Here is a 56,387-nt window from a genome sequence, read left to right as displayed (position 1 = left end):
CGGACCCATGGCTACCCAGGTTCGGGAAATCTTTTCTCTTGGCCCGCTTCCCTTTACCGATCACCTTCTCGAGGACGAGTCCCAGCGTCTTGCCGGTCCCGGTCAGGCAGTGATGCGCTCGTTGTCATCGGCGATTCGCGAGGAACTGGCAAGCCTCAAGGATCTGCTCGACCTCATCGAAAGACAAACGGCTCCGGCCGAATCCTATGCCACTCTGCACAGCCTGCTGGGCAAACTGGCAAAGACCTTGGGAATGGTCGGTCTGTCTTCGGCATCAAGCACCTTGCATGCACAGCTCGCGACAGTGTCGAGCTGGAGCGCGGGGGAGGCACCGGATTCGCCGGCTTTGCTCAAATTGGCCGATGCGGTGCTATACGTCGAAAGCATGGTTGCAAGCCTGGAGCGCGGCGAGCGTCGTGATACGCGCCCGCAAATTGCACAGCCAGGTCATGAAGCCGAAGCGTTCGCCAATCACCAGCTCACCGAAGCTTGCATCGTTGTCATCGGAGAAGCGACCGCAGGCTTGGCATTGGCCAAGCGCGCCATTACTGCCTATCTGGAATCCAACGGAGAGAAGCTGCATCTGGCTAACGTCCCCTTCAGTCTGATGGCGGTTCGTGGCGGGCTGCACTTCTTGGAGCAGAATCGCGCCGCCGAGCTGATCGGTGCATGCGCTGACTTCATTCAGAAACAGATGCTCGAAGGCGTGCAGATGCCCTCTGAGCAAACGCTCGAGACACTGGCTGATGCGCTGACCAGCCTTGAGTACTACCTCGACGGCGGAGCGATACTGCGGCGTGACGATTCACGTGCCAGCGTGCTGGACCTCGCGACCGAGAGCGTCAAGGCATTGGGTCTTCCGGTGGCGGCCTGATGAGCTTGCGCTGGCAGCCGGCATTGCTTGACCCTGCGGGCGAAGGCGGGTGGGCGGTCGTACATTGCCAGCATGGCTTTCTTTTCGACGCCAATGGCGTGCTGTTTCCGAGAGGCTGGCTCAAACGCCTCGAGCTACCGCTGCTCAGCGAGCAGGGCTTGGGCTATTTCGACGGTGACCAGGTGTTTTTGCTGGAATTGGCGCATCCGGTCGAGGTGCCAGGTGCGGCCTGGCAAAGTCTGCGGCAACTCATGATGCAGGATGACGATACCGACAGATTCCGCATGCTGGGCTTCGCGGCACAGATCGGCACTTGGGCCAATCATCATCGTTTCTGCGGCAGTTGCGGCAACCCGATGCGTCAGCATCCGACGGAGCGGGCGATGCAATGCGAGACCTGTGGCATTCATCATTACCCGCGCATCTCCCCGAGTATGATCGTTCTTGTCACCCGTGGCGACGAACTGCTGCTGGCCCGTTCACCGCGGTTCGCACCGGGTGTCTACAGTACGCTGGCAGGCTTCGTTGAACCGGGCGAATCGGTGGAGCAATGTGTTCGACGCGAAGTGCATGAAGAGGTAGGCGTTTCGATCCAAGAGCCTCGGTACATTTGCAGCCAGGGCTGGCCGTTTCCGCACTCGCTCATGCTGGGGTTTCATGCCGACTACGCGTCAGGTGAAATCGTGATGCAACCTGAAGAGATCGAAGATGCCGGCTGGTTCTCCATCCATGATCTGCCCGCGCTCCCGGCCCAAAAATCCATAGCACGTTACCTGATCGAGCTGTATCTGGCGCAACGGCTAGGCCGCCCCGAACCAATGCTGCCAGGCTAACCGCAGGCTCAGAACCAGTACGACCGAAATGAAGATCGGCCGGATGAACCTTGATCCGCCCTGGATCGCCGTGCGTGCGCCAAGGTAGGCGCCGCCCATCAAGGCGATACCCATCCCGATACCCAACGCCCAGGCAACGTGGCCGCTGATGATGAACACGGCGAGTGCGACACCGTTGCTAACGAAGTTCATGCTGCGTGCCACGCCGCTGGCCCTGAGCAGGTCGAGTGGGTAAAGAAGCATGTTGCTGACCGTCCAGAATGCCCCGGTACCGGGGCCGGCTATGCCATCGTAGAAACCCAGCGTCAGGCCTTGTGGCCATTGGCGGCGCTTGCCAATTGGCGCAGCCTCAGCTCGTGGCGTGGTCGGAACACGACCAAAAAGCAGATACAGTCCGCAGCCGAAAACCACCAAAGGCAGCAGTTGATTAAGCCAATGAGCCGGGATCAAATGTGCCAGTCCAGCACCCAGCGCTGCTCCGATGGCGGTGGCCACGAGCGCGAATCGCCATTGCGCCGGATCAAACAGCTTGCGGCGATAAAAGGTGTAGCTCGCCATGGCCGAGCCGAATGTCGCAGACAGTTTGTTGGTGCCGAGAACCAGATGCGGCGGCAGGCCCGCAGTCAGCAATGCGGGTAGCGTCAATAGCCCACCCCCACCGGCAATCGCATCGATGAACCCTGCTAGAAAGGCTACGGCCATGAGGGCGGCCAGCACCAGAGGGTCCGCAGCGAATTCAAGCATCGGTATGGGTTCTCGTGAGCGAACAAGGAGATCACAGGCGATGCATGATGCCGTTTGCATCGTGATAAGCCAATGGCATGCCGTTCAACACGGCTTCCTTGCTGTTCACCAAGAGAAAGGCAGCAGAATGTCGACTCGTTGCCACTGTTCCGATCTGTCGCTGGATGCATGATATGGGGCTGCGGATAATGCCCCGTCAGGTTTGTAGGGAAGGCGGGTCATGCAATATCTGGGGCTGGCAGTGGTTGTCGCGCTAGTCGCGTTCATCATTGCACTGATAGCGGTACGCATGCTGTTTGGCGGAAATTGGCTGCTTGGCTGGTTGCGCGGCACCTTCGGTATGCTGGTCCTCGCGCTGGCTGGGCTGATCGGCCTGGTTGCCTGGGACGTCAAAACTTATCAGCCCCTCGCCCAGGGCAAGCCGCTGGCTTCGCTGTCATTTCAGGCCGATGGTCAACAGCGCTACCAAGTCAGGATCGAGGAAGATAAGCATGTCCGCTTTGTCACGCTGGAAGGCGATCTCTGGCAACTCGATTTGCGGGCGCTTCACTGGAAGGGTTTGGCGGCATTGATTGGTTTGAAGCCCGGCTACCGACTTGAGAAGCTTTCGGGGCGTTACCTGGCCGTCGAGCAGCAGAATCAGGCTCATCATCCGTACGTCGAGCTCGGACATAGCTGGGGCGGAGTGGATTTCTGGAACTGGCTGCAGCGTTGTCGCTGCGCATCACTGATGTTCGAGGCGCAGGCCCGGCGAATCAGCTATCTGCCAATCGCTGATGGCGCTGTCTATACATTGGAGATGGCTCCCACCGGATTGCGGGCGAAGCCGGCGAATACCGCTGCCGAGCAGGCAATGAAGAATTGGTGACGTCGAGGACTCAGAAAAAAGGGAACCCTAGGTTCCCTTTCGTCGTTTAAGCCTGATCAGGCAAGGTAGCCGCCGTCCACGTTGAGCGACAAGCCGGTGGTGTAGCTCGATGCATCGCTGGCCAGATACAGGACGGCACCGGCCATTTCACTTGGGTCGGCGACGCGATGCAGCGGGATATGACGCAGCGCTTCTTCACGGATCGAGTCGTTCTTGACCAGTGCCGAGGCGAACTTGGTGTCAGTCAGGCCTGGTAGCAAAGCGTTGCAGCGAATGCCCTGCGGTGCGCATTCCTTGGCAAAAGCCTTGGTCATGTTGATGACCGCGGCCTTGGTGACCGAATAGATCCCCTGGAAATTGCCTGGTGTCACGCCGTTGATGGACGCAACGTTGATGATGCTGCCGCCACCATGCTCGCGCATCAACTTACCAGCCTCGACGGACATGAAGAAATAACCGCGAATGTTCACGTCGACGGTCTTTTGGAATGCCGAGACGTCGGTATCGAGGATGTGGCAGAACTGCGGGTTGGTCGCTGCGTTGTTGACCAGAATATCCAGCCGGCCAAACTGCTCCCGAATCTGAGCGAAGACGGCCTGGATCTGCTCCAGCTCACCAATGTGGCAGGCCACCGGCGTCGCCTTGCCACCCGCGGCAACGATTGCATCCGCGACAGCCTGGCAGCCTTCGATCTTGCGGCTGGAAACAATGACGTGGGCACCTTGCTGAGCCAGAAGCTTGGCAATCGCTTCGCCAATACCGCGGCTGGCACCCGAGACGAACGCGATCTTGCCGTCCAGATCGAACAGAGTGGTTTTGCTCATGGAAACTTTCCTCTTGGTGAGCTGTGTTACAGCTTCGATTTGTTAATGACCTGCAGGCTCACATGCTCGAGCAGGGCGTTCATTTGAACGAACCTCGCGAACCGCTTGTCCTGTGTCTGGCCATGGAAATAGCGGTAGTAGATCTGCTGCACGATAGCGGCGAGGCGGAACAGGCCGTAGGTGTAGTAGTAGTCGAAGTTGTCGATGCGAATGCCAGCACGCTCGGCGTAGTAATCGACGAATTGCTGGCGAGTCAGCATGCCTGGAGCGTTGCTGGGCTGCTTGCGGATCAACTGCATAGGAGGCGGATCCGTCGCTTCGATCCAATAAGCGAGCGTATTACCCAGATCCATCAGTGGGTCACCAAGGGTAGTCATTTCCCAGTCCAGGACGCCGATGATCTCCATTGGGTTATCTGGGCTGAGAATCACATTGTCGAATCGGTAGTCGTTGTGAACGATTGCCGGCTTGTGATGATCCGCTGGCATCTTATCGCGCAGCCAGGCCTTTACCTGTCCCCAGGCGGGTGCGTCAGGCGTGATCGCCCGCTCGTAACGGTCGATCCAGCCGTTGATCTGACGTTGCACGTAACCTTCGGGTTTGCCCAGGTCGCCCAGGCCGCAGCTGTTGTAATCGACGTTGTGGAGCTCGACGAACTTGTCGACGAAGCTTTTGCACAGCGCGGTCGTTTGGTCTGGGGTGAAGCCCAGCTCGGCGGGAATATCCTCTCGCAAGATGATGCCCTTGACGCGCTCCATGACATAGAACTCGGCACCTATAAGCGTCTCGTCAGTGCAATACGCATAGGCTTTGGGACAGTATGGAAAACCAGCGTTTAGCTGATTGAGAATCCGATACTCGCGGCCCATGTCGTGTGCCGACTTGGCCTTGTGGCCAAACGGAGGGCGACGTAGCACGAACTCCTGCTTCGGATATTCCAGCAGATAAGTCAGGTTGGACGCGCCCCCTGGGAACTGCGTGATATCCGGTGTGCCTTCCAGACCAGAAATCTGGCCTTTCAGGTACTGGTCGATGACGTCGGTAGGCAGCTCTTCACCGTCTCGTATGCGGCTGGTCTGATCTGTTAATGCCATGCTTGTCCCTTTTTATAATCGATGCCGATGAGCAGGTCATTGGCAGGCGCGCATTCGATACCCTCTGACCATTCGGCGTTCGTAATCTAATGTGCGGTACGGGCATCACCAAGCAAAGTGCGTTGTTATTGGCCGGGGTGTTGCCGTGTAATCAAGCTGCCTAATGCATGAACGTCCGTAAAAAGCGCATAAAAAAGCCGAAGTCATGCGACTTCGGCTTTTTACGCAACGGCTGATCAGGCCGGGAACAGTTCGCTCAGCTTCAGAGCAAGCATCATGTCGCCCTCGGCGCGCAGCTTGCCGGCCATGAATGCCTGCATGCCGTCGGTTTCGCCGCTGATGACGCCCTGCATGGTTTCGCTATCCATGATCAGCGTTACGTTGGCGTCGGCAGACTCACCTTTGTGGAAGTCGCAGGTGCCGTCTTTGACGACGAGGTAGTAGTTCTCTGCATCGGTAATGTTGAACTGGAAAACCAGATCCAGGCCGGCCGCAGCGCTGGGATTGAACTTGGCCTTCATGCCCTGAATGGTTTCGTCGACGTTGCTCATCGGATATGTCCCTTTGTTGTCGTGGAATAAACATGCAGCCTCGGGCTGCAGGCGGCTGGAGCTTATCGGTAGGTGACGAGCTCCGGATTTTTCATCAGATCCAGATGTACATGACTATTGAACGTCGCCAGCGCGACATCACGATCACGGAATCTGAGTCGACTGAGTGAGGTGTTGACGATCTGCCAGTTCAATTCGAACGCCTTGATGGGCGGCACACCGATGACCAATTGAAGCAGTGCCGTAATGGTGCCGCCAGATGTGAAGACGGCGATACGGTCTTTTTTGTCTGCCTGGTCGAGTAGCCGGTTCAGGCCGTCCTGAACGCGGTCGATGAAACACTGCCAGCTTTCCAGGTCGTCCTTTTCATGTTCGCCAGACACCCAGCGCTGAATGACGTACTGAAACAGGCGTTGAAATTCGGCCCGGTGATCGGCTGCGTTGGCAAGGATTTGCATAGCCTTGGGTTCGAAGGCCAGCAGATCGGCCATGTGCGCACGAATCACCTCGTCGGCATGAAACTCATTGAAGGCTGGATCTATTTCCAGTGGCGGCAACGGCCTGTCTTGGCAAGAACTCATGCGCTCAAGAGTCGTCTTCGCCGTGTCCTGCTGACGCTCCAACTCTCCACTCAAGCAGCGGTCGAAGCGAATATCCAGTTGGTTGAAATAATTGCCCAACGCAGCTGATTGCTGAAAGCCGAGCGGTGAGAGCACATCGTAGTTGTCCGCGCCAAACGACGCCTGACCATGTCTGATCAGGTAGATACTACCCATGCTCCGCTCCAGGTCCCCTGTTTTCGCGAGGGTAGGGGGATCGTTCTGGAGTGTCAACGATAAATCATACGTTTGTTTGAATTGAGCTCTGCTGGCTCAGATAGACGAGTACTCGGTATGCTTGGCCGGTTTGTGCCACGCTGCGTCTCTGCTGGCGACCCTTTAATCCTAGGAGGATCTGTGGACTTTCTTGCTGACTATGCAAGCTTTCTGGCGAAGACCGTAACCTTGGTGGTTGCTGTGCTGGTGGTGCTTATTGCGCTCGCCTCGTTGCGGCGTGGGCGGTCTCGGCATTCGGGCGGCCACCTCGAAGTCCATAAGTTGAACGACTTTTACAAATCGATGCGTGAGCGCCTCGAGCAATCGTTGGTCGACAAGGATCAGCTCAAGCTGCAGCGCAAGCGTGAGGCCAAAGCCGCCAAGCTGGCAAAGAAAAATCTGGAGAGCCGTCCGCGGGTGTTTGTGCTCGATTTCGATGGAGACATCAAGGCGTCGGCGGTCGACAACCTTCGTCATGAAATTACCGCACTGCTGACCCTCGCTACGCCGCAGGACGAGGTCGTTCTCCGCCTGGAAAGCGGCGGCGGCATGGTTCACGGTTATGGGCTCGCTGCCTCGCAGCTGGTTCGCATCCGTGATGCGGGCGTTCCGCTGACGGTGTGCGTCGACAAGGTCGCCGCAAGCGGCGGGTACATGATGGCGTGCATCGGCCAGAAAATTCTCAGCGCACCTTTTGCAATCCTTGGCTCCATCGGTGTTGTCGCCCAGTTGCCGAACGTGCATCGGCTACTGAAGAAGCACGATGTCGATGTCGAGGTGCTGACCGCTGGTGAATACAAGCGAACTCTGACGATTTTTGGCGAAAACACCGAGAAAGGGCGGGAGAAGTTCCAGGACGATTTGGAAACGACACACGAACTGTTCAAGAATTTTGTCGCGCGGTATCGCCAGCAAGTGTCGATCGATGATGTCGCCACTGGCGAGGTCTGGCTCGGTATCGCGGCCCTCGGCAAGCGGTTGGTTGACGAGTTGAAGACCAGCGATGAATACCTGGCTGCCCGGGCTCGCGAAGCGGACTTATTCCAACTGCATTACGCGGAGAAGAAGAGCCTACCCGAGCGGTTCGGCATGGCCGCCAGCGCTACCCTTGAGCACGGCCTGCTAAAGGGCTGGACACGACTCAATGAACAACGATTCTGGCAATGAGGGGTAACTGATGAGTAGCTTCAAGGCACTTCAAACCAGCGAAAGCGCAGAGGGTCGTTTCGAAACGCGCATCATCGAGCGGGAGGTTAGCGAACTGCCCGCTGGCGAGGTGCTGATTCGCGTCAGCTACTCATCGCTGAACTACAAAGATGCCCTGTCCGCCAGCGGCAATCGCGGCGTCACTCGTAACTACCCGCATACGCCAGGCATCGACGCAGCAGGCATCGTCGTCGAGTCGAGTGCCTCGGGCTACTCCGAAGGTGACGAGGTGATCGTTACCGGTTATGACCTGGGAATGAACACAGCAGGCGGCTTCGGCCAGCTCATTCGTGTGCCGGCGACGTGGGTGATCAAGCGTCCGTCCGGACTCTCCTTGCGTGAAGCGATGGCCCTCGGAACCGCAGGCCTGACCGCTGCGCTTTGCGTGGACAAGCTTGAGCGGGCGGGCCTCGTGCCGGGCGACGCGCCAGTTCTGGTGACTGGCGCGACCGGAGGCGTTGGCAGTATCGCGGTCGCATTGCTGTCCCGGCTCGGCTACAACGTGGCCGCCGTGACGGGCAAAGTCGAACAGACGCAGTTTCTGACCAGCCTTGGCGCCACGCAGGTGATCGAGCGTAGCGTGCTGCAATCCGGCACCGAAAAACCGATGCTCAAGGAGCAATGGGCGGGTGCTGTCGATACCGTGGGTGGCGACATTCTGTTCAACGTCATCAAGTCTCTGCAGCGCGGTGCCAGTGTCGCTTGCTGTGGCCTGACCGCTGGAACGAATTTCCAAGCCAATGTACTGCCGTTCATCCTTCGCGGCGTGAATCTGCTTGGCGTCGACTCGGTCGAGATTCCAAGAAGCACGAAGGCTTCGATGTGGGACAAGTTGTCGACCCAATGGAAGCTACCGAACCTGAATGAACTGGTGCAGGAAATTTCCATGGAAGAACTGCCACAGGCGATCGAGCGAATGCTGGCGGGCCAACAAACAGGACGAATGCTGGTGCGGCTCGACTGAACGCTATTGGCTGTATAGCCAGAACCGATTTCGTTGCGGCAGTTGTTTGCGAGAAGCTAGCGCCACTTCAACGCAACAGGAATTGGTCATGAAAGCACTGGCAGAAAAAATCATGGAAACGTTCGGCAGGAAGCAGCCAGCCAAAGTCGCCCAAATCGAACATCCCAACTTCTGGATGTATCAGTGACAAAAAAACCCGCCAAACGGCGGGTTTTTTGTACAGCTGAATCAGCCCTGTCGGCGACGGAACAGTGGCAGCGGCTCATCCACGGCGGACTGGTACGTCACCGAGAAATCCTTCAGACCTTCCAATGCATCGTAGGGGTCGCGATCGGCGCGTACGGCATAGGCATCGAAACCACAGCGGCGCATGAGAAACAGCTGATCGCGCAGCACGTCGCCAATGGCACGAATTTCCCCTTTGTAGCCGTAGCGTTCACGTAACAGGCGCGCACTGGAGAAATGACGACCGTCAGTAAACACCGGGAAATTCAGCGCCACGACCTGGAAGTGTTCGAGATCGTCGACGATGTCCTCGATGGCTTCGTCGGCCTCCAGCCAGATGCCCAGGCCGCCATCACGCACCTTGAGGGCATGGGCGTGATCGGTCCAAAGCCGCATCGGCACGATTACATCGTCGCTGTTCGGCACGTCCGTCAGGGCGGCGTCACTGGGCAGCAGGTGCCAGGTCTCGTCGACGACCTGATCGTGCTTAATGATTCGCTGCATAGACGCGCTCCTTGAAAGGATCGATGCCGATGCGGCGGAAGGTGTCGAGAAACTGTTCATCTTCGTTACGTTGCTCCACGTAGACGGCAATGATTTTTTCGATGACGTCGGGCATCGCGTCCTGGGCGAAGGACGGGCCGAGGATCTGGCCAAGGGTGGTATCGCGCCCCGAGCTGCCGCCAACCGAAACCTGGTAGAACTCGGCGCCCTTCTTGTCGACGCCAAGGATGCCGATGTGACCGACATGATGGTGGCCGCAGGCATTCATGCAGCCAGATATGTTCAGGTCCAGATCGCCGATGTCGAACAGATAATCAAGGTCATCGAAGCGACGCTGGATGGCGTCGGCAATCGGGAGCGACTTGGCATTGGCCAGCGAACAGAAGTCACCGCCTGGGCAGCAAATGATGTCAGTGAGCAAGCCGATGTTCGGCGTGGCGACGCCCAATTCACGCAGCTCGTGCCATAGCTCGAACAGGCGCGATTGCTCGACGTCGGCGAGGATCATGTTCTGTTCGTGCGAGTTGCGTACTTCGCCGAAGCTGTAGCGGTCGGCGAGATCGGCGATCATGTCCAGCTGCTTGTCGGTGACGTCGCCGGGCGCAACGCCGGTGCTCTTCAGCGACAGCGTGACCGCCGCGTAACCGGGTTTCTTATGCGCTACCACGTTGCGCTCGCGCCAGCGGGCAAAGCCGGTGTGCTCGGCGTCTAGCTGGCGGAGGGCATCGTCCTGATCATCCAGAGTCTTGTATGGAGGATCGACGAAATACTGGCTGACCCGTTGGACTTCCTCATCGTTCAAGGTGCTGGGACCGTCCTTGAGATGTTCCCACTCGGCATCGACACGTTCTGCGAAGACTGCCGGCGTCAGAGCCTTGACCAGGATCTTAATACGCGCCTTGAACTTGTTGTCACGACGGCCATAGCGGTTGTACACACGCAGGATGGCTTCGAGATAGGTCAACAGATGCTTCCAAGGCAAGAACTCATTGATGAAGCTCCCAATGATGGGGGTACGCCCCAAACCACCACCAACAGCGACGCGGAAGCCCAGTTCGCCTTCGGCGTTCTTCACCGCCTCAAGTCCGATATCGTGCACGCCGATCGCCGCGCGATCGCTTACCGCACCGTTGATCGCGATCTTGAACTTACGAGGCAGGCGAACGAACTCTGGGTGGAAGGTCGACCATTGGCGGATGATTTCGCACCACGGACGCGGGTCGACCAGCTCGTCTTTGGCGACACCGGCGAACTGGTCGGTGGTGGTGTTGCGGATGCAGTTGCCGCTGGTCTGGATTGCGTGCATCTGCACCGTCGAGAGTTCGGCGAGAATTTCCGGAACATCCTCGAGATCTGGCCAGTTCAATTGCACATTGGTACGGGTACTGATGTGGGCATAACCCTTGTCGTACTTGCGCGTGATTTCGGCCAGTTTGCGAATCTGTGTCGAGGAGAGCAGGCCATAGGGCACGGCAATGCGGAGCATCGGTGCGTAGCGCTGGATATACAGGCCATTCTGCAGGCGCAGCGGCAGGAATTCAGGGTCGGTCAGTTCACCGGCGAGGTAACGGCGGGTCTGTTCGCGGAACTGGTTGACGCGTTCTTTTACGATCTGCTGATCGTATTGGTCGTAAACGTACATAAGAGTCCTGTTCAGGCTGTCTACAGCTTGTCGCGCGCACGGCCGCGCACCCATCAGGGAGGCAGCAAGATACCAGCTAGCGTTTATACGCAAAAGTGATGTTTGGGAATATGTTTAGAACGAAACGCTGCTTTTTAAGCATTTAAACCGCTTGCCTTGAGCGCCTCGCTTGCGTGGTCTTAACTGCAAGCAGACGAGCTCTCAACAACAAGGGGAAACAGCTTATGTCGGAGCCTTCCAATCAGCGTGGTAATGACAGTAGGGCAGACGCTGCCGCCATTTTCGTTCTGATTCTTCTGGCGGTAGCGACGGCGATTTTCTGGGTCAGCCATCAGTAACGGCAGCGCGCGCCGATTTACAGCCCCACGAGATAGAGCACTAGTTTGACTACGCCGAGAATCACCAAGACAAACACCACGGTAAAACCCAGACCCAGCAGGATGAAGTGACTGGGCTTGCCGTGACTGAAGTCGCGAGCTTGATTCTTGCCGCTTTGCACCCCCAGTGCGCCGGCCAGAATGCTTTGCAGCATTTGCCGCAGGGTTAGAGATTTGCGCTCTTGTTCGTCGCTCATAGACACCTCAAAGCTATCGCCTATCAGAAGTCTAGTCAGTATTCAGCGATGCGGGACGGCACAGGTAATCCCATGGTCCGGGCCTGGGTTCAATGGCCCTTGAACCAGTCCCAAAGGCCAAAGGAATGATTCGGTAGCAGGTTGATGCCGAGTGCCGACTTGAGCAAGTAGAGCACGACCAGTCCCACCAGTACGGAGAAGAACAGGAACAAGGTGATCGCGATGGCTTTGGTCACCAACGACAGGTTGCGCTGGCCCCGCGTCAGCCCGCGCTTGTTACGCCCTCCGACCAGGACGAAATAATACTGGTTGTTCCAAATACGGAAGGTGCCGCGCAGATCGATTTTGTGCCGTGCCCATGAGCGTGTGGCGAAGGCGCTACGAAGTCCTAACAGTTGCTGTTCGGTGAAGCTCTCGCGAAGCGCTTCGGGTAGACGCTGCTTCAAGCCAATGATGAACGGGTCATGCTTTAGCGCAGCGGCGTTTTCAGTAGCTGGGTATAGGGCGGAGCTGTCGTTGTCAGAGTCGGAAGGAAGCATAGCGTCAGGTTTCCGTCAGTACAGGAATTAGACGCAACCTTATGCAACTAACTGGCCGGAACGGGGCTGACGTGGTCGATATGTACCAATTCATGGTGCAGCTCGCTGAAATTAGGCCTAAGCGCTGGGTTGTCCAACATGCATCGGCGCTGCAGAGCCTGAAGTCGTTGAACTTGCAGGCCATCGGTAGCGCCACAGTGCTCCAGCAATTCTTCCAGCAAGCAGCCAAATGCTCGCACTTCGAGTCGCTCGAGCGACTGCCCTTGGGTGCTTTGAGGCGCGTAGAAGGAGGCCGCGCCGAAGTCGCTCAGCAACGTGTTCCCGTTCGGGTCGACCAACAGGTTATGGCCGTATAGATCACCATGAAGAATCCCACGCTGATGAATATGGCTGACCGCCGAGGTCACGCGAGTGGCGATGCGTAGCACTTGGCTAACCGAAAAATGTCGCTCCGTTTCGTAGCAATCGCGGGTGCAGCTGGCGAGCGATGGTGGTCCGGCCAGTGGCTGGTAGGACGATGCGATGAGCTCCATGAGCAAACCCGGCAGTGTATCGGCACTTTCGGCCAGCGGCCCGGCGATACCGATCAGATTGGGATGCTCGCCGGCAGCGATGCATGCGGCCATCTCGCTGTGCGGCAGCCCATCGCTGGTCACATTGCCTTTGAATAACTTGACCGCCATTGGCCGTGGTGCCTGGTTGCCGTACTGCCAATGGGCCTGATGAATGACGCCGGAAGCGCCCTGACCGAGTATGTCACCCAGCGAGATCTCATCACGACCGATCGGCGGCAGCGGATGCCGCCCCAACGTCTCTGCCTCGATCGAGTCGCTGAACGGATTGCCGGCAAATGCGAGCCAGGTCAGCCGAGGCATGCTCAGCAGCCAGTCGGGCAGTGCAGGCAGGCGGTTCGCGGCAATGCGCAGCAGTTCCAGGTGATGACAGCGAGATAGGCCTTCGGGTAGTACTTGCAGTCGATTGCCGGCGAGCATCAGCTTTTGCAGCCGCGTGCAGCGACCTATCTCATCGGGCAGGGATTCGAGCTGATTGTCGGTGAGAATCAACCAGCGGAGCTTGGGTGGCAGCGCCTCGGCGGGCAGACGCTGGATACGGTTGGCCTTGAAACCGATCATCTCCAGATTCAGGCACTTGCCGAGCGCCGCCGGAACCTCGGTGAATGCATTGTCCGAGCAAAACAGAATGCGCAGCTTGTGTAGCCGCCATAGATCAGGCGGCAGGCTGCTGAGTCGGTTGCCCGAAAGGTTGAGGACTTCCAGGCTATCGGCCAGGTCGAAAATCTCGCTGGGAAAGATTTCGAGCTGTTCCGACAGATCCACTCGCGTGGCACCTTTCAGTTGCCCGCTCTTCAGTTGTGCCAGTGTGTGCATGCGGTTTCCGTGCGAGCTGACTGTCGCGGCGAAAAAGAGGTATTGCTGCCAAGGCGGCCAGCGGGTCAGTGCGCTACGACACTGAAGAAACTCCGGCGTTCCGTCAGCCCGTTGATGCAGGCTCTTCCGTTGGTTCTTGCCGTTTACGGATGGCGCGTTCAGCGCGGGCGCGTAGTTGCCCGCAGCCGCCATCGATGTCCTGGCCGGCAGAGTTACGTACCTTGGTCAAAACGCCGTTCTGGTGCAGGTAACGCATGATCTGATGGATGCGATCAGCGGTGGGGCGCTGAAATTCATCGTCGTCGAGGCTGTTGTAGGGAATCACATTCATGATCGCGAATTTCCCCTTGAGCAGCCGGATGATGCCGTCCATTTCGTACTGGCTGTCGTTGATGCCCTTGAGCAGCGTCCACTGGTACTGAATCGGATAGTCGATCAGGCGCGCATAGGTCTCACCCAGTTCGACCAGCTCGGCAGGGTCGAACACCGGTGCTCGGGGCAGCAACTCGCGGCGTAGCGCCGCATCGGTGCTGTGCAGCGATAGCGCCAGCGCAGGACGTATCTTCTGCTGGGGCAAGCGCTCGAATACGCGCGGATCACCCACGGTGGAAAACACCAAATTCTTGTGGCCGATGCCGCCGTCGGTGCCCAGCAGGTCGATGGCTTCGAGCACGTTATCGAGGTTATGGGCCGGCTCGCCCATGCCCATGAACACGACCTTCTTTACCGGGCGGAAGCGCCGCGCAAGGGCGACCTGGGCGACGATCTCGGCACTGCCTAGCTGGCGCAGCAGGCCGCTTTTGCCCGTCATGCAGAACACGCAGCCGACCGCACAACCGACCTGGCTGGAGACGCATAGACCATCGCGAGGCAGGAGGACGCTTTCCACCATCTGACCGTCAGCCAGTTCCACCAGCAAACGCGCGGAACCGTCATTACCTGGATGCTCGGAGCGCAGCCGGGCCAGGCGTTCAATGGTTTCGCTGACGGCGGGGAGGCTGTTGCGTACCGATAGCGGCAGAAAGTCTTCGGTTTTCTGATGCCGGGTACCGATGTCCAGCGCCTGGCCTTTGAGCCAGGCACGCGTGACCCGACCGATGTGGACGGGCTTGGCACCAATTTCGGCGAGCTGTTGGTGAATATCGTGGATGCGCATAAGGCGCGCATTCTAGCCAAAGGGCGCGAGCGGGTCTGTAGTGGGGTAAGCAGCTCCGCGTCTCGATGATCATTCGTTGAAGCGGCGACCGCCCAGTGCAAGGCTGGCCAGCAGCACCGCAAGAAGGCCAAAGGCGAGGGTCAGGGAACCATAGTGAGCAATGATGCCGATCAGCGCCGGGCCGGCCAGCACCCCGGCGAAGCCAATGGTGGTCGCGGCAGTGATGGCCTGATGCACTGGCATGCTGCGCTGCCGGCTCAGGGATGAGATCAGCACGGGCGAGACATTGGCGCAGCCCAGGCCACAAAGGCCATAACCGATGAGCGCAAGTGCCCAGTGTTCGGTCACGAGGCTCAGGGCGATGCCTATCGCCGCAACCAGGCCTCCGAAACCGATCACGCGCGCCGTTCCCAGCGCGTTGACTACGGGGCCGCCGGCGAAGCGGCCGATCGTCACCATCAGTGCGAAGCTTGCATAGCCGAGTCCGCCTTTGGCGGTTTCCAGAGCTTTTTGTTCGGTGAGGTAAAGCGCGCTCCAGTCCAGGATCGCACCCTCGGCCAGATAAACGACGAAGCACAGAGCGCCGACCAGCAGCACCATGCCAGTTGGGCGAATGAAGGCGACCCCGCCGGCCGGTGCTTTGTCCCGCAGAAATCCGGGTGTCACGACAAGGTTCGCCACTGTGATGACGGCAATCATCAACAGGGTACCGGTTAGCGGCGCGAGACCTAGCGTCAGAGCGACGGTGAGTGCCAGTGCACCGCAAATCGAACCCAGGCTGAACATGCCGTGAAAGTTCGACATGTGTCGTTTGCCGGTGTCGCGCTCGATCATTACGCCCTGGATGTTAAGCACCACGTCGATGACGCCAAGACTGCCACCGAAAAAGAACAGCGCCAGTGCGAGCATCCAGATCGATTCGGTCGCGGCCATGCCGCCCAGGGCGACGAGTAATAACGCTACGCTGGAAAGCACGACCGGGCGAATCCCGTAGCGGGTCACCAGCAATCCGGAAAGTGGCATCCATGACAGCGAGCCGATACCGATGCACAACAGTAGCGTGCCGAACAGTGCATCGCTCATTTCGATGCGCTCACGTACGTACGGCACCAGCGGCGCCCAGACGGACAGGCCGAACCCGGCCATGAAAAAGCCGACGCGGGTGGCGCGGCGAGCAACTGGCGAAGCGGCATCGGCAGAGAGACTTGCCGCAGACATGCGCGGTTATCCTTGATCGACAGAATGATGACTGGCGCTGGAGCGCCAGAGCCGATTGTGCAGGCGGCTTGGCGTCGAAGGACAGCGGAAAATATCGTCGCAGACGCGTCAGCGGGTCAATGCGAGCCAGCGCTCGACTCACCCAGTGGCGGATGCGGCCGTGGTAATCTGCGCCTTTGCCAGCAACGCGGTCCGGAGCGGTACATGAAGTTCATTCACCAGCGCGAGCACCTCAACGAAGACGACTTCGTGATCATCGAATGTTCGCAGCCCTGCAATATTCGTCTGATGAACGACAAGAATTTCCGCAGTTTCAGAAATGGCGGCCGACATACCTATCACGGCGGCGCCTTCGACAAGTTTCCGGCAAGGATCAAGGTGCCCAACACGGGATTCTGGAACATCACCATCGACACCGTAACGCGCAAAGCCATCAGCGTTACCCGTAAACCAGCGCTCACGCATTCGATCAAAATCGTCCGTAATTCGCCCTCTGGGCTGAAGTAGCCATTTCGCTCGGATGCGCTTGCGCGTCCGGTTATCCAGCCGACCAAGTGTCATTCGTCGCCCCGTTCGTGTATGCGGCGTTAGCGCTTGCCTTCTGTGCTGCGCCTATTTAGCTTTACATAAAGATTCTTTTATTGGAGCTATCTATGCGTAAGTCGAAGGTTGGCGATCACGTCGATGGCGTGCTCGCTCAGTGGCAGAACGTGCGTCCTGAGAGCGACGCATCGCCGATGGCGATCTTTACGCGTGTATTTCGGCTTTCCAAATATCTCAACCGCAGCATTGCCGCGGTGTTTCGCAAGCATGATCTGCATGACGGCGAGTTCGATCTGCTCGCCACGCTCTATCGTGCCGGTCAGCCACAGGGGCTGACTCCAAACGCGCTTCGCCACGCCGCGGTGCTCAGCTCTGGTGCGATGACCAATCGGCTCGATCGTCTTGAAGCCGCGGGGCTGATTCAGCGTGTCGCCAATCCGGCAGACCGCCGCAGCCTGTTGATCCGCCTCAGCGACGAAGGGCAGGCCGTGCTGCTCGGTTGTCTCGACGAGTACCTGGCGACCCTGCATCGCATGCAGGCGCCGCTCGATCAGGAACAGAAGCGGGCCTTGGCGAGTGGATTGCGCACGCTGCTGCTGGCGCTGGAGGAGCAGGGCGATGACTAACACAATCCATGGCGTTACCCGTGCGCACCTGGGAATGGTGCTCTGGGCGTTGTTCGTTGGTTTGTCCTTTCCCGCGGTGGGGCTGATGAGCGAAGGGCTGCCGCCGCTGCTATTGACCGCCATCCGCTTCAGCATTGCCGCGTTGGCGTTGCTCCCGTTGCTATGGCGACAGGAAGAGCGCTGGCCGAGCCTTCCGGGGCTGCTGCTGTATGCGCTGATGGGCCTGAGTCTGGCTGGCTTCTTCGGCACGATGTTCTGGGCCGCGCACCGTGTCAGCGCGTTGTCGATGGCCACGCTGTTCGTCAGTGTGCCGCTGCTGGCCTACTGCATTGGCCGTGGCTTGGGTGTCGAGCAAGCGGCGGGGCGGCTACTGGCGATCCTCGCGTTGGGCGCATTCGGTGCCCTCGGTCTTGCTCTCGCTGAAAACAACGGGGATCTCTCCGAGCTGAAATTCGGCTTTGGCGAACTGGCATTCTTTTTCGGCTGCATCGCCTCAGCGTTGTATCCGGTGTTGAGCAAGTGGGGCTTGCATCGTGGCGTACTGGCCCGGCAGGCAGGGTTGCGGACTTTCTGGAGTCTGTTCATGGGCGCGATTCTGATCGGTATGCTGGGGCTGATCTGGGAGCAGCCGGCTGCATTGACTCGGATGGACCTGATGGATACGGCGTTGGTCATCTATCTGGGCGTGTTCTCGAGCGGCATGACCTTCTTTCTGCAGCAGCGGGCCACGGCGGTGCTGACACCAGGCGCGGTCACTGCTTATAGCTATCTGGTCCCGTTCGTGTCGATGGTGCTGCTGTTTGTCACCCAACCACAACGGATCGGTTGGCACTGGCTACCGGGTAGCCTGATGGTGGTCCTGGCTATCTCGCTGTTGCTGCGGCGTGGCGAAAGCCATGAATAACCTGCGTCAACCCTCGCTTAGGTCGAGAAAATAGCTGTAGAACTCGTCATCCTTGGCATATCCCAACGACTCGTAGAGGCGCTGGGCGCCGGTATTGGTCTTGGCTGTTTCAAGCGACAGGCCCGTGGCGCCAGTTACGATTGCGTGCTCACGGGCGTGGTTCATTAGCATCCGCCCGACGCCCCGGCCTCGGGCGCTTTCGGCCACATAGAGATCATTCAATATCCACGAGCGGCGCGCGGAGATGGACGAGAAGATGGGGTAAAGCTGAGTGAAGCCTATATAGCTTCCAGCTGCGTCCCTCGCGTAGAAGATCACTGACTCGTCATTACCGATGCGTTCGGCGATAAAGTTGCGGGCCAACTCGAGATTGGAGGGTTGGCCGTAGAACACCCGATAGGCATCGAATAGCCGGGCAACGCCGTCTACGTTGGCATGTTCGGCTCGCTGGATCTCAGGTTGCATGGTTTGCCTTCGCTCTATGGTGGAATAGCGCAACGTTAGCTGAGACGGCTCGCAACGCCAGCCTTGTGCCGGCTCACACCGCGAACAGTTCGTAAAGCGTCCTACCCAGCTCGGCAAACGCCGCGTTGCGGTCGTCGAACGAGGCGACCGTCTCGGTCATATAAATGCTGACGATCAAGGGATGTTGTTGCGGCGGCCAGATGACGGCCACGTCGTTCATGGTTCCGTGATCGCCTCCACCGGTCTTGTCGCCGATCCTCCAACTGGCTGGCATGCTGGCTCGCAACTTGGCATCGCCAGTTTTGTTGGCTACCAGCCAATCAGTCAGCTGTTGTTGTGATGAAGCGGAGAGGGCACCCCCGAACAACATGACATCGACGCAGTGCGCCATGGCGGCTGGCGTCGTGGTATCTCGCGGATCGCCGGGTGTCGCTTCGTTGAGCTCGGTTTCCCAGCGATCGAGCCGGGTCATCGTGTCGCCGAGCGACCGAGCAAATTCGGTGACCCCACCTGGCCCGCCGATCTGCTCGAGTATGAGGTTGCCCGCCGTGTTGTCGCTGTGCGTCAACGCAGCCTCGCAAAGCTGAGCGAGGGTCATACCATCACCACCGGCCTGGCTTTTCGTAATCGGCGAGTAGTCGACGACATCGGCAATCTCGAAACGGATGATCCGATCGAGTTGCTCTCGACCTGCATCCACTTGAGCCAGCAGGCTACCTGAGGCGAGCAGCTTGAAGGTACTGCACATGGGGAAGCGCTCATCTGCCCGGTACGCCCAGTGCATAGCGTGCGAGCTTCTGACTACCGCGCCGATGCGAGCACCGAGTCTGGCTTCCAGCTCCATTACCTTACGGATGAAGACGTTTTCCGAGGCATCGTTCGTACCGCTATCCGAAAGCATGGACGCGCAAACGCTACCGGCGGCGAGGCTGGCTGCAGCTGAGATAAGACGCCGTCTCGTTAGGCTCAATGAAGAATCACTTGGAAGTCAGATCGCGAAAAGATGGTAGGCAGTTGCGCTCCAAGTACCTGAGCAAGCGAAGTAGCATAGAGGCCCGGAGTGCCTGCAGGCCGGCTTGTAGGACCCTGGAATCGACCGGGTGCGCGCGACGTCTGCTTTAGTCAGGATTTGCTGGCGCGCATGAACCGTTTGTTCCGTTGTCATTCGTCTTCGCTGCAAGCGCTGATCGCACCCAGGCATTTGAGGCGATGTTGAGGCGGTTCGCCGAGCATCCAGCTGTCATCTTCGACATCGTGTTGCGCTTCCATCACGGCGTTGTAGCTGAACGCCCATCGGCGCCGTTCACGCCCGTCCAGCGACTCGATCCGCAGCACTATTTCTTCGCTAGAAAAGGGCTCGTCGGCGAGCGCTGCTGCTTCGGCGCGATCCAGCAGTTCGTCGTTGAGACTGAATTCGAATGCATGCAGTCCGTCGATTTCGAGCATGTCGGCATTTTCGAGCTGGTCAAGGAGATAGAGGGGCGAGGCGGGCATGGTTGGTGTCCACATAAACGACAGGATAAATAGGTAGGAGCGGCTCGCTAACTGCGCAGCAGGGGCCCTTCAGTATGTGCCTTTACGAGCGAGAGCCACACGTTACTCCCGCTCGTACAGGCCAACATTGCTTCGTTAGTCGTCGTATCCCAGGTTAGGCATCAACCAGCGCTCGGTCACGGCCAGTTCCTGACCTTTGCGTTTGCTGTAGCTTTCGGTCTGATCCTTGTCGATTTTGCCGACCGCAAAGTATTGCGCCTGCGGATGTGCGAAGTACCAGCCGCTGACGGCTGCCGTTGGGAACATCGCGAAATGTTCGGTCAGCGTGACCTGGCTGATGCCATCGGCATTGAGCAACTGGAACAGGGCGCTCTTTTCGGTATGGTCGGGGCAAGCGGGGTAGCCGGGTGCAGGGCGGATGCCTTTGTATTGTTCCTTGATCAGTTCCTCATTGCTCAGCTGCTCTTCCGGCGCATAGCCCCACCAGGACTTGCGCACCTGCTCATGCAGCCATTCGGCACAGGCTTCGGCCAGGCGATCGGCGAGCGCTTTCACCATGATCGAGTTGTAGTCATCGCCGGCTTCCTGATAGGCCTTGGCGACCTCTTCGGCCCCGATGCCGGCAGTGGTAATGAAGCCGCCAATATAGTCAGTCACGCCACTGTCCTTCGGCGCGACGAAATCGGCCAGGGAGAAGTTCGGCTTGCCGTCGGTCTTCACCGTCTGCTGGCGCAGATGGTGCAGGGTTGCCAAGGTTTCTCCGCCGTCGGCAAAGACTTCGATGTCGTCTTCGTCGACCTGATTGGCGGGCCAGAACCCGAATACGGCACGAGCCTTAATCAGCTTTTCGTCGATCAACTTGTTGAGGATCGCCTGAGCATCACCAAACAGTGCGGTAGCGGCTTCACCGACGACTTCGTCCTCGAGAATGCGTGGATATTTTCCGGCCAGATCCCAGGCAATGAAGAACGGCGTCCAGTCGATGTAATCGACCAGGGTGCGCAGGTCGATATCCTCAAGCACCTTCCGACCCGTGAAGGTCGGTTTGATCGGCGAGTAATCGCTCCAGTCGAACTTGGGTTTGGCGGCGATGGCTTTGGCGTATGTGAGGCGTTCGGTGCGGGCGCTGCGGTTGGCGGTGCGCTCGCGGATCATCGCGTATTCTTCGCGAGTTTTCGTGGCGAAGGCCGGCTTCAGTTCCTTCGACAACAGCGTCGTGGCGACACCCACCGCGCGCGAGGCGTCGGTGACGTAGACCACGGCATCGTTCTTGTAGTGTGGATCGATCTTTACAGCGGTGTGGGCCTTGGACGTCGTAGCACCGCCGATCATCAGGGGCAGGCTGAAGTTTTGGCGCTGCATTTCCCTGGCCACATGCACCATTTCATCCAGCGACGGGGTGATTAGACCGGACAGGCCAATGATGTCGCACTTCTCGGCGATGGCGGTCTGCAGAATTTTCTCCGCCGGGACCATCACGCCCATGTCGACCACGTCGTAGCCGTTGCAACCGAGCACCACGCCGACGATGTTCTTGCCAATGTCATGCACGTCGCCCTTGACCGTGGCCATGAGGATCTTGCCCTTGGCCTCTGGCTTATCGCCTTTTTCAGCTTCGATGAATGGGATCAGGTGCGCGACCGCCTGCTTCATCACGCGCGCCGATTTGACCACCTGCGGCAGGAACATCTTGCCCGAACCGAACAGGTCGCCGACCACGTTCATGCCGGCCATCAGCGGACCTTCGATAACCTCAATAGGACGGGCGCATAGCAGACGGAATTCTTCGGTGTCTTGGACGATGTGCGTGGTGATGCCCTTGACCAGGGCATGTTCCAGTCGTTTCTCGACGCTATAGCTACGCCACTCCTCGGTTTCCGCTTCCTTGACACTGCCATCGCCCTTGAACTCATCGGCAATGGCCAGTAGCGCCTCGGTGCCATTGGGCGTGCGATTGAGCACCACATCCTCGACGGAATCACGAAGCACCTTTGGAATTTCGTCATAAATCTCCAGCTGTCCGGCGTTGACGATGCCCATCGTCAGGCCGTTCTGGATGGCGTAATAGAGGAAGACCGAATGGATCGCCTCGCGCACCGGGTTGTTGCCGCGGAACGAGAACGACACGTTCGACACGCCGCCGGAAGTCAATGCGTAGGGAAGGTTGTCGCGGATGTAGGCGCAGGCTTCGATGAAATCCACGGCGTAGTTGTTGTGTTCCTCAATGCCGGTGGCGATGGCGAAGATGTTCGGGTCGAAAATGATGTCTTCCGGCGGGAAGCCCACCTCGTTGACCAGAATGTCGTAGCTGCGCTGGCAGATCTCGCGCTTGCGTGCGGCGGTGTCGGCCTGGCCGGCCTCATCGAAGGCCATTACCACCACGGCGGCGCCGTAGCGCTTGCACAGGCGGGCATGATGCTTGAAAGCCTCGACGCCTTCCTTCATGGAAATCGAGTTGACGATGCCTTTGCCCTGGATGCATTTCAGGCCCGCCTCGATTACCTCCCATTTGGAGGAGTCGATCATGATCGGCACGCGGGAAATGTCGGGTTCGCCGGCGATCAGATTGAGGAAGGTCACCATGGCCTTCTTCGAATCCAGCATGCCCTCGTCCATGTTGATGTCGATCACCTGGGCGCCGGCTTCTACCTGTTGCAGGGCGACTTCCAGGGCTTCGGTGTAGTTTTCCTCGCGAACCAGGCGGGCAAATTTTGCCGAACCGGTGATGTTGGTCCGCTCGCCAACGTTGACGAACAGCGAACTGCGGTCAATCGTGAAAGGCTCCAGGCCTGACAGCCGGCACGCCTTAGGTATATCGGGGATTGCTCGCGGCGCGTATTTGGCGACGGCTTTGGCAATCGCCTCGATATGGGCGGGCGTCGTGCCGCAGCAACCGCCGACGATATTGAGGAAGCCGCTGGCGGCAAACTCTTCGACGACCCGAGCCATTTCTTCGGGACTTTCATCGTACTCACCGAAGGCGTTCGGCAAGCCGGCGTTGGGGTGCGCCGAAACATGGGTCTCGGCCTTGTTCGACAGCTCTTCCAGATAGGGCCGCAGCTCCTTGGCGCCCAGCGCGCAGTTCAATCCGACGGAGATCGGTTTGGCGTGACGTATGGAGTTCCAAAAGGCCTCGGTGGTTTGTCCGGACAGCGTGCGGCCGGAGGCATCGGTGATGGTGCCGGAGATCATGATCGGCAACTCGAAGCCGAGCTCTTCGAACACGCCTTGTACGGCAAAGATTGCGGCTTTCGCGTTGAGCGTGTCGAAGATGGTCTCGATCAGAATCAGATCCGAGCCGCCTTCGATCAGGCCGCGGGTGGCTTCGGTGTAGTTCTCCACCAATTCATCGAAGGTGACGTTGCGATAGCCCGGGTTGTTCACGTCGGGCGATAGCGAACAGGTGCGGCTGGTCGGGCCGAGCACGCCGGCGACGAAACGGGGTTTGTCCGGTGTTTCCGCCGTCTTCGCATCGGCTGCCTGGCGGGCGAGGCGGGCGCCTTCGACGTTCAACTCGTAAACCAGCTCTTCCATGCCGTAATCAGCTTGGGACACGCGGGTGGCGTTGAAGGTATTGGTTTCGACGATATCCGCGCCGGCGTCGAAGTACGCCGTCTCGATCGCGCTAATGGCGTCAGGGCGAGTGAGGATCAACAGGTCGTTGTTGCCTTTGAGATCCTGCGGCCAATCGGCGAAACGCTCGCCGCGGTAATCGGACTCCTCCAGTTTGTAGCTCTGGATCATGGTGCCCATGCCGCCGTCGAGAATCAGGATGCGCTCCTTGAGCGCCTGCTGGAGTGCCTGGAGACGGGCGTTGCGGTCAAACATGGGAACTACCTGGAGCTGATTACGGGACCGGGAATGATAACAAAGCTGCACGCTTTTTGATCGCTCGAGGATTTGAATGAGATTTGCTCATGTTGAGTTGCGGAGCGGAAGGGATGAATCCACGCTTAAATAACCGAGGCGTAAAAGCAGGACAACGTTGCGCTGCAAAGCGAGCGCAAGCCACCGGGATCATGGTCATGGCGGTATTTCCTACTAAAACGCTAGGACTTTATCCTGCGCATTGGTTGGCGTACACTGCCGGGCATGTATGAGAGGAGTTCCCATGAGCGCCATTACCATTACCGAAGCTGCACACGATTACTTGGCCGAGCTGCTCGAAAAGCAGAACACCACCGGAATTGGCATCCGGGTCTTCATCACTCAGCCCGGTACGCCATACGCCGAAACCTGCATCGCTTATTGCAAGCCTGGGGAAGAAAAGCCGGATGACGTTGCGATTGCGCTAAAGCGTTTCACGGCGTGGATCGATGGTGTCAGCGAGCCCTTTCTGGAAGACGCTTTGGTGGATTACGCCACCGATCGCATGGGCGGCCAGCTGACCATCAAGGCACCCAATGCCAAGGTGCCCATGGTCAACGAAGACAGCCCGTTGAACGAGCGAATCAACTACTACCTGCAAACCGAAATCAACCCGGGGCTTGCCAGCCACGGTGGCCAGGTCACTTTGATCGACGTGGTCGACGAAGGAGTGGCTGTGCTGCAGTTCGGCGGCGGCTGCCAAGGATGTGGACAGGCTGACGTTACGCTCAAGGAAGGTATCGAAAAAACTCTGCTGGAGCGGATTCCCGAGCTCAAAGGCGTGCGTGACGTAACTGACCATACCAATCGTGATAACGCCTACTATTAAGGCTTAACCGCCTAAACGGTGGGCGTTTCCGCCAGTTGTGTGGCTAAATGCTATTACCGTTGTGTGTCGCCGCCACGGCGCTCGTTTGCTGGGATAAGCTGTTCAGGTTCTGGAGGCTGACCACGTGAGCGAGCGCTGCATGTCTGCCGTTTCCCTTTTGATTTGCGATGATTCGAGCCTGGCGCGCAAGCAGCTACTGCGTGCGCTTCCGGCTGCCTGGCCACTGGATACTCACCAGGCGTCGAGTGGCCGTGAGGCGCTCGAACGTATTCGTGAAGGCGGTATCGATGCGCTACTGCTCGATCTGACGATGCCGGACATGGACGGTTATCAGGTGCTTGGCGCGCTTCGCGACGAATGCCTCGAATGCAAAGTCATCGTCATCTCGGCGGACGTTCAGGACGAGGCCGTGCGACGCGTGCTGGAGTTGGGTGCGCTTGCATTCATCCGCAAACCCGCCGATCCGGTACATCTGCAACAGACGCTGGCAAGCTTAGTGTTGTTAGGCGATGAAATGCCTTCGCTTGGTCAAAGGAATACCGGACAGATCCCATTTCGCGACGCGTTTCGCGAAGTGGTGAACGTCGCGATGGGACGTGCAGCAGCGCTCCTGGCGCGAGTTCTCGGCGTTTTCGTTCAGTTGCCTGTTCCCAATGTGAACATTTTCGAAGTCGGCGAACTGCATATGGCGCTTGCCGACGCGGCTCAAGGGGACAAGCTCACGGCCGTCTGCCAGGGATATATTGGCAGCGGTATTGCCGGCGAGGCGTTGCTGATCTTTCATGACTCGGAAATGGCCGATATGGCGGTCTTGATGGGCACGGAGGATTACCGCGAACTTGAGATGCTGCTCGATCTGTCGAGTCTGTTGATCAGCGCATGCCTGAGCGGTATCGCCGATCAGATCGATGTCGTGTTTTCCCAGGGGCATCCGCAAGTGCTGGGCCAGCACGCCTCGATCGATGAGCTCATCCGCGTGAACCGCCAACGCTGGAAAAACACCCTTGCGGTGGAAATCAGCTACAGCATTGAAGCTCACGATGTACATTTCGACCTGCTGTTGCTGTTCACCGAAGATTCAGTTGAGCTGCTGTCCCGTAAACTCGCGTACCTGATGGACTGAGCATGTCCGACTCGAACAATCTGAGCGAACTTCACTGGCTGCTGGCAATCGTTCAGAGCATTGACGTTGGGGTTGTGGTGCTGGATCGCCAATACCGCATCGATGTGTGGAATACGTTCATGGAGAACCGATCCGGGCGGTTACCCGAAGAAGCACGAAAGAAATCATTCTTCGAGCTGTTTCCGGAAGTCGACGAGCAGTGGTTCCGGCGTAAGGTAGAGAACGTCGCAACGCTCGGCACGCCTTCATTCACCGTCTGGGAGCAGCGTCCGTACCTGCTGCGGTTCAAGAATTACCAGCCGATCACCGGGCTAGAAGATTTCATGTATCAGAACACCACACTGCTGCCGTTGAAGGGGCTCGGCGGCGGTATCGAGCAGATTTGCCTGATCATCTATGACGTGACCGATGTCGCAACCAACCGCCGCCAGCTGCAAGCGGCGAACCGGGAGCTGCAACGGCTATCGAGCACCGACCGCCTGACAGGTCTGTTCAACCGAGGGCATTGGGAAGAGATGCTGCGTCAGGAATATGCACGGCATCGCCGCTACGATCGCAACGCGGCGCTGGTGATGTTCGACATTGACCATTTCAAGAAGATCAACGACACCTACGGCCATCAGACTGGCGATGCCGTTATCCAGCAAACGGCTGACGTCATTCGTAACAGCATGCGGGACGCTGATATCGCAGGGCGCTACGGCGGCGAAGAATTCGTGGTGTTGCTGCCCGATACCGATAGTGAGGGCGCAGTATCAGTCGCCGAAAGGCTGCGTCAATCCATCGAGGCGCTTGAAGTTGTCTACGAAGGTCATAGCATTCGCTTTACCGTCAGCCTTGGCGTCGCCGATCTCAGCCAGCCCACAAGTGGCTATGCGCAATTGATCGAGCGGGCCGATAGCGCGCTGTATGCCTCCAAATCAGCGGGGCGCAACCGGGTGACGCTTTACCAGTAAGTGCGTCACACCGGATTGCGGTCGGTAAGAAAATTCAGAAGCGTGACCTCCGCGCTGCTCAACCATTTACGTTTTCGCGCTTTGGGCAGCCGCGCAAGTTCACCGGAAACAAAGGCATCGAGCACGTCGGGGTGTATGTAGCACTGGCGACACACCGCTGGTGTGTTACCCAGCTGTCGGGAGACATCCTTGACCGTTTCGACCAGATTGCGGCGCGCAACCGCTTCCGGTTGCCAATCACACTTTCGCAAATACTCAAGGGCCAGCGCGCTGCCTGCCCAGGTGCGATAGTCCTTAGCCGTGAAGTCGCCACCGGTCATATCCTGCAGGAATTGATTCACGTCGCTTGAACTGACCGGATGGCACTGACCGTCTTCGTCCAGATACTGGAAGAGATGTTGGCCGGACAGCTCCATGCAGCGGCGCATGATGCGCGCCAGTCTCTGATTCCTCAGCGTGACCTGATGCTCTACGCCGCTCTTGCCGCGAAATTGAAAGCGAATCGCCGCGCCCCGTACATCCACATGGCGCGTGCGCAACGTCGTCAGACCGTAGGAGCGATTGTCCCGCGCGTATCGTGAGTTGCCGACACGGATCAACGTCGATTCGAGCAGTTGCACGACAAGCGCCATGACCTTCTCCCGCGGCATGCCGCGCAAGGACAGTTGTTGCTCCAGGCGAGCACGCAGCCTGGGTAGGGCCGCACCGAACGCCAAGATGCGTTCGTACTTGTTGCTGTCGCGAATTTCCCGCCAGCGAGCGTGATAGCGATATTGTTTGCGACCGCGTGCATCGCGCCCGGTGGCCTGCATATGGCCTTGCGGATCTGGGCATATCCAGACGTCGGTATAAGCGGGAGGAATAGCCAGCTTGTTGATCCGCGAAATCTCTGCCGCATCACGAATGCGCTCGCCGCTTGGCAAAAAGTACGCAAATTTCCCTCTCAACACGCGGCGACTGATGCCGGGACTGCGGTCGTCGACGTAATGAAGATCGGTAGGAAGCGGGGGGCACAGGGGAGTGCCCGTATCGTGCTGCTCGTCCGCTGGCACCGGGCGCACGCCTTCCGCCGAGCCTAGAGGAGTCTCACTGCTCTGATCGACCAGCATTCGAAACTCCTCTTTCAAACATCATTCGGCCCCGGACGGCGTGGCCGGCAAGCCTGGTCAGGGACCGCAACATACCCGGCGAGAGCCGGCGCATAGTGCGATCAGCTTTCCTTTTCCTGGCTGTTACGCATTAACAGCCTTATCGCGGCTACCAACTCGTCGATCGCTTCGCGATAAATCGCAGGATCCGCGCTTGTCTCAGCATGGTCAGCGTGCTTTCGTGCGGTTTCGAGATGTTCATTTATCGAGGAATAGTCGCCTAGCATAGGAATGCTCCTGAATCGCGAGTGAAAAGCGCAGCCGCGCTGCGTGACTCGTCGCGCGGACCGTCTTTATAAGTGACCGATGTAGGCGGAGTGGGTTCGTGCCGCATGTCAGCGCAAGCGCGGATTGCTCAGCGCAATGCACCAGTGCTGGTTCTGGCAACGAGGACAAGTCGCCTGCTGCTGTTCGCCGATCACTTGCGGGTATCCGCAGCGCGTGCAGGCATATAGACCGCTGGAGGGCGCCTGCTGATAGGCAGGCCGGTACTCTGTGGGTAGAACCGGTAACCCGGGGCGTATCGAGTCGTCGTCGTTGAAAAAAAGGCTCACGTCGCCGTCTGTTTCAAGAATGCCCAGGCGAACCTGCCCCAGGTGCTCGACGCCTTGCTGGCGCAACTCCATGAAGAATTCATCGGACGAAATGTTCAATCCTTCCAGGCTGTTCAGCTCATACAGCCCGTCCTTGATGATTGTTACCGGCTTGCCTTCCATCCAGTTTGAGAATCGCTCGCTGTGGCCCGACGCCCATACCGTGAGCCGGTAAAGCCCCAACAGAGTAATGAACACCGCGGCAACGGGCAGCAGCGGCACATCCTCATAAAACGACACATCACCGGCGGCGGAACCGAGGGTCAGGATCACTACCAGTTCGAACAGCGACAGCTGCCTGATACCGCGACGCCCGCTGATCTTCAAAAACAGAAAAACCGCACAGAAGGCAAAAAACGCCCGTAGCGCCACCTCAGCGATAAACATCGGAGGAAAGCTATCCAGCAGCATGCGCTGCCAATCGAAAGGAGTCATTCAGTGTCTCGGCAGGTGAGGGTGGTTATCCGGTGATACCCGGTTGCTCAGGCATGGACCACGGGCTCAGCGATATTCCGTCCTTGCTGAGCTGCAGACGCGCATGTTCCAGCAGCCCGGCGAGGTGCAGCGGCGTCGCGTATTGGGAGCGTGCGATATGCGCAATGGAAAGAACTTCATCGCCCGCTGCGTTGGTTACTCGCAGCGAAAAGCTGGCGTCCTCATGATCCGCCACGGTGGTGACGTGGCAGGGTAGAAAGGCCATCTCGCTGATACGCATGGCTTCGTCGAGTGTGAGCTGTTGACTGGTCATGGTTCCGCTCCCTCGTGATAGCTGCTCAGCTTGCGGGGGCGACATCGAAAACGAGGTCTACGCCATCACCGCTACCGTCCCCGACGACCGAACCCACCACTGGTTTGTGCGTTACCTTGCGCCCTTCATAGAACTCGCTCAGCCGCCGTTGCGCGACTTCGCACACATGATTGAGCAGTCCGGTGAATTGAGCATCGCGGGGAATGATGAATTTCAAAGTAATGCAATGCGCTTCGGGACCTTCTGGCAGATTTGCCAGCCCGCTGCTATGCCACTGATCATTGACGTAGGCTTCTGCACCTTTCATGGCTCGCTCCTTTTGATTCACTTATTGCTGGGACCGTGAAACAGGCGAATGGATCAGTCGAACAAGCGGGGCGGCGATGCGTGGTGGTACCGCGAACACAACGCAAAAGGCCCGGCGCTTACGCAGCCGGGCCTTTTGCTTTCGAAGCCGATGCTTATTCGGGCATGTGCCAGGGGGCGAAGTGAACGCCCTGACGGCTCAGGTCGGCCCGTGCCTGCTCTAAGGATTTGCCAAGCTTGACCGGATCGGAATAGACATTGCTGGACAGTTTGCAATGGCCGACAGCGCGAGACTCGCTGCCATCCACGACGGTGATGCTGAGGTCGCCGTTGCCTTCGAGCAGCGTCCAGGCGACGCACTGGAACGGCTTGAAGGCGCGGTCAGTAATAAGAAGGGCGTCGTTGAAACGAAGGGGGCTGTTCATGGGGGCATGTCTCTCTAGGTGATACCAAAATTCGGATTGAGCCTGCCGCCAGGCTGCCGGCATTGGCTTACATATCCATTGATGTACACAGAGGACTGATAAGTCACACAGACAGTTCGTAATTGCTGGAGATTTTTGCAATTAGCCGAAGGTATAGGATTAGTTGCGGGCGCGAGGTTTGGATTAATCGGGCCATGAAAGCCTGATGCTGCCTGGCCTGCAGCAGTTCAAGGGCAGTCATCTTTACGCTTGGCGTTCCGTTTTGAGTACTTGGAGCGTGGCGAAAAGTCGCAGTAGATGGTCGAAATAAAAAAGGCCAGTTCCTTTGGGAACTGGCCATACGAACTATCAGCGGTAAGTCTACGGTCAGACTTTGAATTGCTTGAGCAATCGATTCAACTGTTCTGCCAAATCACCAAGTTGTTTGCCTGCCGCGCTCGATTGTTCGGCAGCCAGGGTGCTTTCCTGCGCCAGTCCGGCTGCCTGAGTGACGTTCTGATTGATGTCCTCGACGACGTGGCTCTGCTGTAACGTCGCACTGGCAATCGAAGCATTCAGACCTGACAGATTGCGCAGCGCCTGAGCGATCTGGCCAAGGCTCTCACCGGCCTGACTGGCCTGTTCAACTGTAGCCTGTGAGGCGCGACTGCTATTCATGATGACGGTGACTGCAGCTCCCGAGTTCTTCTGCAGGCGTTCGATCATCGTGTGAATTTCCGCTGTCGAGGTCTGGGTGCGCTGCGCCAACAGGCGGACCTCGTCAGCCACAACGGCAAAACCGCGTCCCTGTTCGCCGGCACGTGCCGCCTCGATTGCGGCGTTTAGCGCGAGGAGATTGGTCTGTTCGGCAATCGACCCGATGACTTCGAGGACCGAGCCGATCTGGGTGGTTTCTTCGGCCAGCGATTGAATCACCCCAACCGCCTCTTTGATCGTCGTCGACAGTTGATCGATTTGTTGCAGGCTGGCGTCGATATTGCGCTGCCCTAGATCGGCCTGCTTCTCCGCGTCGTTCACCTCGTTCGAAGCATGCTCGGCATTCTTTGCCACTTCCTGTACCGCGTAAGTCACTTCGTTGATGGCCGTGGCGACCAGCTCCATCTGCTGGGATTGCTGCTGGCTTTGTTTGTGGGCCTGGCCGGCCAGCCCACCGAGGGCGTTGGATGACTGGTCTAGCGAGCCCGACGTTTCGAACAGTTGGGTGATGACCGTACGGAGCTTTTGGGTAAAGGTGTTGAAGTCACGACTCAAGGTCGTCAACTCGTCATTGCCCGAGACGTCGAGGCTACGCGTGAGGTCGGCTTCGCCGCTGGCTATGTTGGCCATGGCTTGCATGGAATCGCGCAGCGGTTTGGTAATGCTGCGGATCAGAATGGCGACCAGCACGGCCATCAGCGAGGCGATCACCAAGCCAATGATCGAAAAGCGAACCACATAACGCTGGAACTCTGCCTCGACATCGTCAACATAGATGCCCGTGCCGATGATCCAACCCCAGGGCTTGAACAGTTCGACATAGGAAATCTTCGGTACGGGATCTACCTCTCCCGGCTTCGCCCATTGATAGTCCACCAGACCCGCGCCCTGACGCTGTGCAACCCGAACCATTTCGTTGAACAGCTCCTTGCCGTTCGGATCCTTGGTCTTGGACAGGTCCTGGCCATCGAGCTCCGGCTTCATCGGATGCATGAGCATTGTTGGCTTCATGTCGTTGATCCAGAAGTAATCGTCCTGCCCATAGCGGAGCAGGCGAATCTGGTCCATCGCCGCCTTTTGCGCCTCGGCAGTACTCAGCGAGCCGTTCGCTTCGAGTTGCTGGTAATGGCTGAGAATGCCGTTGGCGGTCTCGACGATGTTTTGCGTCATGACCTGCTTGCCTTTGTACAGGTCGGTCCGCACTTGCTGGATCATCAACAGGCCCAGGATGAAAAGCATGGCGATTGCTAACGCCGGGATCAGCCAAAGGCGTTTGCTGATCGGAAAATTTCTTAGCAGATTCATGAGTTTGTATGCTCCTGTTGAAGACTTCTCTTAATTATTATTCGTGCATTGCTTCGCAGGGAGCTTGGCGCCGTGCCTGCCTGATGAGTCGCAAGACCCCAGCGTCTACTGCTGGGCCATCGAATAGCTTTTCGGCTGCTCTAAAAAAAAGATGAGCGCCGCATGTCGATGCATTGAATTTACTTGGCACCAACGAGTCAGAACAGCGCCCTGAGTGGCTATCTGACATATACCTTCGTTGCATATTCGAGCGCGGTGGTCTGCACCGCTATTGGGGAGTAGATGGATCTTTGGGTTGCTTTTCAGGCGTTGCTTCTAGGGGTGGTTGAGGGCATCACGGAGTTCCTGCCGGTCTCCAGCACCGGACACCAGATCATCGTTGCCGACCTGATCGGGTTCGGTGGCGAACGGGCGCTTGCTTTCAATATCATCATTCAGCTGGGCGCGATTCTGGCTGTGGTTTGGGAATACCGCCGCAAGATCATCGACGTCGTGGTCGGCTTGCCTAAAGAGCGGCAAGCGCAGAAGTTCACCGCCAATCTGCTGGTGGCATTCATGCCGGCTGTGGTACTGGGTGTGGCCTTCGCTGACCTGATTCATGAATATCTGTTCAACCCAATCACCGTGGCGACCGCGCTGGTCATCGGTGGCGTGGTGATGCTCTGGGCGGAAAAGCGCCGGCATGAAGTGCAAGCCGAAACCGTCGACAACATGCGCTGGACCCACGCGTTGAAGGTCGGTTTCGCTCAATGCCTTGCGCTTATTCCGGGTACCTCGCGCTCTGGCGCCACCATCATCGGTGGTCTGCTATTCGGACTGTCGCGCAAGGCAGCTACCGAGTTTTCTTTCTTTCTGGCGATGCCGACCATGGTTGGCGCCGCAGTGTACTCGGGCTACAAATACCGCGAGCTGTTCCAGCCGGGCGACTTTCCGGTGTTCGCGATAGGCTTCGTCACATCGTTCATCTTCGCGATGCTGGCGGTACGGGCATTGCTGAAATTCATAGGCAACCATAGCTATGCGGCATTTGCCTGGTACCGAATCGTCTTCGGCATCATCATCCTGGCGACTTGGCAGTTCAGCCTGATCGACTGGAGCACCGCGGCGGGTTGAGCGCCTGAAGGCCATTGCTGAAGGAGCGCTCCGTGCACGAATACGAACACCAACTGCTGTCGGTCAATGGCATTACGCTTAGCGTTTATAGCGCCGGGCCGACAGAGGGCCTAGTGGCCTGGTTGCTGCACGGCTTCCCTGAAAGCTGGTACTCGTGGCGACATCAGATTCAGCCGTTGGCCGACGCAGGCTACCGGGTGCTGGTTCCGGAGATGCGCGGCTACGGCCAAAGCAGCGCCCCGGATGACGTTGCGGATTACGATCTGATCACCGTATGTAGCGATATCCAGGCAGCGATGGACCAGCTCGGGCACCGCTCGGTGGCCGTGATAGGGCATGACTGGGGTGCACCGGTTGCATGGCACCTGGCACTCCTCGAGCCGGAGCGGGTCCGCGCCGTGGCTGCCATGGCCGTACCTTATGGCGGCCGCCCGAAGAAGCCCGCCATCGACATCATCCGCAGCCAGTTCTCCGATCGCTTCCACTACATCCTTTATTTTCAGCAGCCAGGCGTTGCCGAGGCCGAGCTGGATCCGGACATTCCGCGCACCTTGAGGATGATGATGCATAACACCTCGGCGGCCGTCCCGAAGAACTTTTTCCTGCAAGACAAGCCTGCCGGCAGCACGCTCTATCTCGGCATGCAGGATCCCGGCTCGCCGCCGGCTTGGTGTGATCCGGAAGCCTTTGCCGTCTACGTACGGACCTTCGAGGGGCGTGGATTTCGCGGTGCGCTGAACTGGTATCGGAATTTCGAACGTAACTGGGAGCGAACCGCGCCGCTGGCCGAGCGCAAGGCCGAGCAGCCAGCACTTTTCCTGCTGGGCGACAAGGACCCGGTAGGCACGCTAGAAGCGCATACGCTGCAGAAGATGCCCTCCTGGGTCCCAGACCTCGAGCAGCACCTGCTCAGCGACTGTGGCCACTGGGTACAGAGCGAGCAGCCCGAACAGGTCAACCGACTGTTGCTGGGTTTCCTCGAGCGCCGCTACGCATCACCCCGATAAGCGGTTGGGGCGGCTCGTCATGAACCGAGCGACGCATTAGAATCCCGGTCCCTGCCAACCGGATCACCCGTCATGGAATTACGCGGTCAGCTTAAAAGCTGGGATGACCAAAAAGGATTTGGCTTCATCCGGCCAGAGCAGGGTAGTGGTGATGTCTTCGCCCATATCTCGGCCATGCGTGGCGTGCGTCGCCCGGTGCAAGGCGACCGGGTGCTGTATCTGAGCGAACCCGACAAGGCCGGGCGCCTGCGTGCTACGCATATCCGGCTTGATGCGCCGCTTTCCCTCGACGAACCAGCCATACGCCGCAAACCGTCCCTGCCGAAATCCCGCCCCACGCAGTCTGTGAAGCCCGCGCCGCGCGCACGCCGTAACGGTCCGTTGCAGCAGCCGCTATTGAAAGCGCTGGGGTTGTTCCCGCTCTGTCTGCTGCCTGCGCTCGGCAGCCTTCGATTGGCGGAGCAGGGCAGCAACTGGCCGCTGTTCGCATACGTACTGGCTAGTTTGCTGGCCTTTGGGCTGTATCTGCATGACAAACGCCGCGCGTTGCGCAGTGGTTGGCGCACACCCGAGGCGCGGCTGCATCTGGTCGAATTACTCGGTGGCTGGCCGGGCGCATTGATCGCCCAGCAATGGTTGCGACACAAAACCCGCAAACTGTCGTTCCAGCTGGTGTTCTGGCTGATCGTCATCGCGCATCAGGTTGCGTGGTTCGACTATCTGTATCTCCAGCGCCTCCACCGATTATTGCCGCAGATTTGATCCAGGCTCAGGCGAAGCTGGAGGCGACAACTGGGTACAGATGCAAAAACGCCCCGTGCTAGCGGGGCGTCTTCTATCGCTGCGATCCGTTAGATCACGCCGAGGCTGCGCAGGTAATCATCGTAGGTGCCGCTAAAGTCGGTCACGCCCGACTCGGACAGCTCGATGATGCGCGTGGCCAGCGAGCCTACGAACTCGCGGTCATGGCTGACGAAGATCAGCGTACCCGGATAGTTCTCTAGCGCCAGGTTCAGCGCCTCGATGGATTCCATGTCCAGGTGGTTAGTCGGTTCGTCCATCACCAGCACGTTGGGCTTTTGCAGGATCAACTTGCCGAACAGCATGCGGCCCTGCTCGCCACCGGAAATTACTCGCACCGATTTCAGGATTTCGTCGTTGGAGAACAGCATGCGGCCGAGAGTGCCGCGCACCAGCTGCTCGCCGCCTTGGGTCCACTGGCCCATCCAGTCGAAGAGGGTCGCGTCATCTTCGAAATCTTCGGCATGATCTTGCGCGTAATAGCCGACGTCAGCGCTTTCGGTCCACTTCACCGAGCCGGCATCCGGCTGAAGGTCGCCGACCAAAGTACGCAGCAGCGTGGTCTTGCCGATGCCGTTGGGGCCGATGATAGCGACGCGCTCACCGGCTTCGACAGTGAAGCTGAAGTTCTTGAATAGTGGCTTGCCGTCGAAGCCCTTGGCCAGGCTTTCTACCGTCACGGCCTGACGGTGCAGTTTCTTGGTCTGCTCGAAGCGAATGAACGGGCTGACGCGGCTGGACGGTTTGACTTCGTCGAGCTGGATTTTGTCGATCAGCTTGGCGCGCGAGGTGGCCTGCTTGGCTTTTGAGGCGTTGGCCGAGAAGCGGCTGACGAAGGTTTGTAGTTCGGCAATCTGCGCTTTCTTCTTGGCGTTGTCTGACAGCAGGCGCTCGCGGCTTTGGGTGGCCGCGGTCATGTACTCGTCGTAGTTGCCGGGGAACAGACGCAGCTCACCGTAATCCAGGTCGGCCATGTGCGTGCACACGCTGTTTAGGAAGTGCCGGTCGTGGGAAATGATGATCATGGTGCCGTTGCGGACTTTGAGAATGTCTTCCAGCCAGCGGATGGTGTTGATATCCAGGTGGTTGGTCGGTTCGTCCAGCAGCAGCACTTCCGGGTCGGAAAACAGCGCCTGGGCCAGCAGCACGCGCAGCTTCCAACCGGGCGCCACTTCGCTCATCGGGCCGAAGTGCTGCTCCAGCGGAATGCCCAGGCCCAGCAGCAGCTCGCCGGCGCGGGATTCGGCGGTGTAGCCGTCCAGCTCGGCGAACTCGGTTTCCAGCTCGGCCACGGCCATGCCGTCCTCCTCGCTCATTTCCGGCAGCGAATAGATACGCTCGCGCTCGGCCTTGACCTTCCACAGCTCCTCGTGACCCATGATCACCGTGTCGATGACATTGAAGTCTTCGTAGGCGAACTGATCCTGGCGCAGCTTACCCAGACGTACGTTGGGTTCGAGCATCACCTGGCCACCGGAAGGCTCCAGATCGCCGCCGAGGATTTTCATGAACGTCGACTTGCCGCAGCCGTTGGCGCCGATCAGGCCGTAGCGATTGCCGTTGCCGAACTTGACGGAAACGTTCTCGAACAGAGGCTTAGCGCCGAATTGCATGGTGATGTTAGCTGTGGAGATCAAAGCGGTGTCCTGGGTTTCAGAGAGGCCGGGGTGCGGCACAGACGCGACCAAGCCCGGTCGATCCGACCGGTGCGAGAGGCGAGTTGCGTAAAGGGCGTGCATTGTAGTGCGGATGGCCGCGATTCGACAGGGCTTCGCGTGTCCGTTCGGTCGGCTGCGCCATCAGCCATCAAGATCAGCCATCAAGATCAGCCACCAAGGCTGCGCGGCAAGAAAGATAAAGCGAGGCGGGTAAACGCGATGGTCACTACCATCGATCAGGGAATGCCATCGCTGCGGCGCGACGGATGACTGCGAGGATCCAGACGCCTAAGTGCCGTGGGACGCTCACCTTGCCTGCATCGTCAGTGAGCTGCACGGCATTGATGGAAAGCGCCGCCCTGTCAGAGCAGCGCAATTCGGTCACAACCAGCCTTTCTCCTTATAGAACCGCTCGGCACCCTCGTGCAGCGGCGCGGTGAGGCCGACGCGGATCATGTCCTTGGCTTCCAGATTGGCGAAGGCAGGATGCAGGCGCTTGAATCGTTCTAGGTTGTCGAACACTGATTTGACCAGCTGATACACCACTTCCGGGTCGGCCTTAGCGGTGGTCGCCAGCACGGCCTTGCCGCCAATCGAAGGCACCGCCGCATCCACGCCTGGGTAGAGTCCAGCTGGAATTTCGGCGGCGGTGTAGTAATCGGCACCCTGGAGAAACTTCTCGATTTCCGCACCGCTGACCGGAATCAGCTCGGCCTCGACATTGGTCAGCGCCTCCTGAATGGCGCCGCTGGGATGGCCGACCACGTAGGTGATGGCGTCGAGGTTGTTGTCGCCGAGCGCCGAAGCCATTTCCGCGGGCTTGAGTTCGCCGGCCAGAGAGAAGTCGGCGTTGGTCCAACCCTTGGCCTTCATCACCTCGTCGAAGGTGTCGCGGCTGCCGGAGCCCGGCACGCCGATGTTCACTCGCTTGCCCTTGAGATCATCGAATGTCTTGATGCCACTGTCGGCTCGGGCCACCACCGTGAGGATTTCTGTCTGCAAGGAGAACACCGCCCGAAGCTCATCAATCGGACCGTCCTTGTCGAACGGCGCGAGCCCCTTCAGCGCTTTGTGCTGATGGTCGGACTGGATGAAGCCGAACTCATATTCGCCGTTGCGCAACGAAACGATATTGGTGACGCTGCCGGCGGTGGACGGCGCGTTGCACTTGATCGCCGGCTGCACCTCGGCGCGATTGAGCAGGCGGCACACCGATTGTCCAGCGGTGTAGTAGACGCCGGTCTGGCCACCGGTGCCGATGGTGACGAAGCGCTCTTGGGCCACAGCCGTGGTTGCACTCAGCGAGCCTGCCAAGGCACAGCCCAGCAGACCGATACGGATACTCTGATTCATCGTCGAATCCCTCTCATGTTGTTGTTATTGGTGAAACAAGGGGTCAGCTCACGTGTCGTCCATCACGGCGACGGCGGCTTATCGGGCATCGCTGCCAGCTCTGCTACGGAGGAACCGCTCAGGCGCTGGCGGCGATCACCATGATTTCCACGAGCACGTCCGCAGAAGCGAGGCGCGCTTCGACGGTGGCCCTGGCCGGCGCGCAACCGGCGGGCAACCATTCGCTCCACACAGCGTTCATCGCCGCGAAGTCGGCGTCGATGTTCTTCAACCAGATCTGCGCGCTCAGCGTCCGCGAGCGATCGGAGCTGGCCGCGGCCAGCAGCCTATCGATCTTAGCCAGCACCTGGCGGGTCTGCCCGGCGACATCTTCGCTACGGTCATCCGGCACCTGTCCGGCCAGAAATACCAGGTTGGCAAAGGTCACGGCGGCGGACATGCGTTCGTTGGTCTCGATGCGTTGCAGGGTCATACGTATTCCTCTTGAAGTAATGCAAATCAGGACGCGAGGGTCAGACCATCCAGCGCAACGGCAGGGCGCTGGTCGCCAATCAGACCACAAAGCAGGTCGGCGCTGCCGCAGGCCAAGGTGAAACCAAGGCTGCCATGGCCGACGTTGAGCCAGAGATTGTCGAGCGTAGTCGCGCCGAGCAGCGGCGTACCCTCTGGCGTCGCCGGGCGCAGGCCCGCCCACTGGGTAGCGCTGCGATAGTCCCCCGCGGCGGGAAAGGTCTCGCTGGCGAGGTGCTGCAGCATGGCGATCCGCCCCTGATCCAGGCTCGCATCCCAGCCGCCGATATCGACCATCGCCGCCACTCGCAAGTTATCGCCGAGGCGCGCGTAAACCACCTTGTTGTCGTAGTCGGTGACGTTGGTATCAGGGATTCCGGCATGGCTGCGCAACGGCAACGTCAGGCTGTACCCCTTGAGTGGGTAGATCGGCAATTCGATGCCGAGCGGTCGCAGCAGCGCCACACTGGCAGCGCCGGCGGCGATCACTAGGTGATCCACGGTCAGTTCGTCGTTGCCGAGCACCACCGCGCGTACGCGGCCATGCTCGCTGCGCAATGTATTGACCGTCTGACCGCTGTGCAGGTGAAAGTTGGGCGACTTGCTAAGCCGTTCCAGCAACCGTCGGCAGAACAGGTGACAGTCCGCGACTTCGTCGCCGGGCGAGTAGATGCCCCCTTGTAGGGCGCCAGCCAAAGGCTGCAATGCGGGCTCAATGGCTGCGCATTGATCGGCATCGAACAGCTGCTGATTGCCTTCGTTACTCAGACCTGAGGCGGCTTTGTCCAAGCTGGCACGGTCGCGGTAGATCACCAGCTTGCCGTTGGCGCGCCAGGCGAAGTCGTCCAAGCCGTCCTGTTCGCGCCAGTTGCGCAACACCTGCTGGCTATGAAGGGCCAGGCGCAGCAAGTGGGAGGCGTTGCGCTTATTGGTCGAGCGGCGGCAGGCGAGCAGGAAACGCGAGCACCAGCGCCACTGCTGCATGCTCATCTTGGGCCGGAAACGCAGTGGGGCATCGTTGCCGCGGAACATCCAGCCGAGCGCCTGCAAGGGCACACCGGCATCGGCCAGCGGCGATACGTAGCGATAACTCAGCTGGCCACCATTGGCGAAGCTGGTCTCCAGCGCCACCTGATCGCGTTTCTCGATCAGCTCGACCTGATGGCCTTGGCGCACCAGTGCATAGGCCGTGGTCAGCCCGATGACGCCGCCGCCGATTACCGCAATTCGCATCGTGCCGCTCCGTGAAAATGGATGACGGAAGCCTAGGTCCGACACCAGCGAAGCGGCCAATGAAAGGTTGGAGGCAACCCATAACCTGGGGTTATGCTTCGGCCCGTCAATCTGGGGATCTTTGCATGCGCCTTCGCCACATCGAACTGTTCCAGGCCATCCTGCAAACCGGCAGCCTGACCGCCGCCGCGCAGCTGCTGCATATCTCTCAGCCTGCGGCGAGCAAGATTCTCAAGCACGCCGAGCAGCAGCTCGGCTTCGCGCTGTTCAGTCGGGTGCGCGGCAAGCTGCAGCCGACCGCCGAGGCGCGCATCCTGCAACAGGAAACCGAACGCTTGGCTGCAGACTTGCAGAGCCTTCGGCGTCTGGCCGGTAATCTCGGCCGTGGTGAAGAGCGGGCGTTGCGGCTGATCTGCACACCCGCGCTGGCCCAGGTGCTGCTGCCAGAAGCGTTGCGCTGCTGGCGGGAGCGCTTCGCCAGCACGCCCTGTCAGCTCGCCACCCAGCACACGGCGGAAATCGTTGAGGCCTTGTTGCTGCGCGAAGCCGATCTTGGGCTGACCTTGCAGTCGGTTGAGCACCCTGGCTTGAGCAGCGAGGTGCTCGCGCAGGGGCAGATGATGGTGATCGCGCCGGCCAATTGGTGGTCCGCTGCCGAGCTGGCGTGCCCCTTGCGACTGGAGGAGTTGGCCGATGCGCCGCTGATCGGACTGGACACCCGCGATGCGCTGGGCGGCCTGCTGCGCGGACACCTCGAAGAGCTCGATCCGCCGCCGCGTATCAGTACCTGGGTGCAGACCTACCAGTTGGCGCGTTCGCTGGTGGCGGCCGGGCAGGGGCTGGCTTTGGTCGATCCGCTTACGGCGCTGGCCGGCGGGGATCACGCCATGCAGGCGCGGCCGCTGGAACCGATGATTCCGGTGCCGCTGTACGCACTGGTGCGCGCCCAGGAAGCCTCGTCGGCTGCGCAATTGGAATTGCTGGCCCAGGTTCGCCAACAGGCGGAGAGGCTCATGGCTGTGCCGGGACGCCTCTGATCGACTGCGTCTACGGCTGTGCTTCGTGCATCGCTCGGCTACCATCGCGGTCAACTTTGACGTCGGCTATTTTCATGGATCACGCTTCTCCGCTTGCCCGGTATCAGCAGGCCATGGTCCGCGGCGGGTTCGTTAGCGATGCCGCGCAGCTGCGTGCCGTCGAGCTGCTGCAGACCTGTCACCAGGCGTTGCATCAGCCCGACGCTATCGGAGCGTCGCCACCGGGTATTTATCTCTGGGGACCGGTGGGGCGTGGCAAGACCTGGCTGATGGATATCTTCCATCGCAGCTTGCACGTGCCGTCCCGTCGGCTGCATTTCCATCACTTCATGCGCTGGGTGCACATGCGCCTGTTCGCGCTCAACGGCACCGCAGATCCTCTGCAAGCGCTTGCCCGCGAGCTTGCCGAAGAGGTCCGCGTACTGTGTTTCGATGAGCTGTTCGTGGCCGATATTGGCGATGCGATCATCCTGGGCCGTCTGTTTCAGGTGATGTTCGAGCAAGGCGTGGTGATCGTCGCTACATCCAATCAGCCGCCTAGTCAGCTGTATGCCGATGGCTTCAATCGAGAGCGCTTTCTGCCCGCCATTGCCGCCATCGAGCAGCATATGCATGTGGTGAATATGGATGGCGGCGAGGACCACCGCCTGCGGCCCGGCGCTGTGGTGCAGCGTTACTGGGTCAGCGACGGGGAAAGCAGTGGTGCGTTGCAGCTGGTGTTCGACGAGCTGGCTGAGGGCACTGTCAGCAGCGATCCCGTAATTTTCGGAAGGCGATCTTTGAAGGTGGTGCATCGCAGCCAGTCGGCAATTTGGTGTCGCTTCACCGATCTATGCGAGCAGCCGTTTTCTGCGCTGGATTTCATCGAGCTATGCGACCGTTTCTCCGCAATCCTGATTAGCGAAGTGCCGCGGCTAGGCAGCGAGCAGAGGGAAGGGCGCATCGCTCGTGGCACCGAAGACGCGGCCGCTCGGGTGGAAGCGGGGGACCGTGACCTGCCCAAGCTGGCCGCACGCGACGATGCGGTCAGGCGTTTCATTGCGCTGGTGGATGAATGCTATGACCGTCAGGTACCGCTGTATCTGCAGGCGCAGGTGCCGATGGACGAGCTCTATACCCAGGGCTATCTCTCGTTCGCCTTTCGCCGCACGCTGAGCCGGCTGCGGGAGATGCAGCTGCAGCGCTTCGGTACTGAGAACTGAGAACTGAGAATTCTCAGTCGCGATAGAAGACCTGCACCAAGTGATAGCCGAACTGACTTTTCACTGGCCCATGCACTTCACGCAACGGTTTCTTGAAAATCACCTGATCGATGCTGCGTGACATCTGGCCGGGGCGCACCTCGCCCAGGTCGCCACCTTTCTTGCCGGACGGGCAGGTCGAATACTTCTTCGCCAGCACGTCGAAGGCTTCGCCATTGGCGATGCGCTTTTTCAGTTGCGCCGCTTCGGCTTCGGTCTTTACCAGGATGTGGCGTGCCATGGCTTTGGGCATTACAGGTCTCCTCGGATGCGGCGGCGATTGTAGTCAGCACGTGGGCAAAACCGAAGCACCAAGGCATTCAAAGCGACCGTTCGGCCGAGTCGAAAAGCGACGAACGGTAGTTATAGTAAAAATATGTTAGCGCTACCATCCGGCTCAACAATCATAACGCGGCACATTGATGCTGCTGGAGAGCCGATAGTGGATTTCCACTCCCATAGCGACATTCCCGTCGCCAGCCGCGCGCTGGTGGTTATGGGCGTCAGCGGTTCGGGCAAGACCGACACCAGCCATGCCGTCGCCGAAGCATTGGGTTTTCGTCATATCGAAGCCGATAATTTCCATCCCGAAGAGAACGTTGCCCGTATGCGCGCGGGCACGCCGCTATCCGACACTGATCGTGTCGAGTGGCTGCAGAAGCTCATCATCGAGATGCAAAAGGCAATCGAAGACGACGTCGGCTTCGTGCTGGCCTGTTCAGCGCTCAAGCGCCGCTACCGTGATCTATTGCGCGATGCGGTTCCCACCTTGCGTTTCGCGCATCTGTCCATCGATTACGACACGGCCGTTCAGCGCGTGGGTGGCCGTGCTGGACATTTCATGCCGATTTCTTTGGTGGACAGCCAGTTCGCCACACTCGAGTCGCCGGAAGGCGAACCCGGTGTGCTGGTAGTCGATGCCAGCCAGTCGCGCGAGCAGGTCCTCGGAGAAATCGTCAGCTGGATGCAGCGTGATTCTGGACTTGAAATCGCCGATCGCGAGGATCTTTCCGCACGCCCGCTTGATAGCGCTAACACAGAGCTGGCGCGCGGCGCTGAGTTGACTAGCGCACCCATCTACAGCGGAAAAATAGCGCAGAGCTTCGATCGGATCACCGATTGGCTGATGGCGGGCTTGCTCGCTTTTATGGTGATCGTGGTGTTTAGCAGCGTGGTGCTGCGTTATGCCTTCGGTACCGGTTGGACTGGCGCCGAGGAGCTTTCGCGATTGGCCTTCGTCTGGTTGGTCTTCGTTGGCGTCGCGTCGAGCATGCGCCGTGGAGAGCTGATGGCTTTCAGCATGATCCGTGATCGTTTTCCAAAGTTGTTTCGCCGTTTGGTCGATTCGGTCAGCTGGCTGATGGTGGCCGTCGCCAGCGGCATGGCTGCTATGGGCGGATGGAACCAGATGCAGTTCGGCTGGAACATCAATAGCCCGGTAGTGGGCTATCCGCTGGCAGTAGCGATGCTACCGGTGATGGCCAGCATGATCGCACTGACGGTCCTGGCGCTTTTGCAACTCGTGAACGTATGGCGCGGACAGCCCCAGCCGCATGCCGCCGACGCCAATGTAACGGCCGACTGACTTTTCGATAACAACATGGGCAATGCCCGCCTGAGGACCGTACATGACTGTCGTCGTCTTCCTTTCTTCACTGTTTGGCTTCATGGCCTTCGGCATGCCGATCGCATTCGCGCTGATTCTCACTGGTGCGGTGCTGATGTGGTATCTGGATTTCTGGGATGTGCAGTTGCTGGCCCAGAACCTTCAGGCCGGTGCTGACAGCTTTCCACTGCTGGCCGTGCCGTTCTTCATTCTTGCCGGTGAATTGATGAATGCCGGCGGCATTTCTCGCCGGATCATCAACATGGCGCAGGCCTATTTCGGCCACAAGCGCGGTGGGCTTGGGTATGTTGCGATTGCTGCCTCGGTGCTGCTGGCAAGTATGTCCGGCTCGGCACTGGCGGACACCGCGGCGCTGGCCACGCTGTTGCTGCCGATGATGCGCGAGCGCGGTTATCCACTGAGTTCGTCATCGGGTCTGGTAGCAGCTGGCGGCATTATCGCTCCGATCATTCCGCCCTCGATGCCTTTCGTGATTTATGGCGTGGTGACCAACACATCGATCAGTCAGCTGTTCCTCGCCGGTATGGTGCCCGGTTTGATCATGGGGGCTGGACTTGTGGTGGCCTGGACGCTGATCGCACGCAAGATCGACGAACCCCAACAGGAAAAAGCCACCCGTGCCGAGCGGCGCAAGGCGCTGGTCGACGGAGCAGCCGCCTTGATGCTTCCGGTAATTATCGTCGGCGGCTTGCGTGGCGGGTTGTTCACGCCAACCGAGGCAGCAGTGGTGGCAGCGGTTTATGCGCTTGCCGTTTCGACCCTGCTGTATCGCGAACTCAACTGGCGCGGCGTAATAGAAGTGCTGACCCGCGCGAGCCGTACCACGGCGTCAGTGATGTTCCTCTGCGCCGCCGCAATCGTTTCCGGGTACATGATCACGCTGGCGCAGTTGCCGGACGAGATCGCCATGATGCTCGGCCCGCTGGCGCAAGATCCGAAGCTGCTGATGGTTGCCATCATGGTGCTGATGATCGCGATTGGCATGGTGCTCGATCTGACACCGACCATTCTCATCCTTGGACCAGTGCTGGCACCTATCGCGGTCAAAGCTGGTATCGATCCGGTGTACTTCGGCGTGATGTTCGTATTGATCGGCTCCATCGGTTTAATTACGCCGCCGGTGGGCACTGTGCTGAACGTTGTCGGGGGTATCGGCAGGTTGCGCATGGAGACACTGGTGCGCGGAGTGATCCCATTCTTCGTTATTTATTTGCTGATCGTCGCACTGCTGGTAGCCGTGCCATCGATTATCACCGTGCCGCTGCAATGGTTGCGCTGATCGGGGCAGGTACTCGTTCCGCAGCGGCATTTAGGTTTCGCCTTGGCGAGAAAAGCTTCACCTTCATTCCATCCACAACAACAAAAGGTAAGACAGCATGAAACGATTTCTCATAGCGGCCCTGGCGGCCACCACGCTCGGTAGCGCCATCACCGCGGTCAGCGCGCAGGCGGCTGACGACGTTCGTTCACGAATGATCCGCTTCGGTTATGGACTCAACGAAGACAGCAACCAGGGCAGGGCGGCGAAGCTGCTTGCCGAAGAAATCGCCAAGGCGTCCGACGGCAAGCTCAAGATGCGGACGTTTGCCTCCGCCAGCCTGGGATCGGACGACCAGATGCAGAACGCGCTGATGGGCGGGGCGCAGGAAATGATGGTCGGTTCGACCGCCACCCTGGTGGGCATCGCCGAGGAAATGGCGGTATGGGATACGCCGTTCCTCTTTGAAAGCGAGAAGCAGGCGGATTACGTGCTCGATGGCCCGGTCGGGCAGAAGGTCATGGACGCGCTGGAAGAGAAGGGGTTGGTCGGCCTGGTCTACTGGGAAAACGGCTTCCGCAACCTCACCAACAACGTGCGTCCGGTCGAGAAGATGGAAGACTTCAACGGCATCAAGCTACGCGTGATGCCAAATCCGGTGTTCATCGACACCTTCAAGCAGATGGGCGCCAATGCGGTCCCGCTGCCGTTCTCCGAGCTGTTCACCGCGCTGGAAACCAAGGCGGTCGACGGTCAGGAAAACCCCTACAACACCATCCTTTCCTCGAAGTTCTATGAGGTGCAGAAGTACCTGAGCGTGACCAATCATGTCTACAGCCCATGGATCGTTACGGCGTCCAAGCGCTGGTGGGACGGGCTCTCCGAGACCGAGCAGGGCATCATCATGGACGCGGCGAAGAAGTCGCGCGACTCGGAGCGCGAAGATACTCGTGCCGAAGCCCGCGAAGCCTTGGCGCAAATCGAAGAGCACGGCATGGAGATCAACAAGGTCAGCCCTGAAGAAATCCAGCGTATGCGCGAGCAGGCCAAACCGGCAATTCAGACCGTGATCGATACGGTCGGTGAACCGCTGTTCAACGAAGTTCAGGCGGAAATCGCGAAAGCACCGAAGTGATCGGGCGCGCCCCTTCGGGGGCGCCTCCCGTATAGAATTCCCGCCCCTCGCCGCTGGATCCCGCTATGAGCTCTCGCCGTCGCCGCTCTCTGGAGCGGGTCACATTGTCCGATGTGGCTCGCAGTGCTGGTTGTTCCTTGATGTCCGCTTCGCGTGCGCTGTCGCAACCGGAGCGGGTGTCCGATGCGCTGCGCGAGCGTGTCATGGCTGCGGTCAAAGCGCTGGGCTACGTACCGCATACCGCGGCGCGAAGCCTTGCCAGTGCAAGGTCGAACCTCGTAGCTGTGATCATCCCTTCACTGTCGAACGCCGTATTCGTCGATACCGTCGAGGCGGTTCAGCGAGTCCTGATGCCGGCCGGGTATGAGCTGATGATCGGCGTCAGTCACTATCGTCCGGAGGAAGACGAGCGTCTGTTGCGTGCCTATCTGGCCCATCAGCCGGCGGGGCTTCTGGTCACCGGCTTCCAGCGCAGCGATGCCGCGCGCGAAGTGCTGGACAGCTACACCAGCCCCATCGTCACGCTGATGGAGCTGAGCGATGCACAAGAGGACTACTGCGTCGGTTTTTCGCAATTCGAGGCAGGCGCCGCCATGACCCGCAAGCTGCTCGAGCGTGGTTACCGCACCATCGCCTTCGCCGCTGCGCAGCTCGACCCGCGTACCCTGCAGCGTGCCGAAGGTTATCGGAAGGCGATGCGCGAGGCGTCCCGCTATGACCCCGCGCTAGAACTGCTGACGCCGGAGGTGTCCTCCATCGGCCTTGGCGCCGAACTGCTGGACAGGCTACTGGCCCAGCAGCCAGGCATCGATGCGATCTTCTTCAATAACGACGACCTGGCGCTGGGGGCGCTGTTCCGTGCCCGCCAGTTGCAGCTGGCCGTTCCTGGGCGCTTGGCCATTGCCGGTTTCAACGACCTGCCAGCCGCCGCTTGGATGCACCCGGCGCTGACGACTGTACGCACCATCCGTGGCGAGATCGGCACGCTGGCCGGGCAGATGCTGCTCAGCCTGATGCGCGGCGAAACGCCAACGCAACGGCGGATCGATGTGGGGTTCGAAGTGGTAATGCGCGAAAGCGCGTGAGGCACGACCGGCAGGCTTTGCGCTTGCCGGCTCCATCACAGCAGGGCTGTTAGTCGGCCTGCTGCGCCGCGGTGACCTGCTGGGCGATCTCGATCATCTGCTCGCGCATCCAGCGGTTGGCCGGGTCCTGATCGGTGCTTTCGTGCCAGTAAATGTGCGTTTCCAATGGTGGAATATCCACCGGCAGTGGCACCTGATGCAGATCGTGGCGACGGGCGAAACGCTCCGGCACGGTCACCGCCATATCGGTGTGCTGAATCACCTGCGTGGCCATCATGTAGTGCTGCGAGCGTAGAGCGATCTTGCGCTGCAGGCCCATCTTGCCCAGCGCTAGATCGACCATGCCCAGACCGCTGCGCCGGCTGGAAATATGAATATGCGACAGCGACAGGTATTCCTCGATGCTCAGCTTGTCCTTGGCCAGCGGATGTCCGCGGCGCATCGCGCAAACGTAGCTGTCTTCCAGCAACTTGACATGGCGCACCTGTGGGTCGGTGTTGAGCGGTGCGTCCATGGCAAAGTCCAGGCGGCCGGCAGCCAGTTCCTTGGTGGTCTCGCGGCGCTTGGCCAGCATGCTTTCGATCTTCACGTTCGGTGCCATGCGGCGCAGGCGTTGGAACAGCGGCGGCAACACCACGGCCTCGGTGAGGTCGGTCATGCTGATGCGGAAGGTCTTGTTTGCCTGCAGCGGATTGAAGGTACGGCTTTCCTGCACCGAGACGCGAAGCAACTGCAACGCGTTGCGCACCGGGCCGATGATGTTCTGTGCCATCGGCGTCGGCACCATGCCTTGCGCGGTGCGCACGAACAGCGGGTCGTTGAAGGTCTCGCGAAGGCGCGCCAGGGCATTGGAAACGGCGGGCTGGGTGATGCCGACGATCTGCCCGGCGCGGGTCAGATTCGCCTCGGTATAGATGGCATCGAAGACGATGAACAGATTCAGATCGACCTTGTTCAGGTTCATTGTTGTGCTCTCCGGCGTGTATCGGAATTCGCCGATCATATATCGGTGATGAATGTTTATACACGAGGAAAATAGCTTAGATAAATCGTCGAGCGTCCTCTAGCATCTAAAACTACAAAACGTTACCTGCAGAAGGTCTGTCGCCATGGATTTCGCCTATTCCCCCAAGGTTCAAGAGTTGCGTGAACGCGTTCAGGCGTTCATGGATGCGCATGTCTATCCCGCCGAGAAAATCTTCTATCAGCAGGTAAGTGAGGGCGACCGTTGGCAACCCACCGCCATCGTCGAGGAGCTGAAGGCCAAAGCCAAAGCCGAAGGATTGTGGAACCTTTTTCTGCCAGATTCCGAGCTGGGCTTTGGGCTGACCAATACCGAATACGCGCCGCTGGCCGAAATCATGGGCAGCTCCGGCCTTGGTCCGGAGGCATTCAACTGCTCGGCGCCGGACACCGGCAACATGGAAGTACTGGTTCGTTACGGCAGTGACGAGCACAAAAAACGCTGGCTCGAGCCTCTGCTTCGAGGAGAAATCCGCTCGGCCTTCGGCATGACCGAGCCTGGCGTGGCTTCGTCGGACGCGACCAACATGGAGGCGCGTGCCGTTCGCGAAGGTGACGAGTGGGTCATCAATGGTCGCAAGTGGTGGACCTCCGGTGCCTGCGATCCACGCTGCAAAGTCATGATCTTCATGGGCCTGACCAACCCGGATGCACCGCGTCACCAACAGCATTCGATGATCCTGGTGCCGATGGATGCGCCCGGTCTCAAGGTGCTGCGCCCGTTACCCGTATTCGGCTACGACGACGCGCCGCACGGCCACGCCGAAGTGCTGCTGGAAAACGTCCGCGTGCCGTATGAAAACGTGCTGCTCGGCGAAGGCCGCGGTTTCGAGATTGCCCAGGGTCGCCTTGGCCCGGGCCGTATCCACCATTGCATGCGCTCGGTGGGCGTGGCCGAACGTGCTTTGAAGCTGATGTGTGAGCGTTCGGTGAACCGCACGGCGTTCGGCAAGCCGCTGGCACGCCTAGGCGCCAACTTCGATCACATCGCTGAGTGCCGGATCGAGATCAACATGGCGCGACTGCTCACGCTCAACGCGGCCTACATGATGGATACGGTAGGTAACAAGATCGCCGCCAGCGAGATTGCACAGATCAAGGTGGTTGCGCCCAATGTAGCGCTGAAGGTCATCGACCGTGCCATCCAGATCCACGGCGGCGCCGGTGTATCCGAGGATTTCCCGCTGGCCCACTGGTACGCCATGCAGCGCACCCTGCGCCTGGCTGACGGTCCGGACGAAGTGCATCGTGCGTCGATCGCCAAGCACGAGCTGGGCAAATACGTGCCGCGCGAGGCGCTGCGTAGCCGCTGACACGCTCTGGTAGTACCAAAGGCAAAGCCATGAATCCTGGCTTTGTCTTTTTTATGCGTGGTTATCTGCTGGTGTGGCGCGCTGGGGATTGGACAAAGCGTTCGCGAGCAAGCTCGCTCCTACGGGATTGTGCGTCCTCGGCCGTTGTAGGAGCGAGCTTGCTCGCGAATGGAAACTGCAGTTACGCCTGCTGACCATAAAGGCTGGTCACTAGACCCCGATAGCGCCGGTAGGTCTGCTCGTAAGCTGCGACGGCGTGTGCATCCGGCCTGACGGCGGTCGTCTCATCCAGGCTGACACAGCGCTCGCAAATCTCGGCGAGACTGGCCTGCGCATCGCTCTGCCGCGCATGACACCAGGCCGCCTGGATGGCCGCGCCCAGCGCGGCAGCCTCGCTGTACGTGGCGCAGATGACGGGTGCATCCATAACGTCGGCGATGATCTGCCGCCACAGTGGGTTCTTCGCACCGCCACCGATCAGCCGAATCCGTTCGCTGCGAATACCGCTATCACGCAGCAGGTCCAGACCATAGCGCAGGCCGAAGGTCACGCCTTCGAGCACGGCGCGGCAGAGGTTGGCGCGAGTGAGGTTGTCGCTGGTCAAGCCGTGCAGGCTGGCGCTGGCCTGGGGCAGGGCGGGTACGCGTTCGCCGTTGAGATACGGCAGCATGCTTACGCCATCCGCGCCGATGGGCGCTTGTGCCACCAGTGCGTTGAATTGCTCGAGCTCGAGCTGCAGCAACTCGCGGATGGTGCCGTTGGCGTTGGTCAGGTTCATGGTGCAGATCAGCGGCAGCCAGCCACCGTTGGACGAGCAGAAGGTCGCGACCGACGGCTGCGAACTGACGCGGGGTTCATTGCCGTATCCGTAAAGCGTGCCGGAGGTGCCCAGGCTCATGGTGATCGCGCCGGGTGCGATATTGCCGGTCCCGATCGCGCCCATCATGTTGTCGCCGCCACCGCTGGCCACCAGGGCCTGGGGATTGAGCCTCAGGCGCACGGCCAGTTCCGGTCGTAGATTTCCGACGGCCTGGTGAGACTCGATCAGCTTGGGCAGCGCCGCCTCTAGGCGCCCGCCGGGATCGATATGGCGAACCAGTTCGACATCCCAGCGCCGATTGCGCACATCGAAATAGCCCGTGCCCGATGCGTCGCCATACTCGCTGCAGCAACGCCCGGTCAGCCAGTAGTTGAGATAGTCATGGGGCAGCAGGATATGGGCGATACGCTCGAACAGCGCGGGATGCTGCTCCTTCATCCAAAGCAGCTTGGACACCGTGTAACCCGGCGCAATGGCGACGCCCAAACGCTGCAGCGAGCCGATCTCGCCGCCCAGCCAGTCCAGCAGGCGCTGGTTTTCGGTGGCCGATTCGGTGTCGCACCAGAGCTTGGCCGGCCGCAGTACTTGGCCATCCGCATCCAGCGTGACCAGCCCATGCTGCTGGCCGGAAACGCCGATGCCGAGCACGGCCGTTCCATTGACTCCGGCCTGAGCCAGGGCTGCTGCGGTGGCCTTTACGAGGGCATCGGTCCATTGTTTTGTGTCCTGTTCGCGGCGTCCGTTGGGGCCGCTGATCAGCTCATGGCTGGCCGAACCTTCACCCAGTACGGTGCCGGTTGTGGTGTCCAGCAGCAGCGCCTTGGTGCCTTGAGTACCGCAGTCGATGCCCAGAAACATAGGATCTCCTAAGGTCTGTTACCGTTTCCCGAACGCCCGACACCGCCCCAACGTAGGGTGCGCTCGGCGCACCATGTACACCGAAATCTAGCGGCGCGCGGAGCGCACCCTACGAAAAGCCTGCAATTTCTGGGATATGCCGTCACTAACCGCGTTGCTGTAGGTTTTGAGGAATCCTCAGTATTGCCCGTCGCTGATGCGCGGCGCCGCCTAACGTAGGGTGCGCTCGGCGCACCATGTACACCGAAGTCCGGCGGTGCGCGGAGCTCACCCTACGGTCCAGCAGAGCCTAATCCTCCAGCAGCTGCTCGAGGGTGCCGTTCACGCCCAAGGAGCGCAGTCGCGTCAAGTTGCGCTCGAAGGCTTCTCGGAAGGACGCCGAACGCGGTATCTGGGTACCGAAGATATCCTCGCGGCCGAGCAGCCGTTGGGCCAGTCCTTCGTCCTCGTCGACCAAGGCCTGGCAGAACTCCAGCCGTGGATCGAGAATCCGGTAACGCTCGCCATTCTCGTCGACGCCCCGCAGATACAGCGCCCAGGCAGCGATCACCAGCGCGGCGCGATCCAGCTCGGCGTCGTCGGCGATTAGCCGGTTGATGGTCGGTACGCTGAACTTGGAAAACTTCGAGGAACCATCCGAACAGACCCGCTCCAGCTGGTCGGCGATGGCACGGTTGGAGAAACGCTCGATCAGCGTGCGCTTGTATTGTTCGAGGTCGATACCGCGCACTGGCGCCAGTTGTGGCGTCACGTCGTCATCCATGTAGCGCTGTACATAGCGCCTGATCAACGGGTCATCCATGGTTTCGTGTACGTAGCGATAGCCGCGCAGAGTGCCCAGGTAGGTCAGCGCCAGATGGCTGCTGTTGAGCAGCTTGAGTTTCATTTCCTCATAGGGTGCGACGTCGTCGGTGAACTGCACGCCGACCTTCTCCCAGGCGGGGCGGCCATTGACGAACTTATCTTCCAGCACCCATTGCACGAAGGGTTCGCAAACCACCGGCCAGGCGTCGTCGATGCCGTGGTGGTCCTGAAGCGCGTGGCGATGCGCTGCGCTGGTCATCGGCGTGATGCGATCGACCATAGCGTTGGGAAAACTGACATGGCGCTCGATCCACCGGGCCAGGTCGGCGTCCACCAGCGCCGCGAAGGCAAGCAGCGCCTTTCGGGTGACGTCGCCGTTGTGCGGCAGGTTATCGCAGGACATCACCGTGAACGGCGCAATGCCAGCGCCACGGCGCCGGGCCAGCGCCGCGCAGAGCAGGCCGAATACGCTGATCGGCGCGCGTGGGTTGGCCAGGTCGTGCTGGATCTGCGGGAAATGGGGATTGAACTGGCCGGTGCTTTCGTCCATGCAGTAGCCGCCTTCGGTGATGGTCAGCGAGACGATGCGGATTGCCGGGTCGGCGAGCCGGGCCACCACCGTTTCCGAACCGTCTTCGACCAGCAGCATGTTGCGAATGCTGCCGATCACCCGAACCTCCGTATCCGGTCGATCATCCAGCTCCACCAGAGTGAACAGGTGGTCCTGCGCGGCCAGGGCGTCGCGCATGGTCTTTTCCTCGGGGCGGGTGCCGATGCCGCAGATGCCCCAGTCCAGCCCTTCACCGGTATTCATCAGGGCATCGGTATAAGCCGCCTGGTGGGCACGATGAAAACCGCCGACGCCGATATGGGCAATGCCGGTGCTGACCGTTTCCAGGGGATAGCCGGGGCGCTTGACGTTGGCCGGCAGTCGTTGCAGATGCTGTTCGTTCAACTTCATCGGATGTCTCGCTGACAGACGTGCGCGTCCTCGCCACGGGATCGTCCGTAACGGCTGGCAACACGGGAATGAATGACAAGTCGCCGTTTGAGCGACTGCCAGGCTGATTCAGGCCACCTGACGCAGAGGCTGGCCGACCGCCAGGCCCTTGCTGTCGAACAGATGGCAGTGGGCGGCATCGAGCGTCAGTTTCAGCGCCTCGCCATAGCGCGGCGTGAAATCGCCACGGATGCGCATGGTCAACGGCTCGCCCGCCTGGGTGATCACATGGCAGTAGGTGTCGCTGCCCAGGCGTTCGCTGACATCGGCCTTGACCTCCAGCTGGCAGCTGCCGTCGGTGCTGCGGTTGAGGTGCTCGGGACGGATGCCGAGAGTGACCGGATCGCCAATGGACAATGCCGGGCCGCCCAGGGGCAATTGCAGGCGGCACCTGGCGTCCAGTTCCACCTCGCAACCCTCGGCATGTACACCGACGACCGTGCCCTGGAGAAAGCCCATCTTCGGCGTACCGAGAAAGCCTGCGACGAAGAGGTTGGCCGGGCTGTGATAGAGCTCCATCGGCGAGCCGACCTGCTCGACACGGCCGGCGTTGAGCACCACCACCTTGTCGGCCAGGGTCATCGCTTCGACCTGATCGTGGGTGACGTAGATCATCGTCGCCTGCAGTTCCTGATGCAGACGCGACAGCTCCAGACGCATCTGCACCCGTAACGCGGCGTCGAGGTTGGACAGCGGTTCGTCGAACAGGAACACCTTCGGGTTGCGCACGATTGCGCGGCCGATCGCTACCCGCTGGCGCTGGCCGCCGGAGAGCTGTTTCGGCTTGCGTTCAAGCAACGGCTCCAGGCCGAGGATGCGCGCGGCATTGGTGATCTTCTGCTCGACTTCCTGCCTGTCGACACCGGCCAGGTCCAGGGCGAAGGACATGTTCTTGCGCACCGTCATGTGCGGGTACAGCGCATAGGTCTGGAACACCATGGCCAGGTCCCGCTTGGCCGGGCTGACCTGAGTGATGTCGCGGCCGCCCAGCTCGATATGGCCGCTGCTGACTTCTTCGAGGCCGGCGATCAGCCGCAGCAGGGTGGATTTTCCGCAACCGGATGGGCCGACGAAGACGACGAACTCGCGGTCGCGGATATCCAGGTCGATACCTTTGATGATCTCGTTGCCGTCGAAGCCTTTTTTCAGGTTGTGAATCTTCAGGTCTGCCATGTTCGGATCCTCTGTTGTTCTTGTGGGTTCGCTCGCGGGATTACTTCACCGCGCCGAACGACAGGCCGCGGACCAGCTGCTTCTGGCTGATCCAGCCGAAAATCAGAATGGGTGCGCAGGCCAGGGTGGAAACGGCCGAGAGCTTGGCCCAGAACAGGCCCTCGGGACTGGAATAGGAGGCGATCAGCGCCGTCAGCGGGGCGGCGTTGGCCGAGGTCAGGTTGAGCGACCAGAAGGCCTCGTTCCAGCACAGGATCAGCGACAGCAGCATGGTGGAAGCCAACCCGCCCTTGCTGATGGGCAGCAGCACGCGGAGCATTTCCTGCGACAGAGTGGCGCCGTCCATACGCGCCGCCTCGAGGATGTCGCGCGGGATGTCTTTGAAGTAGGTGTAGGTCATCCAGACCAGGATCGGCAGGTTGATCAGCGTGTAGATGATGATCAGCACCGTACGGCTGTCGAGTAGACCGAACTGCTTGGCCAGCAGGTAGATCGGCACCAGCACGCCCACCGCCGGCAGCATCTTGGTGGAGAGCATCCACAGCAGCGTGCCCTTGGTCCGTTTGGTCTCGAAGAAGGCCATGGAGTAGGCCGCCGGGATGGCGATCAGCATGCCCAGGATGGTGGCGCCGAAGGAGATGGTCACCGAGTTCCAGGCGTACTTGAAGTAACCGCTGCGCTCCTGGATGTGCACATAGTTGTCCAACGTCGGTGTGAAGATAAATTGCGGCGGCGTGGCGAAGGCGTCGATCTCGGTCTTGAAGCTGGTCATCAGCATCCAGAAGATCGGGAAGAACAGCAGCAGTGCCACTGCCCAGGCGAGCACGCCAACCAGCAGGGTGTTGAGGCGGCGACTTTGTTTCAGCGTCAGCATCGGTCTGTCCTCAGTATTTCTCGGTGAGATTCTTGCCGAGCATCCGCACCAGGATGATCGCCGCGATATTGGCGATGACCACTGCGATCAACCCGCCCGCCGACGCCATGCCGACATCGAACTGCAACAGCGCCTGGTTGTAGATCAGGTAGGCGAGGTTGGTGGAGGCGTAACCGGGGCCGCCGCTGGTAGTGGTGAAGATTTCGGCAAATATCGAGAGTAGAAAGATGGTTTCGATCATCACCACTACCGCTATCGGGCGGGCCAGGTGCGGCAGCGTCAGGTACCAGAAGATGGCGATGGGCCCGGCACCGTCGAGGCGCGCCGCCTCCTTCTGCTCCTGGTCCAGCGACTGCATGGCGGTCATCAGGATCAGGATGGCGAAGGGCAGCCATTGCCAGGAGACGATGATCACGATGGATGCCAGCGGATGCTGCGCCAGCCAGTCCACGGGCTGTGCGCCGAAGAATTTCCAGACGGCGGCGAGAATGCCCGACACCGGGTGGTAGATCAGGTTCTTCCAGACCAGCGCGCTGACCGTCGGCATGATGAAGAACGGCGAAATCAACAGCACGCGGACGATGCCGCGCCCGGCGAAGTCCGCGGCTTCCAGCAGTGCCGAGATCAACACGCCGAGCACCACACTGATTAGCAGCACGCTGCCGACCAGGATCAGGGTATTGGTCATGCCGGGCATGAAACCGGCATCGGTCAGGAAGTAATGAAAGTTCTCCAGCCCGACGAAATCGTTCTCGCCCGGATAGAGCAGGTTGTAGCGGATGACGGAGAAATAGACGGTCATCGACAGCGGCACCAGCATCCACAACAGCAGTAACGCGACGGACGGGCTGACGAGGAACCAGCTGGGACCGAGCCGCCGGCGAGGGCGCTCGGTCGGTTCGCTGTCCGTGCGAGTGTCGGGAGCCTTGGGCAAGGCAGTAGTTGTGGTAGCCATGGTCGTGCTCCGGATGAGGAGGGCCGATGAGGGCTCAGCGAGCCCTCAATGGGAGTAACGGCTGCCTACTTGGGATAGCCCGCGCGCTTCATCTCGCGCGTGGTCGACTGCTGCACGGCAGTGAGCATCTGTTCAACCGGCATCTGCCCGGTGAGGGCGGCGGCAAACATCTTGCCGACCTGGGTGCCGATGGCCTGGAACTCGGGAATTGTCACCAGCTGGATGCCGACATAAGGCACTGGCTTGGCGGACGGCGAAGCGGGGTCGGCCTGCTTCAGCGACTCCAGCGTGATTTCGGCGAAGGGCGCGGCGGCCATGTATTCGGCGCTGTAGGTCGATTCGCGAGTACCCGGCGGCACGTTGGCGACGCCATCGGTCTCGGCGACCAGCTTGGCGTAATCCTTGGACGTCGCCCAGGCGGCGAAGGTCTTGGCCGCCTCCTGCTTCTTCGAACTGCTGGGA

At 59.7% G+C, this 56,387-nt stretch carries 56 protein-coding genes (2 of these 56 running past the window's edge); 21 read left to right on the top strand and 35 right to left on the bottom strand.

Features of this window, described 5'->3' with window-relative positions; all coding sequences use genetic code 11:
* Together NA645_RS09945 and nudC are read left to right on the top strand one after the other, a co-directional pair.
* A protein-coding gene (locus NA645_RS09945; protein WP_256048648.1) for a ferrous iron transporter B crosses the window boundary here: on the top strand, positions 1-874 show its 3' portion. The gene continues 809 nt to the left of window position 1, outside the view; only the last 874 of its 1,683 coding nucleotides appear in the window; the start codon falls outside the window, past its left edge; it ends in the stop codon at positions 872-874.
* Complete coding sequence (gene nudC, locus NA645_RS09940; protein WP_256048647.1) at positions 874-1,707, top strand: NAD(+) diphosphatase; 834 nt, start codon at positions 874-876, stop codon at positions 1,705-1,707. Before NA645_RS09945 ends, nudC begins: the two co-directional genes overlap by 1 nt.
* Here nudC and NA645_RS09935 read toward each other — a convergent pair.
* Positions 1,675-2,451 (bottom strand): TSUP family transporter, encoded by a 777-nt coding sequence (locus tag NA645_RS09935; protein ID WP_256048646.1) that lies wholly within the window; start codon positions 2,449-2,451, stop codon positions 1,675-1,677. The genes nudC and NA645_RS09935 overlap by 33 nt on opposite strands.
* 220 nt (positions 2,452-2,671) lie before the next feature.
* Between NA645_RS09935 and NA645_RS09930 the strand changes: the two genes are divergently transcribed.
* A complete protein-coding gene (locus NA645_RS09930) occupies positions 2,672-3,319 on the top strand; it encodes a hypothetical protein (protein ID WP_256048645.1) in 648 nt (215 codons plus the stop codon).
* Between the two features lie 56 nt (positions 3,320-3,375).
* Here the strand turns inward: NA645_RS09930 and NA645_RS09925 are convergent, their stop codons facing one another.
* The 4 genes from NA645_RS09925 to NA645_RS09910 all read right to left on the bottom strand — a co-directional run bounded on the left by NA645_RS09925 (position 3,376) and on the right by NA645_RS09910 (position 6,564).
* Positions 3,376-4,143 carry an SDR family oxidoreductase gene (locus NA645_RS09925; protein WP_131648659.1) on the bottom strand — a complete coding sequence of 256 codons (768 nt, stop codon included), beginning with the start codon at positions 4,141-4,143 and terminating at the stop codon, positions 3,376-3,378.
* Positions 4,144-4,169: 26 nt separating this feature from the next.
* Positions 4,170-5,237: a phosphotransferase family protein gene (locus tag NA645_RS09920; protein ID WP_256048644.1), complete on the bottom strand. Its 1,068-nt coding sequence runs from the start codon at positions 5,235-5,237 to the stop codon at positions 4,170-4,172.
* Between the two features lie 236 nt (positions 5,238-5,473).
* On the bottom strand, positions 5,474-5,788 hold the full coding sequence (locus NA645_RS09915) for an SCP2 sterol-binding domain-containing protein (RefSeq protein WP_045427587.1): 315 nt from the start codon (positions 5,786-5,788) through the stop codon (positions 5,474-5,476).
* Positions 5,789-5,850: 62 nt separating this feature from the next.
* Positions 5,851-6,564, bottom strand: a complete 714-nt coding sequence (locus tag NA645_RS09910) for a histidine phosphatase family protein (protein WP_256048643.1) — start codon at positions 6,562-6,564, stop codon at positions 5,851-5,853.
* Between the two features lie 180 nt (positions 6,565-6,744).
* Here NA645_RS09910 and sohB point away from each other — a divergent pair, with 180 nt between their 5' ends.
* Together sohB and NA645_RS09900 are read left to right on the top strand one after the other, a co-directional pair.
* On the top strand, positions 6,745-7,770 hold the full coding sequence (gene sohB, locus NA645_RS09905; RefSeq protein ID WP_256048688.1) for a protease SohB: 1,026 nt from the start codon (positions 6,745-6,747) through the stop codon (positions 7,768-7,770).
* A gap of 10 nt (positions 7,771-7,780) precedes the next feature.
* Entirely contained in the window at positions 7,781-8,773 is a 993-nt protein-coding gene (locus tag NA645_RS09900) for a YhdH/YhfP family quinone oxidoreductase (RefSeq protein ID WP_256048642.1), read from the top strand.
* Positions 8,774-9,001: 228 nt separating this feature from the next.
* Here NA645_RS09900 and NA645_RS09895 read toward each other — a convergent pair whose 3' ends face one another.
* The 7 genes from NA645_RS09895 to NA645_RS09865 all read right to left on the bottom strand — a co-directional run bounded on the left by NA645_RS09895 (position 9,002) and on the right by NA645_RS09865 (position 16,019).
* Positions 9,002-9,502 (bottom strand): DUF934 domain-containing protein, encoded by a 501-nt coding sequence (locus NA645_RS09895; RefSeq protein ID WP_256048641.1) that lies wholly within the window; start codon positions 9,500-9,502, stop codon positions 9,002-9,004.
* Positions 9,486-11,144, bottom strand: coding sequence for a nitrite/sulfite reductase (locus NA645_RS09890; protein WP_256048640.1), 1,659 nt, complete (start codon positions 11,142-11,144; stop codon positions 9,486-9,488). Before NA645_RS09890 ends, NA645_RS09895 begins: the two co-directional genes overlap by 17 nt.
* A gap of 355 nt (positions 11,145-11,499) precedes the next feature.
* The gene (locus NA645_RS09885; RefSeq protein ID WP_256048639.1) at positions 11,500-11,718 is read right to left on the bottom strand and encodes a DUF2970 domain-containing protein; all 219 of its coding nucleotides are present in this window, start codon (positions 11,716-11,718) and stop codon (positions 11,500-11,502) included.
* 89 nt (positions 11,719-11,807) lie between these two features.
* On the bottom strand, positions 11,808-12,257 hold the full coding sequence (locus NA645_RS09880; protein WP_256048638.1) for a 3-phosphoshikimate 1-carboxyvinyltransferase: 450 nt from the start codon (positions 12,255-12,257) through the stop codon (positions 11,808-11,810).
* A 47-nt stretch (positions 12,258-12,304) separates the two neighbouring features.
* On the bottom strand, positions 12,305-13,645 hold the full coding sequence (locus NA645_RS09875; protein ID WP_256048637.1) for a leucine-rich repeat-containing protein kinase family protein: 1,341 nt from the start codon (positions 13,643-13,645) through the stop codon (positions 12,305-12,307).
* A gap of 103 nt (positions 13,646-13,748) precedes the next feature.
* Complete coding sequence (locus NA645_RS09870; RefSeq protein WP_256048636.1) at positions 13,749-14,801, bottom strand: RNA methyltransferase; 1,053 nt, start codon at positions 14,799-14,801, stop codon at positions 13,749-13,751.
* 69 nt (positions 14,802-14,870) lie between these two features.
* Positions 14,871-16,019 carry an MFS transporter gene (locus tag NA645_RS09865; protein ID WP_256048635.1) on the bottom strand — a complete coding sequence of 383 codons (1,149 nt, stop codon included), beginning with the start codon at positions 16,017-16,019 and terminating at the stop codon, positions 14,871-14,873.
* Positions 16,020-16,223: 204 nt separating this feature from the next.
* Here NA645_RS09865 and NA645_RS09860 point away from each other — a divergent pair, with 204 nt between their 5' ends.
* The 3 genes from NA645_RS09860 (at position 16,224) to NA645_RS09850 (ending at position 18,092) form a co-directional block, all read left to right on the top strand.
* Positions 16,224-16,526 carry a DUF1883 domain-containing protein gene (locus tag NA645_RS09860; RefSeq protein ID WP_256048634.1) on the top strand — a complete coding sequence of 101 codons (303 nt, stop codon included), beginning with the start codon at positions 16,224-16,226 and terminating at the stop codon, positions 16,524-16,526.
* A 146-nt stretch (positions 16,527-16,672) separates the two neighbouring features.
* Positions 16,673-17,188, top strand: coding sequence for a MarR family winged helix-turn-helix transcriptional regulator (locus tag NA645_RS09855; protein WP_256048633.1), 516 nt, complete (start codon positions 16,673-16,675; stop codon positions 17,186-17,188).
* On the top strand, positions 17,181-18,092 hold the full coding sequence (locus NA645_RS09850) for a DMT family transporter (protein ID WP_256048632.1): 912 nt from the start codon (positions 17,181-17,183) through the stop codon (positions 18,090-18,092). Before NA645_RS09855 ends, NA645_RS09850 begins: the two co-directional genes overlap by 8 nt.
* A gap of 6 nt (positions 18,093-18,098) precedes the next feature.
* Here NA645_RS09850 and NA645_RS09845 read toward each other — a convergent pair whose 3' ends face one another.
* The 4 genes from NA645_RS09845 to metH form a co-directional block, all read right to left on the bottom strand.
* Positions 18,099-18,557 carry a GNAT family N-acetyltransferase gene (locus NA645_RS09845; protein ID WP_256048631.1) on the bottom strand — a complete coding sequence of 153 codons (459 nt, stop codon included), beginning with the start codon at positions 18,555-18,557 and terminating at the stop codon, positions 18,099-18,101.
* A gap of 73 nt (positions 18,558-18,630) precedes the next feature.
* The gene (gene bla / locus NA645_RS09840) at positions 18,631-19,458 is read right to left on the bottom strand and encodes a class A beta-lactamase (protein ID WP_256048630.1); all 828 of its coding nucleotides are present in this window, start codon (positions 19,456-19,458) and stop codon (positions 18,631-18,633) included.
* A 260-nt stretch (positions 19,459-19,718) separates the two neighbouring features.
* On the bottom strand, positions 19,719-20,051 hold the full coding sequence (locus tag NA645_RS09835) for a DUF5629 family protein (protein WP_256048629.1): 333 nt from the start codon (positions 20,049-20,051) through the stop codon (positions 19,719-19,721).
* A gap of 135 nt (positions 20,052-20,186) precedes the next feature.
* Positions 20,187-23,879, bottom strand: a complete 3,693-nt coding sequence (gene metH / locus NA645_RS09830) for a methionine synthase (RefSeq protein ID WP_256048628.1) — start codon at positions 23,877-23,879, stop codon at positions 20,187-20,189.
* A 283-nt stretch (positions 23,880-24,162) separates the two neighbouring features.
* Here metH and nfuA point away from each other — a divergent pair, with 283 nt between their 5' ends.
* From nfuA to NA645_RS09815, 3 genes are all read left to right on the top strand, one after another.
* A complete protein-coding gene (gene nfuA, locus NA645_RS09825; RefSeq protein WP_131648677.1) occupies positions 24,163-24,747 on the top strand; it encodes a Fe-S biogenesis protein NfuA in 585 nt (194 codons plus the stop codon).
* A gap of 139 nt (positions 24,748-24,886) precedes the next feature.
* On the top strand, positions 24,887-25,870 hold the full coding sequence (locus tag NA645_RS09820) for a response regulator (protein WP_256048627.1): 984 nt from the start codon (positions 24,887-24,889) through the stop codon (positions 25,868-25,870).
* 2 nt (positions 25,871-25,872) lie between these two features.
* On the top strand, positions 25,873-26,826 hold the full coding sequence (locus NA645_RS09815) for a sensor domain-containing diguanylate cyclase (RefSeq protein WP_256048626.1): 954 nt from the start codon (positions 25,873-25,875) through the stop codon (positions 26,824-26,826).
* A gap of 5 nt (positions 26,827-26,831) precedes the next feature.
* Here the strand turns inward: NA645_RS09815 and NA645_RS09810 are convergent, their stop codons facing one another.
* From NA645_RS09810 to NA645_RS09780, 7 genes are all read right to left on the bottom strand, one after another.
* On the bottom strand, positions 26,832-27,935 hold the full coding sequence (locus NA645_RS09810) for a DNA topoisomerase IB (RefSeq protein ID WP_256048624.1): 1,104 nt from the start codon (positions 27,933-27,935) through the stop codon (positions 26,832-26,834).
* Positions 27,936-28,036: 101 nt separating this feature from the next.
* Entirely contained in the window at positions 28,037-28,201 is a 165-nt protein-coding gene (locus tag NA645_RS09805; RefSeq protein WP_165914197.1) for a hypothetical protein, read from the bottom strand.
* 108 nt (positions 28,202-28,309) lie between these two features.
* On the bottom strand, positions 28,310-29,002 hold the full coding sequence (locus NA645_RS09800; protein WP_256048623.1) for a DUF421 domain-containing protein: 693 nt from the start codon (positions 29,000-29,002) through the stop codon (positions 28,310-28,312).
* A gap of 25 nt (positions 29,003-29,027) precedes the next feature.
* Complete coding sequence (locus tag NA645_RS09795) at positions 29,028-29,315, bottom strand: hypothetical protein (RefSeq protein WP_256048622.1); 288 nt, start codon at positions 29,313-29,315, stop codon at positions 29,028-29,030.
* Between the two features lie 25 nt (positions 29,316-29,340).
* A complete protein-coding gene (locus NA645_RS09790; protein WP_256048621.1) occupies positions 29,341-29,622 on the bottom strand; it encodes a hypothetical protein in 282 nt (93 codons plus the stop codon).
* A 154-nt stretch (positions 29,623-29,776) separates the two neighbouring features.
* Positions 29,777-30,046 (bottom strand): hypothetical protein, encoded by a 270-nt coding sequence (locus NA645_RS09785; protein ID WP_131648684.1) that lies wholly within the window; start codon positions 30,044-30,046, stop codon positions 29,777-29,779.
* A gap of 366 nt (positions 30,047-30,412) precedes the next feature.
* On the bottom strand, positions 30,413-32,047 hold the full coding sequence (locus NA645_RS09780) for a methyl-accepting chemotaxis protein (RefSeq protein WP_256048620.1): 1,635 nt from the start codon (positions 32,045-32,047) through the stop codon (positions 30,413-30,415).
* Between the two features lie 282 nt (positions 32,048-32,329).
* Here NA645_RS09780 and NA645_RS09775 point away from each other — a divergent pair, with 282 nt between their 5' ends.
* From NA645_RS09775 to NA645_RS09765, 3 genes are all read left to right on the top strand, one after another.
* On the top strand, positions 32,330-33,160 hold the full coding sequence (locus NA645_RS09775) for an undecaprenyl-diphosphate phosphatase (protein WP_256048619.1): 831 nt from the start codon (positions 32,330-32,332) through the stop codon (positions 33,158-33,160).
* A gap of 32 nt (positions 33,161-33,192) precedes the next feature.
* Complete coding sequence (locus NA645_RS09770) at positions 33,193-34,167, top strand: alpha/beta fold hydrolase (protein WP_256048618.1); 975 nt, start codon at positions 33,193-33,195, stop codon at positions 34,165-34,167.
* Positions 34,168-34,239: 72 nt separating this feature from the next.
* A complete protein-coding gene (locus NA645_RS09765) occupies positions 34,240-34,929 on the top strand; it encodes a DUF1294 domain-containing protein (protein WP_256048617.1) in 690 nt (229 codons plus the stop codon).
* A gap of 89 nt (positions 34,930-35,018) precedes the next feature.
* Here NA645_RS09765 and NA645_RS09760 read toward each other — a convergent pair whose 3' ends face one another.
* The 4 genes from NA645_RS09760 to NA645_RS09745 form a co-directional block, all read right to left on the bottom strand.
* Positions 35,019-36,605, bottom strand: a complete 1,587-nt coding sequence (locus tag NA645_RS09760) for an ABC-F family ATPase (RefSeq protein WP_256048616.1) — start codon at positions 36,603-36,605, stop codon at positions 35,019-35,021.
* A 402-nt stretch (positions 36,606-37,007) separates the two neighbouring features.
* A complete protein-coding gene (locus tag NA645_RS09755) occupies positions 37,008-37,979 on the bottom strand; it encodes a TAXI family TRAP transporter solute-binding subunit (RefSeq protein WP_256048615.1) in 972 nt (323 codons plus the stop codon).
* A 118-nt stretch (positions 37,980-38,097) separates the two neighbouring features.
* Entirely contained in the window at positions 38,098-38,451 is a 354-nt protein-coding gene (locus tag NA645_RS09750) for a RidA family protein (RefSeq protein ID WP_256048614.1), read from the bottom strand.
* A gap of 26 nt (positions 38,452-38,477) precedes the next feature.
* Complete coding sequence (locus NA645_RS09745) at positions 38,478-39,722, bottom strand: D-amino acid dehydrogenase (RefSeq protein WP_256048613.1); 1,245 nt, start codon at positions 39,720-39,722, stop codon at positions 38,478-38,480.
* Between the two features lie 125 nt (positions 39,723-39,847).
* On the opposite strand from NA645_RS09745, the gene NA645_RS09740 reads away from it, so the two are divergent.
* Positions 39,848-40,759 carry a LysR family transcriptional regulator gene (locus NA645_RS09740; RefSeq protein ID WP_256048612.1) on the top strand — a complete coding sequence of 304 codons (912 nt, stop codon included), beginning with the start codon at positions 39,848-39,850 and terminating at the stop codon, positions 40,757-40,759.
* A gap of 74 nt (positions 40,760-40,833) precedes the next feature.
* On the top strand, positions 40,834-41,961 hold the full coding sequence (zapE, locus tag NA645_RS09735; RefSeq protein WP_256048611.1) for a cell division protein ZapE: 1,128 nt from the start codon (positions 40,834-40,836) through the stop codon (positions 41,959-41,961).
* 13 nt (positions 41,962-41,974) lie between these two features.
* Here zapE and NA645_RS09730 read toward each other — a convergent pair whose 3' ends face one another.
* Positions 41,975-42,253: a peptidylprolyl isomerase gene (locus tag NA645_RS09730; RefSeq protein ID WP_256048610.1), complete on the bottom strand. Its 279-nt coding sequence runs from the start codon at positions 42,251-42,253 to the stop codon at positions 41,975-41,977.
* 243 nt (positions 42,254-42,496) lie between these two features.
* Here NA645_RS09730 and NA645_RS09725 point away from each other — a divergent pair, with 243 nt between their 5' ends.
* The 4 genes from NA645_RS09725 (at position 42,497) to NA645_RS09710 (ending at position 47,105) form a co-directional block, all read left to right on the top strand.
* Positions 42,497-43,585, top strand: coding sequence for a gluconokinase, GntK/IdnK-type (locus tag NA645_RS09725; RefSeq protein WP_256048687.1), 1,089 nt, complete (start codon positions 42,497-42,499; stop codon positions 43,583-43,585).
* Positions 43,586-43,628: 43 nt separating this feature from the next.
* Positions 43,629-44,906, top strand: a complete 1,278-nt coding sequence (locus NA645_RS09720; protein WP_256048609.1) for a TRAP transporter large permease — start codon at positions 43,629-43,631, stop codon at positions 44,904-44,906.
* Positions 44,907-45,003: 97 nt separating this feature from the next.
* Positions 45,004-46,020, top strand: a complete 1,017-nt coding sequence (locus tag NA645_RS09715; protein WP_256048608.1) for a TRAP transporter substrate-binding protein — start codon at positions 45,004-45,006, stop codon at positions 46,018-46,020.
* A gap of 65 nt (positions 46,021-46,085) precedes the next feature.
* A complete protein-coding gene (locus NA645_RS09710; RefSeq protein ID WP_256048607.1) occupies positions 46,086-47,105 on the top strand; it encodes a LacI family DNA-binding transcriptional regulator in 1,020 nt (339 codons plus the stop codon).
* Between the two features lie 49 nt (positions 47,106-47,154).
* On the opposite strand, the gene NA645_RS09705 is transcribed toward NA645_RS09710, so the two are convergent.
* On the bottom strand, positions 47,155-48,069 hold the full coding sequence (locus NA645_RS09705) for a LysR family transcriptional regulator (RefSeq protein WP_256048606.1): 915 nt from the start codon (positions 48,067-48,069) through the stop codon (positions 47,155-47,157).
* Between the two features lie 145 nt (positions 48,070-48,214).
* On the opposite strand from NA645_RS09705, the gene NA645_RS09700 reads away from it, so the two are divergent.
* The gene (locus NA645_RS09700; protein WP_256048605.1) at positions 48,215-49,441 is read left to right on the top strand and encodes an acyl-CoA dehydrogenase; all 1,227 of its coding nucleotides are present in this window, start codon (positions 48,215-48,217) and stop codon (positions 49,439-49,441) included.
* 181 nt (positions 49,442-49,622) lie between these two features.
* Here NA645_RS09700 and xylB read toward each other — a convergent pair whose 3' ends face one another.
* The 6 genes from xylB to NA645_RS09670 all read right to left on the bottom strand — a co-directional run.
* Entirely contained in the window at positions 49,623-51,119 is a 1,497-nt protein-coding gene (gene xylB, locus NA645_RS09695; protein WP_256048604.1) for a xylulokinase, read from the bottom strand.
* A gap of 289 nt (positions 51,120-51,408) precedes the next feature.
* Positions 51,409-52,884 (bottom strand): mannitol dehydrogenase family protein, encoded by a 1,476-nt coding sequence (locus NA645_RS09690; protein ID WP_256048603.1) that lies wholly within the window; start codon positions 52,882-52,884, stop codon positions 51,409-51,411.
* Positions 52,885-52,992: 108 nt separating this feature from the next.
* Positions 52,993-54,096, bottom strand: coding sequence for an ABC transporter ATP-binding protein (locus NA645_RS09685; protein ID WP_256048602.1), 1,104 nt, complete (start codon positions 54,094-54,096; stop codon positions 52,993-52,995).
* A 40-nt stretch (positions 54,097-54,136) separates the two neighbouring features.
* Positions 54,137-54,970, bottom strand: coding sequence for a carbohydrate ABC transporter permease (locus NA645_RS09680; protein ID WP_256048601.1), 834 nt, complete (start codon positions 54,968-54,970; stop codon positions 54,137-54,139).
* Positions 54,971-54,980: 10 nt separating this feature from the next.
* Positions 54,981-55,925 carry a carbohydrate ABC transporter permease gene (locus NA645_RS09675; RefSeq protein ID WP_256048600.1) on the bottom strand — a complete coding sequence of 315 codons (945 nt, stop codon included), beginning with the start codon at positions 55,923-55,925 and terminating at the stop codon, positions 54,981-54,983.
* Between the two features lie 65 nt (positions 55,926-55,990).
* A protein-coding gene (locus NA645_RS09670; protein ID WP_256048599.1) for an ABC transporter substrate-binding protein crosses the window boundary here: on the bottom strand, positions 55,991-56,387 show its 3' portion. The gene runs 911 nt beyond the window's last position; only the last 397 of its 1,308 coding nucleotides appear in the window; its start codon lies beyond the right edge, outside the window; the stop codon is at positions 55,991-55,993.

Source organism: Stutzerimonas stutzeri, assembly GCF_024448955.1.
GTDB lineage: Bacteria > Pseudomonadota > Gammaproteobacteria > Pseudomonadales > Pseudomonadaceae > Stutzerimonas > Stutzerimonas stutzeri_AQ.
Note: the sequence above shows the minus strand (reverse complement) of the source record. Positions and strands in the feature narration are given on the sequence as shown.

Coding starts and splice junctions, on each gene's coding strand:
- nfuA (WP_131648677.1), top strand. CDS start 24,163: ATGAGCGCCATTACCATTACCGAAGCTGCACACGATTACTTGGCCGAG.
- NA645_RS09900 (WP_256048642.1), top strand. CDS start 7,781: ATGAGTAGCTTCAAGGCACTTCAAACCAGCGAAAGCGCAGAGGGTCGT.
- NA645_RS09810 (WP_256048624.1), bottom strand. CDS start 27,935: ATGCTGGTCGATCAGAGCAGTGAGACTCCTCTAGGCTCGGCGGAAGGC.
- NA645_RS09780 (WP_256048620.1), bottom strand. CDS start 32,047: ATGAATCTGCTAAGAAATTTTCCGATCAGCAAACGCCTTTGGCTGATC.
- NA645_RS09910 (WP_256048643.1), bottom strand. CDS start 6,564: ATGGGTAGTATCTACCTGATCAGACATGGTCAGGCGTCGTTTGGCGCG.
- NA645_RS09925 (WP_131648659.1), bottom strand. CDS start 4,143: ATGAGCAAAACCACTCTGTTCGATCTGGACGGCAAGATCGCGTTCGTC.
- nudC (WP_256048647.1), top strand. CDS start 874: ATGAGCTTGCGCTGGCAGCCGGCATTGCTTGACCCTGCGGGCGAAGGC.
- NA645_RS09800 (WP_256048623.1), bottom strand. CDS start 29,002: ATGACTCCTTTCGATTGGCAGCGCATGCTGCTGGATAGCTTTCCTCCG.
- bla (WP_256048630.1), bottom strand. CDS start 19,458: ATGCTTTCGGATAGCGGTACGAACGATGCCTCGGAAAACGTCTTCATC.
- NA645_RS09850 (WP_256048632.1), top strand. CDS start 17,181: ATGACTAACACAATCCATGGCGTTACCCGTGCGCACCTGGGAATGGTG.
- NA645_RS09815 (WP_256048626.1), top strand. CDS start 25,873: ATGTCCGACTCGAACAATCTGAGCGAACTTCACTGGCTGCTGGCAATC.
- NA645_RS09935 (WP_256048646.1), bottom strand. CDS start 2,451: ATGCTTGAATTCGCTGCGGACCCTCTGGTGCTGGCCGCCCTCATGGCC.
- NA645_RS09820 (WP_256048627.1), top strand. CDS start 24,887: ATGTCTGCCGTTTCCCTTTTGATTTGCGATGATTCGAGCCTGGCGCGC.
- NA645_RS09785 (WP_131648684.1), bottom strand. CDS start 30,046: ATGAACAGCCCCCTTCGTTTCAACGACGCCCTTCTTATTACTGACCGC.
- NA645_RS09755 (WP_256048615.1), bottom strand. CDS start 37,979: ATGAATCAGAGTATCCGTATCGGTCTGCTGGGCTGTGCCTTGGCAGGC.
- NA645_RS09725 (WP_256048687.1), top strand. CDS start 42,497: ATGGGCGTCAGCGGTTCGGGCAAGACCGACACCAGCCATGCCGTCGCC.
- NA645_RS09885 (WP_256048639.1), bottom strand. CDS start 11,718: ATGAGCGACGAACAAGAGCGCAAATCTCTAACCCTGCGGCAAATGCTG.
- NA645_RS09915 (WP_045427587.1), bottom strand. CDS start 5,788: ATGAGCAACGTCGACGAAACCATTCAGGGCATGAAGGCCAAGTTCAAT.
- NA645_RS09710 (WP_256048607.1), top strand. CDS start 46,086: ATGAGCTCTCGCCGTCGCCGCTCTCTGGAGCGGGTCACATTGTCCGAT.
- NA645_RS09805 (WP_165914197.1), bottom strand. CDS start 28,201: ATGCTAGGCGACTATTCCTCGATAAATGAACATCTCGAAACCGCACGA.
- NA645_RS09920 (WP_256048644.1), bottom strand. CDS start 5,237: ATGGCATTAACAGATCAGACCAGCCGCATACGAGACGGTGAAGAGCTG.
- NA645_RS09865 (WP_256048635.1), bottom strand. CDS start 16,019: ATGTCTGCGGCAAGTCTCTCTGCCGATGCCGCTTCGCCAGTTGCTCGC.
- NA645_RS09680 (WP_256048601.1), bottom strand. CDS start 54,970: ATGCTGACGCTGAAACAAAGTCGCCGCCTCAACACCCTGCTGGTTGGC.
- NA645_RS09790 (WP_256048621.1), bottom strand. CDS start 29,622: ATGAAAGGTGCAGAAGCCTACGTCAATGATCAGTGGCATAGCAGCGGG.
- NA645_RS09750 (WP_256048614.1), bottom strand. CDS start 38,451: ATGACCCTGCAACGCATCGAGACCAACGAACGCATGTCCGCCGCCGTG.
- zapE (WP_256048611.1), top strand. CDS start 40,834: ATGGATCACGCTTCTCCGCTTGCCCGGTATCAGCAGGCCATGGTCCGC.
- NA645_RS09715 (WP_256048608.1), top strand. CDS start 45,004: ATGAAACGATTTCTCATAGCGGCCCTGGCGGCCACCACGCTCGGTAGC.
- NA645_RS09855 (WP_256048633.1), top strand. CDS start 16,673: ATGCGTAAGTCGAAGGTTGGCGATCACGTCGATGGCGTGCTCGCTCAG.
- NA645_RS09880 (WP_256048638.1), bottom strand. CDS start 12,257: ATGCTTCCTTCCGACTCTGACAACGACAGCTCCGCCCTATACCCAGCT.
- NA645_RS09720 (WP_256048609.1), top strand. CDS start 43,629: ATGACTGTCGTCGTCTTCCTTTCTTCACTGTTTGGCTTCATGGCCTTC.
- NA645_RS09870 (WP_256048636.1), bottom strand. CDS start 14,801: ATGCGCATCCACGATATTCACCAACAGCTCGCCGAAATTGGTGCCAAG.
- NA645_RS09845 (WP_256048631.1), bottom strand. CDS start 18,557: ATGCAACCTGAGATCCAGCGAGCCGAACATGCCAACGTAGACGGCGTT.
- NA645_RS09875 (WP_256048637.1), bottom strand. CDS start 13,645: ATGCACACACTGGCACAACTGAAGAGCGGGCAACTGAAAGGTGCCACG.
- NA645_RS09890 (WP_256048640.1), bottom strand. CDS start 11,144: ATGTACGTTTACGACCAATACGATCAGCAGATCGTAAAAGAACGCGTC.
- NA645_RS09930 (WP_256048645.1), top strand. CDS start 2,672: ATGCAATATCTGGGGCTGGCAGTGGTTGTCGCGCTAGTCGCGTTCATC.
- NA645_RS09795 (WP_256048622.1), bottom strand. CDS start 29,315: ATGACCAGTCAACAGCTCACACTCGACGAAGCCATGCGTATCAGCGAG.
- NA645_RS09835 (WP_256048629.1), bottom strand. CDS start 20,051: ATGCCCGCCTCGCCCCTCTATCTCCTTGACCAGCTCGAAAATGCCGAC.
- NA645_RS09860 (WP_256048634.1), top strand. CDS start 16,224: ATGAAGTTCATTCACCAGCGCGAGCACCTCAACGAAGACGACTTCGTG.
- NA645_RS09895 (WP_256048641.1), bottom strand. CDS start 9,502: ATGCAGCGAATCATTAAGCACGATCAGGTCGTCGACGAGACCTGGCAC.
- NA645_RS09730 (WP_256048610.1), bottom strand. CDS start 42,253: ATGCCCAAAGCCATGGCACGCCACATCCTGGTAAAGACCGAAGCCGAA.
- NA645_RS09745 (WP_256048613.1), bottom strand. CDS start 39,722: ATGCGAATTGCGGTAATCGGCGGCGGCGTCATCGGGCTGACCACGGCC.
- NA645_RS09705 (WP_256048606.1), bottom strand. CDS start 48,069: ATGAACCTGAACAAGGTCGATCTGAATCTGTTCATCGTCTTCGATGCC.
- NA645_RS09675 (WP_256048600.1), bottom strand. CDS start 55,925: ATGGCTACCACAACTACTGCCTTGCCCAAGGCTCCCGACACTCGCACG.
- NA645_RS09775 (WP_256048619.1), top strand. CDS start 32,330: ATGGATCTTTGGGTTGCTTTTCAGGCGTTGCTTCTAGGGGTGGTTGAG.
- metH (WP_256048628.1), bottom strand. CDS start 23,879: ATGTTTGACCGCAACGCCCGTCTCCAGGCACTCCAGCAGGCGCTCAAG.
- NA645_RS09740 (WP_256048612.1), top strand. CDS start 39,848: ATGCGCCTTCGCCACATCGAACTGTTCCAGGCCATCCTGCAAACCGGC.
- xylB (WP_256048604.1), bottom strand. CDS start 51,119: ATGTTTCTGGGCATCGACTGCGGTACTCAAGGCACCAAGGCGCTGCTG.
- NA645_RS09700 (WP_256048605.1), top strand. CDS start 48,215: ATGGATTTCGCCTATTCCCCCAAGGTTCAAGAGTTGCGTGAACGCGTT.
- NA645_RS09690 (WP_256048603.1), bottom strand. CDS start 52,884: ATGAAGTTGAACGAACAGCATCTGCAACGACTGCCGGCCAACGTCAAG.
- NA645_RS09685 (WP_256048602.1), bottom strand. CDS start 54,096: ATGGCAGACCTGAAGATTCACAACCTGAAAAAAGGCTTCGACGGCAAC.
- NA645_RS09765 (WP_256048617.1), top strand. CDS start 34,240: ATGGAATTACGCGGTCAGCTTAAAAGCTGGGATGACCAAAAAGGATTT.